Annotated in this window: 55 protein-coding genes, 2 tRNA genes and 5 pseudogenes (2 of these 62 only partly in view); 35 read left to right on the forward strand and 27 right to left on the reverse strand. The window is 60.8% G+C overall.

The genetic code is table 11. From position 1 onward, the window contains the following. Positions 1–81 carry the final stretch of a hypothetical protein gene (locus C6Y62_RS07775; RefSeq protein WP_173953432.1) on the forward strand. The gene continues 348 nt to the left of window position 1, outside the view, so 81 of the gene's 429 nt are visible here — the last part of the coding sequence; the start codon falls outside the window, past its left edge; its stop codon occupies positions 79–81. Positions 82–233: 152 nt separating this feature from the next. Continuing rightward, complete coding sequence (locus tag C6Y62_RS07780) at positions 234–725, forward strand: DUF992 domain-containing protein (protein WP_173953433.1); 492 nt, start codon at positions 234–236, stop codon at positions 723–725. A gap of 57 nt (positions 726–782) precedes the next feature. Here C6Y62_RS07780 and C6Y62_RS07785 read toward each other — a convergent pair whose 3' ends face one another. Together C6Y62_RS07785 and C6Y62_RS07790 are read right to left on the reverse strand one after the other, a co-directional pair. After that, entirely contained in the window at positions 783–2,039 is a 1,257-nt protein-coding gene (locus tag C6Y62_RS07785) for a S41 family peptidase (RefSeq protein ID WP_173953434.1), read from the reverse strand. Positions 2,040–2,159: 120 nt separating this feature from the next. Continuing rightward, positions 2,160–2,567, reverse strand: a complete 408-nt coding sequence (locus tag C6Y62_RS07790) for a hypothetical protein (protein WP_173953435.1) — start codon at positions 2,565–2,567, stop codon at positions 2,160–2,162. Between the two features lie 230 nt (positions 2,568–2,797). On the opposite strand from C6Y62_RS07790, the gene C6Y62_RS07795 reads away from it, so the two are divergent. The 6 genes from C6Y62_RS07795 to C6Y62_RS07820 all read left to right on the forward strand — a co-directional run bounded on the left by C6Y62_RS07795 (position 2,798) and on the right by C6Y62_RS07820 (position 7,341). Then, the gene (locus C6Y62_RS07795; RefSeq protein ID WP_173953436.1) at positions 2,798–3,433 is read left to right on the forward strand and encodes a TMEM175 family protein; all 636 of its coding nucleotides are present in this window, start codon (positions 2,798–2,800) and stop codon (positions 3,431–3,433) included. A gap of 140 nt (positions 3,434–3,573) precedes the next feature. After that, positions 3,574–4,638 (forward strand): Holliday junction branch migration DNA helicase RuvB, encoded by a 1,065-nt coding sequence (gene ruvB / locus C6Y62_RS07800; protein WP_173953437.1) that lies wholly within the window; start codon positions 3,574–3,576, stop codon positions 4,636–4,638. 144 nt (positions 4,639–4,782) lie between these two features. Further along, the gene (locus tag C6Y62_RS07805; protein ID WP_338074339.1) at positions 4,783–5,694 is read left to right on the forward strand and encodes a metallophosphoesterase; all 912 of its coding nucleotides are present in this window, start codon (positions 4,783–4,785) and stop codon (positions 5,692–5,694) included. 52 nt (positions 5,695–5,746) lie between these two features. Continuing rightward, positions 5,747–6,220, forward strand: coding sequence for a YbgC/FadM family acyl-CoA thioesterase (locus C6Y62_RS07810; protein WP_173953438.1), 474 nt, complete (start codon positions 5,747–5,749; stop codon positions 6,218–6,220). 164 nt (positions 6,221–6,384) lie between these two features. Next, on the forward strand, positions 6,385–6,774 hold the full coding sequence (locus C6Y62_RS07815; RefSeq protein ID WP_083509601.1) for an HU family DNA-binding protein: 390 nt from the start codon (positions 6,385–6,387) through the stop codon (positions 6,772–6,774). A 276-nt stretch (positions 6,775–7,050) separates the two neighbouring features. Continuing rightward, positions 7,051–7,341: a hypothetical protein gene (locus tag C6Y62_RS07820; RefSeq protein ID WP_068461411.1), complete on the forward strand. Its 291-nt coding sequence runs from the start codon at positions 7,051–7,053 to the stop codon at positions 7,339–7,341. A 127-nt stretch (positions 7,342–7,468) separates the two neighbouring features. Here the strand turns inward: C6Y62_RS07820 and C6Y62_RS07825 are convergent, their stop codons facing one another. Continuing rightward, on the reverse strand, positions 7,469–7,840 hold the full coding sequence (locus C6Y62_RS07825) for a hypothetical protein (RefSeq protein WP_068461413.1): 372 nt from the start codon (positions 7,838–7,840) through the stop codon (positions 7,469–7,471). 862 nt (positions 7,841–8,702) lie between these two features. Then, positions 8,703–9,428, reverse strand: a complete 726-nt coding sequence (locus C6Y62_RS07830; protein ID WP_068461414.1) for a hypothetical protein — start codon at positions 9,426–9,428, stop codon at positions 8,703–8,705. Between the two features lie 248 nt (positions 9,429–9,676). Between C6Y62_RS07830 and C6Y62_RS07835 the strand changes: the two genes are divergently transcribed. Next, positions 9,677–10,333 carry a carbonic anhydrase gene (locus C6Y62_RS07835; RefSeq protein ID WP_068461416.1) on the forward strand — a complete coding sequence of 219 codons (657 nt, stop codon included), beginning with the start codon at positions 9,677–9,679 and terminating at the stop codon, positions 10,331–10,333. Between the two features lie 15 nt (positions 10,334–10,348). Continuing rightward, positions 10,349–11,362, forward strand: coding sequence for an asparaginase (locus C6Y62_RS07840; protein ID WP_173953439.1), 1,014 nt, complete (start codon positions 10,349–10,351; stop codon positions 11,360–11,362). 39 nt (positions 11,363–11,401) lie between these two features. Here C6Y62_RS07840 and C6Y62_RS07845 read toward each other — a convergent pair whose 3' ends face one another. From C6Y62_RS07845 to meaB, 3 genes are all read right to left on the reverse strand, one after another. Then, entirely contained in the window at positions 11,402–12,757 is a 1,356-nt protein-coding gene (locus tag C6Y62_RS07845; protein WP_173953440.1) for a TIGR03808 family TAT-translocated repetitive protein, read from the reverse strand. Positions 12,758–12,820: 63 nt separating this feature from the next. Beyond that, positions 12,821–13,525: a pyroglutamyl-peptidase I family protein gene (locus C6Y62_RS07850; RefSeq protein WP_173953441.1), complete on the reverse strand. Its 705-nt coding sequence runs from the start codon at positions 13,523–13,525 to the stop codon at positions 12,821–12,823. Positions 13,526–13,555: 30 nt separating this feature from the next. Beyond that, positions 13,556–14,557, reverse strand: coding sequence for a methylmalonyl Co-A mutase-associated GTPase MeaB (gene meaB / locus C6Y62_RS07855; RefSeq protein WP_068461453.1), 1,002 nt, complete (start codon positions 14,555–14,557; stop codon positions 13,556–13,558). A gap of 183 nt (positions 14,558–14,740) precedes the next feature. On the opposite strand from meaB, the gene C6Y62_RS07860 reads away from it, so the two are divergent. From C6Y62_RS07860 to hisG, 5 genes are all read left to right on the forward strand, one after another. Then, positions 14,741–16,195, forward strand: coding sequence for an alpha/beta hydrolase (locus C6Y62_RS07860; protein ID WP_246274462.1), 1,455 nt, complete (start codon positions 14,741–14,743; stop codon positions 16,193–16,195). 124 nt (positions 16,196–16,319) lie between these two features. Then, entirely contained in the window at positions 16,320–18,440 is a 2,121-nt protein-coding gene (locus tag C6Y62_RS07865) for an alpha/beta hydrolase (protein WP_173953442.1), read from the forward strand. Between the two features lie 356 nt (positions 18,441–18,796). Beyond that, positions 18,797–19,354 carry a hypothetical protein gene (locus C6Y62_RS07870; RefSeq protein WP_173953443.1) on the forward strand — a complete coding sequence of 186 codons (558 nt, stop codon included), beginning with the start codon at positions 18,797–18,799 and terminating at the stop codon, positions 19,352–19,354. Between the two features lie 255 nt (positions 19,355–19,609). Further along, positions 19,610–20,788, forward strand: a complete 1,179-nt coding sequence (locus tag C6Y62_RS07875; protein ID WP_173953444.1) for an ATP phosphoribosyltransferase regulatory subunit — start codon at positions 19,610–19,612, stop codon at positions 20,786–20,788. After that, entirely contained in the window at positions 20,785–21,495 is a 711-nt protein-coding gene (hisG, locus tag C6Y62_RS07880; RefSeq protein WP_068461431.1) for an ATP phosphoribosyltransferase, read from the forward strand. The genes C6Y62_RS07875 and hisG overlap by 4 nt, the downstream gene beginning before the upstream one ends. An 85-nt stretch (positions 21,496–21,580) precedes the next feature. On the opposite strand, the gene C6Y62_RS07885 is transcribed toward hisG, so the two are convergent. From C6Y62_RS07885 to C6Y62_RS07900, 4 genes and pseudogenes are all read right to left on the reverse strand, one after another. Then, positions 21,581–22,630 carry an HlyD family secretion protein gene (locus tag C6Y62_RS07885; protein ID WP_173953445.1) on the reverse strand — a complete coding sequence of 350 codons (1,050 nt, stop codon included), beginning with the start codon at positions 22,628–22,630 and terminating at the stop codon, positions 21,581–21,583. Between the two features lie 265 nt (positions 22,631–22,895). Then, positions 22,896–23,606: pseudogene (locus C6Y62_RS07890) on the reverse strand (ABC transporter ATP-binding protein); the annotation flags it as partial. Continuing rightward, positions 23,603–24,730 (reverse strand): ABC transporter permease, encoded by a 1,128-nt coding sequence (locus C6Y62_RS07895; protein WP_173953529.1) that lies wholly within the window; start codon positions 24,728–24,730, stop codon positions 23,603–23,605. The gene C6Y62_RS07895 and the pseudogene C6Y62_RS07890, both read right to left, overlap by 4 nt. A gap of 234 nt (positions 24,731–24,964) precedes the next feature. After that, positions 24,965–25,678 carry a hypothetical protein gene (locus C6Y62_RS07900; protein WP_068461435.1) on the reverse strand — a complete coding sequence of 238 codons (714 nt, stop codon included), beginning with the start codon at positions 25,676–25,678 and terminating at the stop codon, positions 24,965–24,967. Between the two features lie 380 nt (positions 25,679–26,058). On the opposite strand from C6Y62_RS07900, the gene C6Y62_RS16810 reads away from it, so the two are divergent. The 3 genes from C6Y62_RS16810 to bfr all read left to right on the forward strand — a co-directional run bounded on the left by C6Y62_RS16810 (position 26,059) and on the right by bfr (position 27,708). Continuing rightward, complete coding sequence (locus tag C6Y62_RS16810) at positions 26,059–26,553, forward strand: RrF2 family transcriptional regulator (protein WP_068461437.1); 495 nt, start codon at positions 26,059–26,061, stop codon at positions 26,551–26,553. Positions 26,554–26,737: 184 nt separating this feature from the next. Next, positions 26,738–27,064 carry a hypothetical protein gene (locus tag C6Y62_RS07910; RefSeq protein ID WP_173953448.1) on the forward strand — a complete coding sequence of 109 codons (327 nt, stop codon included), beginning with the start codon at positions 26,738–26,740 and terminating at the stop codon, positions 27,062–27,064. A 146-nt stretch (positions 27,065–27,210) separates the two neighbouring features. Beyond that, positions 27,211–27,708, forward strand: coding sequence for a bacterioferritin (gene bfr / locus C6Y62_RS07915; RefSeq protein ID WP_068461440.1), 498 nt, complete (start codon positions 27,211–27,213; stop codon positions 27,706–27,708). A 154-nt stretch (positions 27,709–27,862) separates the two neighbouring features. Here bfr and C6Y62_RS07920 read toward each other — a convergent pair whose 3' ends face one another. After that, positions 27,863–29,224 carry an AmpG family muropeptide MFS transporter gene (locus C6Y62_RS07920; RefSeq protein WP_173953449.1) on the reverse strand — a complete coding sequence of 454 codons (1,362 nt, stop codon included), beginning with the start codon at positions 29,222–29,224 and terminating at the stop codon, positions 27,863–27,865. A 130-nt stretch (positions 29,225–29,354) separates the two neighbouring features. Between C6Y62_RS07920 and glpK the strand changes: the two genes are divergently transcribed. Both glpK and C6Y62_RS07930 read left to right on the forward strand, forming a co-directional pair. Continuing rightward, the gene (gene glpK / locus C6Y62_RS07925) at positions 29,355–30,857 is read left to right on the forward strand and encodes a glycerol kinase GlpK (RefSeq protein ID WP_173953450.1); all 1,503 of its coding nucleotides are present in this window, start codon (positions 29,355–29,357) and stop codon (positions 30,855–30,857) included. A gap of 5 nt (positions 30,858–30,862) precedes the next feature. Continuing rightward, positions 30,863–31,063, forward strand: coding sequence for a DUF2905 domain-containing protein (locus C6Y62_RS07930; RefSeq protein ID WP_173953451.1), 201 nt, complete (start codon positions 30,863–30,865; stop codon positions 31,061–31,063). A gap of 42 nt (positions 31,064–31,105) precedes the next feature. On the opposite strand, the gene C6Y62_RS07935 is transcribed toward C6Y62_RS07930, so the two are convergent. Next, positions 31,106–31,867 carry a cyclase family protein gene (locus C6Y62_RS07935; RefSeq protein WP_173953452.1) on the reverse strand — a complete coding sequence of 254 codons (762 nt, stop codon included), beginning with the start codon at positions 31,865–31,867 and terminating at the stop codon, positions 31,106–31,108. Positions 31,868–31,978: 111 nt separating this feature from the next. Next, positions 31,979–32,932: a fumarylacetoacetate hydrolase family protein gene (locus C6Y62_RS07940; protein ID WP_246274466.1), complete on the reverse strand. Its 954-nt coding sequence runs from the start codon at positions 32,930–32,932 to the stop codon at positions 31,979–31,981. Between the two features lie 169 nt (positions 32,933–33,101). Between C6Y62_RS07940 and C6Y62_RS07945 the strand changes: the two genes are divergently transcribed. Continuing rightward, positions 33,102–33,437, forward strand: a complete 336-nt coding sequence (locus C6Y62_RS07945; RefSeq protein WP_246274468.1) for a GlsB/YeaQ/YmgE family stress response membrane protein — start codon at positions 33,102–33,104, stop codon at positions 33,435–33,437. Between the two features lie 214 nt (positions 33,438–33,651). Here C6Y62_RS07945 and ctrA read toward each other — a convergent pair whose 3' ends face one another. Then, entirely contained in the window at positions 33,652–34,356 is a 705-nt protein-coding gene (ctrA, locus tag C6Y62_RS07950) for a response regulator transcription factor CtrA (protein WP_068465321.1), read from the reverse strand. Positions 34,357–35,008: 652 nt separating this feature from the next. On the opposite strand from ctrA, the gene C6Y62_RS07955 reads away from it, so the two are divergent. Both C6Y62_RS07955 and C6Y62_RS16195 read left to right on the forward strand, forming a co-directional pair. Further along, entirely contained in the window at positions 35,009–35,386 is a 378-nt protein-coding gene (locus C6Y62_RS07955) for a flagellar export protein FliJ (RefSeq protein ID WP_068465318.1), read from the forward strand. Between the two features lie 491 nt (positions 35,387–35,877). Next, positions 35,878–36,360, forward strand: a complete 483-nt coding sequence (locus tag C6Y62_RS16195; RefSeq protein WP_198491344.1) for a hypothetical protein — start codon at positions 35,878–35,880, stop codon at positions 36,358–36,360. An 81-nt stretch (positions 36,361–36,441) separates the two neighbouring features. On the opposite strand, the gene sciP is transcribed toward C6Y62_RS16195, so the two are convergent. Continuing rightward, the gene (sciP, locus tag C6Y62_RS07965; RefSeq protein WP_068465360.1) at positions 36,442–36,720 is read right to left on the reverse strand and encodes a CtrA inhibitor SciP; all 279 of its coding nucleotides are present in this window, start codon (positions 36,718–36,720) and stop codon (positions 36,442–36,444) included. A 276-nt stretch (positions 36,721–36,996) separates the two neighbouring features. Here sciP and mnmA point away from each other — a divergent pair, with 276 nt between their 5' ends. From mnmA to C6Y62_RS07985, 4 genes are all read left to right on the forward strand, one after another. Beyond that, on the forward strand, positions 36,997–38,229 hold the full coding sequence (gene mnmA / locus C6Y62_RS07970) for a tRNA 2-thiouridine(34) synthase MnmA (protein WP_173953455.1): 1,233 nt from the start codon (positions 36,997–36,999) through the stop codon (positions 38,227–38,229). 44 nt (positions 38,230–38,273) lie between these two features. Beyond that, positions 38,274–39,005: a class I SAM-dependent methyltransferase gene (locus C6Y62_RS07975; protein WP_173953456.1), complete on the forward strand. Its 732-nt coding sequence runs from the start codon at positions 38,274–38,276 to the stop codon at positions 39,003–39,005. A gap of 97 nt (positions 39,006–39,102) precedes the next feature. Then, positions 39,103–39,179 (forward strand) — tRNA-Met (locus C6Y62_RS07980). A gap of 321 nt (positions 39,180–39,500) precedes the next feature. Beyond that, positions 39,501–40,538 (forward strand): hypothetical protein, encoded by a 1,038-nt coding sequence (locus C6Y62_RS07985; protein ID WP_173953457.1) that lies wholly within the window; start codon positions 39,501–39,503, stop codon positions 40,536–40,538. A gap of 31 nt (positions 40,539–40,569) precedes the next feature. On the opposite strand, the gene rfbD is transcribed toward C6Y62_RS07985, so the two are convergent. From rfbD to C6Y62_RS08000, 3 genes are read right to left on the reverse strand one after another with little or no spacing between them, the layout of a single operon-like run. Beyond that, positions 40,570–41,472 (reverse strand): dTDP-4-dehydrorhamnose reductase, encoded by a 903-nt coding sequence (gene rfbD, locus C6Y62_RS07990; RefSeq protein WP_173953458.1) that lies wholly within the window; start codon positions 41,470–41,472, stop codon positions 40,570–40,572. 24 nt (positions 41,473–41,496) lie between these two features. Next, positions 41,497–41,802, reverse strand: a complete 306-nt coding sequence (locus C6Y62_RS07995; RefSeq protein ID WP_338074340.1) for an outer membrane protein assembly factor BamB family protein — start codon at positions 41,800–41,802, stop codon at positions 41,497–41,499. Next, positions 41,795–42,289: a DUF2165 family protein gene (locus C6Y62_RS08000; RefSeq protein WP_173953460.1), complete on the reverse strand. Its 495-nt coding sequence runs from the start codon at positions 42,287–42,289 to the stop codon at positions 41,795–41,797. Before C6Y62_RS08000 ends, C6Y62_RS07995 begins: the two co-directional genes overlap by 8 nt. A gap of 109 nt (positions 42,290–42,398) precedes the next feature. Between C6Y62_RS08000 and C6Y62_RS08005 the strand changes: the two genes are divergently transcribed. Beyond that, positions 42,399–43,073 carry an MBL fold metallo-hydrolase gene (locus tag C6Y62_RS08005; RefSeq protein WP_173953461.1) on the forward strand — a complete coding sequence of 225 codons (675 nt, stop codon included), beginning with the start codon at positions 42,399–42,401 and terminating at the stop codon, positions 43,071–43,073. 144 nt (positions 43,074–43,217) lie between these two features. Here the strand turns inward: C6Y62_RS08005 and C6Y62_RS08010 are convergent, their stop codons facing one another. After that, on the reverse strand, positions 43,218–43,580 hold the full coding sequence (locus tag C6Y62_RS08010; RefSeq protein WP_246274470.1) for a hypothetical protein: 363 nt from the start codon (positions 43,578–43,580) through the stop codon (positions 43,218–43,220). A gap of 283 nt (positions 43,581–43,863) precedes the next feature. Further along, positions 43,864–44,382, reverse strand: coding sequence for a hypothetical protein (locus tag C6Y62_RS08015; RefSeq protein WP_246274472.1), 519 nt, complete (start codon positions 44,380–44,382; stop codon positions 43,864–43,866). A 392-nt stretch (positions 44,383–44,774) separates the two neighbouring features. Here C6Y62_RS08015 and C6Y62_RS08020 point away from each other — a divergent pair. The 3 genes and pseudogenes from C6Y62_RS08020 to C6Y62_RS16380 form a co-directional block, all read left to right on the forward strand. Then, positions 44,775–44,864: transfer RNA gene (locus tag C6Y62_RS08020), tRNA-Ser, on the forward strand. A gap of 115 nt (positions 44,865–44,979) precedes the next feature. Then, on the forward strand, positions 44,980–46,293 hold the full coding sequence (locus C6Y62_RS08025) for a site-specific integrase (RefSeq protein ID WP_173953462.1): 1,314 nt from the start codon (positions 44,980–44,982) through the stop codon (positions 46,291–46,293). A gap of 119 nt (positions 46,294–46,412) precedes the next feature. Next, positions 46,413–47,293 (forward strand): annotated as a pseudogene (locus C6Y62_RS16380) (DDE-type integrase/transposase/recombinase); the annotation flags it as partial. 93 nt (positions 47,294–47,386) lie between these two features. Here the strand turns inward: C6Y62_RS16380 and C6Y62_RS16385 are convergent. Continuing rightward, positions 47,387–47,567, reverse strand: a pseudogene (locus C6Y62_RS16385) (IS3 family transposase); the annotation flags it as partial. A 312-nt stretch (positions 47,568–47,879) separates the two neighbouring features. Between C6Y62_RS16385 and C6Y62_RS08040 the strand changes: the two are divergent. Next, positions 47,880–48,998 (forward strand): hypothetical protein, encoded by a 1,119-nt coding sequence (locus C6Y62_RS08040; RefSeq protein ID WP_173953465.1) that lies wholly within the window; start codon positions 47,880–47,882, stop codon positions 48,996–48,998. Between the two features lie 324 nt (positions 48,999–49,322). Here the strand turns inward: C6Y62_RS08040 and C6Y62_RS08050 are convergent, their stop codons facing one another. Continuing rightward, positions 49,323–49,712 (reverse strand): helix-turn-helix domain-containing protein, encoded by a 390-nt coding sequence (locus C6Y62_RS08050; RefSeq protein ID WP_173953467.1) that lies wholly within the window; start codon positions 49,710–49,712, stop codon positions 49,323–49,325. Between the two features lie 339 nt (positions 49,713–50,051). Between C6Y62_RS08050 and C6Y62_RS16390 the strand changes: the two are divergent. Together C6Y62_RS16390 and C6Y62_RS16815 are read left to right on the forward strand one after the other, a co-directional pair. Continuing rightward, positions 50,052–50,433, forward strand: a pseudogene (locus C6Y62_RS16390) (integrase core domain-containing protein); the annotation flags it as partial. 18 nt (positions 50,434–50,451) lie between these two features. Beyond that, positions 50,452–50,628: pseudogene (locus C6Y62_RS16815) on the forward strand (ATP-binding protein); the annotation flags it as partial. A gap of 383 nt (positions 50,629–51,011) precedes the next feature. On the opposite strand, the gene C6Y62_RS08065 reads toward C6Y62_RS16815, so the two are convergent. Both C6Y62_RS08065 and C6Y62_RS08070 read right to left on the reverse strand, forming a co-directional pair. After that, a complete protein-coding gene (locus C6Y62_RS08065) occupies positions 51,012–51,425 on the reverse strand; it encodes a hypothetical protein (RefSeq protein WP_173953469.1) in 414 nt (137 codons plus the stop codon). 87 nt (positions 51,426–51,512) lie between these two features. After that, positions 51,513–52,304 (reverse strand): outer membrane protein, encoded by a 792-nt coding sequence (locus C6Y62_RS08070; RefSeq protein ID WP_173953470.1) that lies wholly within the window; start codon positions 52,302–52,304, stop codon positions 51,513–51,515. Between the two features lie 457 nt (positions 52,305–52,761). Between C6Y62_RS08070 and C6Y62_RS08075 the strand changes: the two genes are divergently transcribed. Next, a complete protein-coding gene (locus C6Y62_RS08075) occupies positions 52,762–53,541 on the forward strand; it encodes a class I SAM-dependent methyltransferase (RefSeq protein WP_173953471.1) in 780 nt (259 codons plus the stop codon). A 455-nt stretch (positions 53,542–53,996) separates the two neighbouring features. On the opposite strand, the gene C6Y62_RS16730 is transcribed toward C6Y62_RS08075, so the two are convergent. Then, entirely contained in the window at positions 53,997–55,121 is a 1,125-nt protein-coding gene (locus C6Y62_RS16730) for a glycosyltransferase (RefSeq protein ID WP_173953472.1), read from the reverse strand. After that, positions 55,114–55,399: the end of an asparagine synthase (glutamine-hydrolyzing) gene (asnB, locus tag C6Y62_RS08085; RefSeq protein ID WP_173953473.1), read on the reverse strand. Its footprint extends 1,679 nt past the window's final position; only the last 286 of its 1,965 coding nucleotides appear in the window; the start codon falls outside the window, past its right edge; it ends in the stop codon at positions 55,114–55,116. The genes C6Y62_RS16730 and asnB overlap by 8 nt, the downstream gene beginning before the upstream one ends.

Below are 55,399 nucleotides of genomic sequence, written 5' to 3' on the forward strand. Positions count from 1 at the left end.
GCGCTGGCCATTCTGGCCGGTCTCGTATCGCTTGCCGTACGGCAGACGCTGATCCAGGCGAACATCATTCCCGACACGTAAAATTGCGCGGGTAATTTGCGCGTATGCAAGCTTAGGGCAGCGCGTACATATCCCGTTGTTGAGCCCAATCCGCGCGTGGCGTCGGGCCTGTTTGAACCTCCGGCGCAGTTTGCGCGTTGCCATCCCGATCATTCATTCGAATGGAGGGTTCAATGCGTTGGCCGATTGCTGCTGTCATCACGCCGTTTATGTTTGCTTCAGTCGCCCACGGCGCAGCGCCGCTAGCCGATGTAGGTGTGCTGACCTGCACGCTGGCCGAGCAGGGCCAGCGCGAGACCGATCCCGATAGCGAAACGCGGGCGATGTATTGCTCGTTCAAGCCCAACGGTTCCGGCCCGGAAGAGACTTACGCGGGCGAAATCAAGAACGTCGGTTCGACGGATAGTCTCGATAAAAAGCGCGTGCTGATCTGGGCTGTGCTGGGGCCGGGTGATCGCGAGCTGAAGCCCGGTGTGCTCGCGCAGTCATTCATGGGTGAATCGGCTGGCGAAGTGATTGAGGGTGGGCAAACACCAACACAGCTGACCGGCGATGAAGACGACGCATATCGTTTGCGTCCGATCAGCGAAGACAAGCAGCAGGCGGCCGAAGCCACAGGCGCGCTGACGGTGGTGGAACTGCGGATCAAGTCGGTGCCGAGCTGATGGGCGGAGCAGGCAGGCATAGACAGCGCTGACTAGCTCGTCGCGCACGCGCGCAGTTCACATGCTGCCAGACAGCACTTCGAGCGCGCGATCAAGCTGCGGATCTTTACCGGCCGCGTAACGAACATCGAACGGCACTTCGACAGAGGGCGCAACGCCCTTGCCTTCCAGCCGCTCGCCGTCCACTTCGGCGTCCTGCACGGCGAGTATCAGCAGACTGCCGTCGGACAGCATGAATGACGTGCCCGCGAGCAATGCACCGGCCGTTGTCTCGCCCACCACTTCGCCGAATTTGTTTTTCTTGAAGCCGTAGGCGAGCACTTCCTTGCCGGAGCGGGTGCCGCCATTCACCAGCATGGTAACGGGGCGGTTCCAGCGGAAATCGACGATACGCTCAGCGCCCGTCCGGCCCTTCAGGGTCAGTGTTGGGCCGTGCGGATTGAAGACGTTGAGATAGCTCGGTTGCGCGCCGCCCCAGCCATCGCGCAGATCCCAGATCAATGCATCGGCGTCCTTCAGGCGGCCTTCGCTCAGCACGTTTTCAAGCGTTTCGTGATAGTTGCCGCCGGCATACGACCACACCCGCACATAGCCGATGCTCTTGCCGTTGTGCTCGATGATGCGCGCGCTGGAACGCAGCGCGGTGTGGAAGGCTTTGCCCGGTTCTATCGCGTGCGGCTCGACCGAAATTTTCTGCGTGTCGCCATTCGAGGTGCGCCGGATTTCCAGCTCAACTTTCTTGCCCACCTTGTCGCGGAACGAGCCGACGGCTTCGAACGGCTGTCCATCGGCGGCGATGATTTCATCGCCCGCGAGCAGTCCGGCGCGGTCGGCGCCCATGTTGGGAAAAACCGCTGATATAAAGGTTTTTCCGTCGATTTCGCGCGTAAACATGCCGATGCCGGTGTAACGCACGGTGCCGTCGGTGAAGTGCTTCGGCAGCTCGCGGCGCAGCGGATAGCGGAAGATGTCCGCAAGTTCGTAATAGGCCGTTTCATCCGGCGTATAATGGCGCGTGTGCGAAACGCCGAGTTCGCCGAGCAGTGCGTTGATGGCGGCGGAGCGCTGGGCATCGGAGTTGGCGGCGGCATAGGTTGCACGGTGCTTCTCGCCCAACGAGTCCCAATCCAGACCGAGCAGTTTTGCATCGTAGAAGCGGTCGCGTACCAGGCGCCAGACTTCGTCATAGACTGCGGTCGTTTCCTGCGCAGTGCGCGATACCGGACGCGCCTCAGCCAGGGGCAACGGCAGAACCTGTGCACCGGCCATGGCGACAGCCAAAGCACCGGAACGAACAAAAGCTGTCGCGCGCATAAGATCTCCTTCGCGGGGCGGGCGAATAACTACCACTATTTAGGATGCGATTTGGGCAATGCGAGGTTGCGCGGCGCTCTAATGCGCGCTGAGCAGCTTACAAATCAGCAATCTTCTGGTTCAGCAATCTTTGAACAGCGATGTCACGCAGCGCCAGGTGCCATGCACGTTGCGCCGCGCGATTTCGAGCGCGCCCACCTCATAGGTTGAGGTGTCATCGCCGCTCATCACCCGCTGGTAATCCGTCAGCGTCACTGTTCGCTCCGGCCCCTTGCAGGCGTCGCCATCGTCCGGTTTGACCATTTGACAGATGCCGTGCTCGCCCTGTTGCGCCAGCACTTTCGAGCACACCTCGCGCGCCAGCTTTTCGCCCAGCTTCACTTTCGATGAGGGCTGCTCAAGCACGCAGCGATAGGACGCCAGTGGCTCCTCGCAAACGATGCAAACATCGTTTGCCTGCGCGGCCGACAACGCGGCACACCAGCCCAATACGCTGCCTGAAATTACGACAACTACACCGCGAAACATAATCGAAGCTCTGACTTGACGGACGCCCGGCACGATACCGTATTTTGCGGGGGAAACGCTATCCCTAACCCTCTGGGGTCGGGAAGTAAAAATATTCTAATCCGTGCTCAGTCGAACTGAAAAACCGGCCCAGAAAAACGGTTTTGCATCCTTTGCACGGCATACTATCCGGCGGCCGGCCGCGTGCTCCGGTGGCCCAGTGCAACCCTAAGATTGGATAGCTCTCTGCCATGGCCACCCCGAGCGAAACCCGCAGCCAATATGGTTCGGAGCGTCTCATCACCTTCTCGGATGGCGTGATGGCGGTGGCGATCACGCTGCTTGTGCTCGATCTGAAGTTGCCCGAAGCGGCCAGTCAGGGAAGCCTGGCGGAGGCGCTGCCGGGGCTCGCAAGTGCACTGTGGTGCTATGCGCTGAGCTTCGTCGTCATCGGCGTGCTGTGGATGGCGCACCACAACCAGTTCGCCAACATTCCCCGCGTCGATGGCGGCTTGCTCTGGGTCAATCTCATCTTCCTGATGTGTGTTGTGCTGATCCCGTTCGTTACCAGTTTGCTCAGCGGTCACGACGGCGCGCTGCCCACCATCTGCTATGCGGCAGTGCTGACCGCCAATTGCGTCATGCTTGCATTGATCTGGTGGTACGCGCGCAGGACGCCGGGTCTGATGGCGGCCGATGTATCGGAGCAGGATCGCAGCATGGGGTTGCTGGCGCCGCTGCTGGTTGCCGCCGTATTTGCTGGCTCTATCGGCGTCGCATATGCGTTTGGCCCGACAGCCGGGCAATGGACATGGCTGCTGGCGGCAGGCGCCGGCTGGCTTGCCAACCGGCTGACATCAACGGATGCAAACGCCAACTTGGTGTGATGCCCTCATTGGCGGGGTGGCGTTCGCCGCATGGGCACGCCGCCGGCTTTGTGTCACTCGTGTATCCCGTCGAAGCGAACACATCGCAGCGCACCGCCGCGACGCTTGACGGACTCCGCAAACCAGCGCAGGAACAAACCATGACCGAGCGGCTCGTTTCCAGCGCCAAGCGCGATACCGATCTGACCGAGGCGTCGTTGCGCCCGCAGGCCCTTGCTGAATTCATCGGGCAGGAGCAGGCACGCGCGAACCTCAGCGTCTTTATCCAGGCCGCGCGCAGTCGCGGTGAAGCGCTCGATCACGTGCTGTTTGCCGGTCCGCCTGGGCTGGGCAAGACCACACTGGCGCAGATCATGTCCAAGGAGCTGGGTGTAGGCTTCCGCGCCACGTCCGGTCCCGTCATTTCCAAGGCTGGCGATCTCGCCGCGCTGCTCACCAATCTTGAGGATCGCGACGTCCTCTTCATCGACGAGATCCATCGTCTCAGCCCGGCGGTGGAGGAAATTCTCTATCCCGCGATGGAGGATTTCCAGCTCGATCTCATCATCGGCGAAGGTCCGGCCGCGCGCTCTGTCCGCATCGATCTGGCGAAGTTCACACTGGTCGCGGCCACCACGCGCCTCGGCCTGCTGACCACGCCGCTGCGCGATCGTTTCGGCATTCCGGTGCGCCTCAATTTTTACACCGTCGAAGAACTGGAGCGCGTGGTGACGCGCGGCGCCGGTGTGCTTGGTGCGCCGATCAACCCCGAGGGTGCACATGAGATCGCCCGTCGTGCGCGCGGTACGCCGCGCATCGCGGGGCGGCTGCTGCGCCGTGTGCGTGATTTCGCAGCCGTTGCGGGGCGCGACATCATCGATGCAACGCTGGCCGACAAGGCGCTCAACGCGCTTGAGGTCGATTCCGAAGGGCTGGATCCGCTGGATCGGCGCTATCTTTCCTGCATTGCGCGCACGCACGATGGTGGCCCGGTCGGCATCGATACTCTCGCGGCCGCGCTGTCCGAGCCGCGAGACGCGCTGGAAGAAATCGTCGAGCCTTATCTGCTGCAGCAGGGCTTCATCAGTCGCACGCCGCGCGGGCGTATTGTCACGCTGAAAGCCTATAAGCATCTGGGCATGTCCGGGCCGCAACGCGCAGCCGTGCCAGACGATGATTTATTCGAGGGGCTGGACGAGGACGACACCGGCCGCGAACACGGTTAACCCGGCGCCGCTCTTGCAGTTGCTGCACGGAATATCAACATTTGGTGCAGCATTTGCTGCGATAGCCCAGTTTTAGGGGCGTCGCTTTCGCCTGATCCCAAAACAAACATCTAGTCATACATAGTCACACAAAGAAAAAACCGCGTGATCACCCGCAGACAATTCTTCATGGGGTTCGGTGTGGCCGGACTGGCTGGCGCTGGCACCGGCGGGTACGCACTCGCTGAGTCATTCGGCAGCAACATCACGCGCTATCAAATGACGCCTCCGGGCTGGCCGCAGGATCTGCCGGTGCGACTGCTCATTCTCAGCGATCTGCATGCGTGCGATCCCTGGATGACCGCAGAGCGCATCGCGGGCATGGTTGAGCAGGTGAACACGCTGCAGCCCGATTGCGTGCTGCTGCTGGGCGATTACGTGGCCGGCCATTCGATAGGGCGCTTTTCCAAACCGGTGCCGCATCGCGATTGGGCCAACGCGCTGGCCGGCCTCAAGGCGCCGATGGGTGTGCACGCGGTGCTTGGCAATCACGACTGGTGGGAAGACTGGGATGTCGTTCGTCGCCGTCGTGGCCCGACCAAGGCCGGCATCGCGCTGCAGGAAGCCGGCATCACCGTGCATGAAAACACGTGCGTGCGGCTGAACAAGAACGGACGCCACTTCTGGCTGGCGGGGCTCGGCGATCAGTGGGCATTTCCAAGTCACCGCGACGGCCGCCGTCATTTCGAGGGCACCGATGATCTGCCCGGCACGCTGGCTCAGGTGAGCGACGATGCGCCCATCATCATGATGGTGCACGAGCCTGACATTTTCGCGTCGATGCCCGCGCGTGTGTCGCTGACGCTCGCCGGTCATACTCACGGCGGGCAGGTGCGACTGTTCGGCTATGCGCCGGTCGTTCCCTCACGCTTTGGCCAGCGCTATCTCTACGGCCATATCGTCGAAGACAATCGGCATATGATCGTTTCCGGTGGCTTGGGCTGCAGCGCGGTTCCTGTCCGGCTTGGCGCACCGCCTGAAATCGTTCAGATCGATCTCGGCACGGCTCAGCTTTGAAGCGCGCGCAGTGTCGAAGAATTCAAATGTTCGCATCCTGGATTGCCTGCCCATGACAGACACAGCCCCGCGCACCTGGCCTGATCTCGGTGGTCGCCTGATAGAAATCGACGGTGCGCAGGCGCATGTTTTGCCGGTGCGCGTGTACTTCGAAGACACCGACTTTTCCGGCCTCGTCTATCACGCCAGCTATGTGCGCTGGTGCGAGCGGGGACGATCGGATTTCCTGCGTCTGCTGGGTGGCGATCATCGCCGTCTCATCGACGGATCGGGCGGAACAGAGCCCGCAGCGTTCGTCGTGCGCCGCATGACATTCGATTATCTGAAGCCCGCCCGCATCGATGATTTGCTTGAGGTTGTGACGCGCGTGAAAGCCGTCGGTGCGGCAAGTCTGACGCTGTCACAGAGCGTTCAACGCAACGGCGTGGTGTTGGTTGAGGCCGAAGTTACGGTCGTTTTGATTACTGTTTCCGGCAAGCCGTTGCGCATCTCGGGTGCGCTGCGCGAGGCCTTCAGCGGGGCCTGAAACATGCCCTTCAGGACATGTTTTGCTACGCTTTCTGTGCCGCGGTGTGCAAAAACCGCTTGATTTCGGCCCTTATCCCGCATATTCGCGCTCGGCCCACCGCACATTGTGCGTGCATCACGTGTACTATGCCTGCGGCTGAACGATTCTCAAGGAACCAAGAGATGGCTGAAAAGAAACCCGCTGCGAAGAAGGTTGCTGCGAAGGCTCCTGCAAAGGCAGCCGCTAAGACGGCTGCTGCCAAGGCGGCGCCTGCTGCAAAGGCAGCTGCGAAGGTCAACACGATCACGCTGCGCCAGATTGGTGCCAGCCTGGCGGAAACGCACGAACTGCCCAAGAAGCAGGGCATCGCAATGCTTGAGGAGCTCGTCGCTCTGGTCACCAAGCACCTCAAGAAGGGCGACAAGGTTCGCCTCGCCGGTCTCGGCGTTCTTCAGGTTCGCAAGCGTCCGGCACGCATGGGCCGCAACCCTGCGACCGGTGAATCGATCAAGATCAAGGCTTCCAAGAAGGTGGCTTTCCGCGCCGCCAAGGAACTCAAAGAATCGATTTAAAGCCCAAAACTGGGGCTTTTCCTCAGCCTCACCGGGTTTCAGAACTGCGCGCCGATGCAACGCATCGGTGCGCAGTTTGCATTTTGGGTGCAGCTAAGTTGCCCCGATGTGCACATCGCCATTGGCCCCAGCCTGCGGTGACAATCACGCAGGGGATCCGCCCCATGCGCTCGCGCCGTTCATCTGCTGCGCGCCTGAGTGGTTACCAAAGTGTTGCCATCAGTGCGCCATAGAATGGGCGAATCAAGAACAGCCAATCAGCACCTGAGAGGTGACATGTCCGAGAAGACCATGCTTGTCGTGCCTGGCAAGAAGCTCACCGTCCCGCGAGTGTTGAAACGCACGCTGCAGGTTGCGGCAGCGGTGGCGCTGACATCCGGTGTCGCGCTGGCAATTCTGATCGGCAACGGCCTGCTGGTTCCGAAAGGGCGGCTGCTGCAAGGCTGGGACGCGTGGATCGCATTCATCAACCGCACCGACATCCTGGCCACGATGGTGCTGACGGCGTTGGTCACGCTGTGGTTCGTGTACTGGCAGCGCGATCACGAGCGTGGTGATCGCAAGTAGGCTTCTAGGCCCTTGGGTGCCCGTGCCGTGTGCGTAGTGCCGGCTGCGATTATGGCCCCCTCAAAAGAAAATGGAGGACGCAGCGCTTGCCACGTCCCCCATTTAATACCGGACTGCTTAGTGCCGATTAATTGCAGCAGCAGCGCTTGCGGTAGTGCTTGACGGTGGAGACGGTGCGGTAAGAGCGAACGCGCTCATACGTCACCTTCTTCACAACCGACACGGTCGGCTGCTGAACGGCAACGTTGCGATAGAACTTGCGGCAGCCGCAGCGGTCGGTGAAAGCCTTCTTCACCCAGACGGTGCGGTAAGAACGGACGCGCTCATAGGTGACGCGCGGAACAACCGTTTCAACCGGCTGACGATACTGAACGCGCTTGGCGACAGTGCAGCAGTCGCCGCCGCGATGGAACAGGCCAGCTTCGGCCGACGTCGTTGCTACCATGCTCGCACCAGCAAGCGTACCGGCTGCAACCAGAACTCCAAGAAGCCCACGCATTAGAAAAACTCCCAATTCACCCACAAATGATTTCGATTGTCCGACATTCGGTGTTTCCGATCTGCGTCGAACGGCACGGGAAAAGGAATAACCCCGGTGTTTGTAAAAAACGGTTAGCCGCAAAAACAAAGCTAATCCATTTTCGGTTATGGTTAATCGAGTGCGGATTTGATTATTCGCCACGTGTCAAAATGAGCTGAAAATCCCATAGTAACTATTGGTTTGCTGGTTGAATATGCAGAAATAGATGCTTTTGATGCAAATCGCTATGCCAGCTAACGGATGGGTTATTTGTCTTGCCATTAAATAAATCCAGTGGCATGTGCAGGGGTTAAAAAGCGAAAAGAAATGGCGCCCCATTTCGCATCAGAAAATGCCGATATTTTATTTTTTGTGGCGCGCGATTGATATTCAGCTCGCAAAGTGACGTCGCTGGTGCCCGCCGACGGGGATAACTGTTCAAAAAAATAGACGCGGGCTGTTTGGCGAGGCGTTGCTCACGGCAGCTTCGGTCCGCAGATGCCGGCGGGCGCTGCCTGCCGTGCAAGGGCAGCACCGCGAGCGGCGTGCCAGCTGGCGGGCGCTACGAGAATGCCATCCGAATAGCCTTCTGGCGGCGCGCTGCCGTTGCTGCAGTGGGGAAGGGCTGGCTCTTCCTTCGAACTGTCTCGGGTCTGTCGACGAAGTGGGAAGCTCGCGCCGCGCTTTCCGCGGCTTCGATAAAGAAAGCTGCTCACCCTTCAGGAACGGCTATCCAGCGCCAGCAATGAGCGTGATGGGCAGCATGCAGCTCCCAGCCAGCTACAGGGGCGCTACTAGCCACGCTATTTGTGAGATACGGGGGGTTAGCCAACTCAGCGGTTCAGCGGCAGAGCTCGCTATGCTCGGCGTCTTTGCTGAGCACCTGGCCGATTGGATCGATGGCGCCGGTTTCGGCGACCTCCAGCGGCTCGGTGCAACGCCAAGCCGAAAGCACCTTCGGCGGCGCCATTACGGCATCCTTCTTCACCGGCAGCGTTGGTATGGCTGCGGGCACCATCACAGAGGCGGTGATGGCGGCGGCCGTGCCCGGCCGTGTGGCAGGCGTCGGCCGCGGTGCGATCGGCGTCATCTCGGCCTTGGCCTTGGCGTAGCACTGATCCAGATAAGCGCAGCGGCGCTTGGCGGATGGATGCGTATCGGTTTCGGGCGCGCCCTCGAAGCTGTCGCACACCTGCGCGAGCCCCTTACGGTCCAGCCAGCCCTCGCGCACGCCCTGATTTACCGCGTAGCAATCGGCATCGAGCTCGGAATCGCCGACCTGAATGTGCCCGCACTCGTGCTTGAACACGAACAGACGCACCTGCGGTGGCTGCTTGTTGAGCATGAAGGGATTGAGGATCAGCACTGTTTCACCGGCACCACCCTCGCTGGGCAGGTTCCGGTCGATCATAATATCGGCGTTGCCACACGAAACCTTGCGCCCGGCCAGCGTGACGCTGCGGCCGACCCACTCCTCAGCCTGGGCTGAAACAGTGAAGGGCGCTGCGGCCTGGCCGACGGTGGCAAGGCAGAGCCAAGCCGCTGTGAGACGAAGTAGGTTACGCAACTTGCCATCTTCCCAGGTTGCTCGGCCCCCCGGCTTCCCTCGGTGCCGGAGAATAGGTGGCGGATTTAGCCCGAATTTGGACGGGCTATCGCGCTGCACCCGCGATGTTGGTGAAGAGTTTAGGCCGCAGGCTGCCAACAAATGATGGATGGAGCCCCAAAGGCCCTGAAAAAGCGCGTGGCATCCACAACCGGACGCGCTAACCATATTGCGCGATAAGTCCACCCGGCGGAGCAGGGATACGACGGATGACGAGCCAAAAGGACGCCAACGGCATCGATCTCGACATCAGGGACGCCATGGAGGGGCACGAGCGCTTCCGCCAGCAATTCGAACGCGACCGCTACTTTTATCAAAACCTTGCCAACCGTAAGCAGAAGCCCCGGTTGCTGTGGATCGGATGCGCCGATAGCCGCGTCGTGCCTGCAACCATCACCAGCTCAGATCCCGGCGAGCTGTTCGAGATCCGCAACATCGCCAATGTCGTCCCGCCGTCCGATGCCGCCGATGACACCATCGGGGCCGCGATCGAATATGGCGTCGGCCATTTAGGCATCGACGATATCGTCGTATGCGGACACACGGGGTGCGGCGGCGTCGCCGCACTTCTTGAGGAAGTGGTGCCCGGCCGCGAAGCGCATCTGGGCCGTTGGTTGGAGTTTACACGCCCGGCGCACCAGCTTATCGAGGCGGCCCGCGTGCCGGCCGAGGAACGGCTGACCGCAACCATCAAGGCGCATGTGCAATTCCAGCTCGACAATCTGATGACGTACGACATCGTCCGTGAAGCCGTTGAGGCGGGCACGCTGAACATCCACGGCTGGATTTATGACATGCAGGATGGCTCGCTTTCCGCCTACGATGCCGGCGCTGGCGGCTGGCGTGGTCTGCTGGACGAATTCTGAGGCATTATCTCCGGCATGACCGTTGATCCCGTTCTGATTGAAGTTACGCGTGGCCCGCTGGTCGAGAGCCGCCATCGCGGCGCCGTAGCGCTGGCGTCGTCGTCCGGCGCGCTGGCGCTGAGCCTCGGCGATGTGACAAGCCCGGTTTATCCGCGTTCAGCTGTCAAAGCTTTGCAAGCGCTGCCGCTGATCGAAACCGGCACGGCGGATCGCTTCGGTTTCGGTCCCGCCGAAATCGCCATCGCGTGCGGCTCGCACGTCGGGTCGGAGCGGCACACGCATCTCGCCGCTGCCATGCTGGAGCGCGCGGGTCTCAATCCCGATGCGCTCGGCTGTGGCGCCCATGCGCCGCTCGGTGCGGCCGCTGCGCGTGAGTTGATCGCGGCCGGGCAGCAGCCGACGCAGCTGCATAACAATTGCTCCGGCAAGCACGCGGGCATGTTGGCTACCGCAGTGCATATGGGCGAAGCCACCGCGTGCTACTGCAATGTCGATCATCCGGTGCAGCAGCGCGTTCACAGCGCGATGGCCGAGATTTCCGGATTGCCGCTGGGCGCTGATGTGCGCGGCACCGATGGCTGCTCGGTTCCCAACTGGGCTATGCCGCTTTCCGCCATGGCGCGCATGTTCGCCCGTCTCGGAAGCGGCGAAGGCATGGACGCTGATCGCCGGGCTGCGCTGTTGCGCATCCTCGATGCGTGCTGGCAATTTCCGGAAATGGTGGCGGGCAAAAACCGCGCCGACACCGTCGTCATGCGCGCGCTGCCGGGCAAGGTGTTCATGAAGACCGGCGCGGAGGGCGTTTATTGCGGCGCGTTTCCGGAGCTTGGGCTCGGCTTCGCGCTGAAGATCGATGACGGCGCCAAGCGCGCCGCGTCCGGTGCCGCGATGGCGCTGGTGGAGCGGCTATATCCGTCAGCGCGCGGACTGATGCCGGTTGGCGGCATCAAGACATGGCATGGTGTTGAAGTGGGTGAAGTTCGCTCGTCGGCATACTTCGAAGACGCGCTCGCTGGCTTGAAACTCTGATGGCCGATTGCGCGCCGAAGAGATGCAGAGCGCCTTCACTCACACGGCAACATTACCACTGACGCTGATGCGCTTGTTGCCATCGCCGCCGTGCACGAGGTCCGCGCCCACCGGTTCGCCTTCGCCGTCCATCGCGCGAATTGCGCCCAGCTTGGCGCCGGAAATCATGTTGCTGGCGATGAGACACGCGCCCGCCGACGGATCAACCGAAACGAGAATGCCGACACGGCTGTCGCGCACCAGGTTCGATGTCGCCACCACTTCGCGCATGTAGGCGCCCCAGCCGATCACAATGCCGGCCGTCGGCGCACGCTCGATGACGTTGCCCGTCATGGCGCAATCGGCTTCTGCGGTAATGCCGTGGCCGCGCTTGTCGACCGGTTCATGCTCGCGCCGGAAAAGGTTGCGCACCATGTTGCCCTGGATCACCGCAAGTCGGCCGCCTTCGTTGAAGTTGGTAACGGTGATGCCGGTTGCAGCGTTGTCGACAAAGTTGTTGGCGATCAGCGCGCCTTCAAATCCAAATTCGGAATAGATCGCCACCTCGCCCAGTCTCGAGCATGAATTGCCGATGATCTGGATGTTGTTCGATGCGTTGCCGCGCACGGCGCTGAAGGCGCAGTCGGTGATGCGATTGCCGCTCACCAGCACCGCGCCGGCGCGAAACGCATTGACGCCGTTGCCGTTCTGACCGGTGCCACCGCCATCGGCGCGGATGCGAACGATGCGATTGCCGACAACGATGCTGCCGTCCTCGCCCGCTTCCGATCGCCAGATCTGAATGCCGTTGTTGCCGCAGTCGGCGATGTCGTTGTGGCTGACCTCAAGACCCGTCGCATCAAGGCTGCGCACGGCCGCCTGCATCGCGTTGTCGATCGTGCAATCGGTGACGCTGCCGCCGCAAGCAAACAGCGCGATGCCGTTGCCGGGGCTACGGGTCAAACGCAACCGATTGAGGCGCACGGATTTTGCGCGCGCAATTGCGATCAAGCCATCGGCATCGCCAAGCGCGGCATAGGCGCCATCGAATGCGATGCCTTCAATTGCGATGCTGTCCGCGTCTTCGGCGGTGATAAACGGGCCTGCGCCAGCATGCTCCAGCTTGGTAAGTCCATCGGCACCGATGAGGCGCGCGCCGGAGCGCAGCCGCAGACCGCCGATGCGGAAATGTCCCGGCGGCAGGTGCAGCGGTGCGCCGCGATCGGTCGCTGCATCAAGCGCGGCCTGCAATACCGGCGCCTGATCGATGCGGCTGCCGGAAACCAGTCCGATGTCGTCGCCCGCTGAGCCGTAGCTGCGCGCTTCGGCGGTGCGGACGCCAACGGCCGCGATGCCTGCGACGGCGGCCCCGGCTGCCAGCCCGGCGGAGAGAAGATTGCGGCGGTCGGTCGTCATGGTCGCTTCGGTCCTGCATGCGGGGTGCGTGCCCCGTGTAAGCAAGACTGAGACCAACGCGGGTTAACGGCGGGTTTTCCAGTCCGATGGGTTTCCCCGAATGCCCGATCTGGCCGACGAAGTCCTGCCGTCGCCCTCGATGGCTTCCAGGCAGGTTGCGATCATTTCCAGCCCGCCCGCCAGCGCGCCGTTCCAGGTCAGATGCCCATCCTCGAACGGGCCGCTGGCCTCGGACAGCCATTCCGGCATGTGAATGAACCCGGCCATGAACGGGCGTTCCGCCAGCGCCGCCGTTGTCAGCGACTGATAGAGAATGGCGTTGCAGAGGTAGTCGCCCGCATCGTTTGAGGTGCAACACGGAACGTCGGCGATTTTCAATCGTGAAACGATATCATCGACAGGCAGCGTGGCGGCGATGGATGCCGCGCCGCCGGCGATGATGCTGGATAGCGGCGGCAGGGCGCCATCGGCATCCGGGCGGGGCGCGCATACGTTGCGGCCAGTCAGTTCGATGCGGAAACCTTTGCTGGCGCTGGCAACGCCGAAATGCAGCGCCAGCACCGGAGCATTGCCGTTCAGCAGTGCGCCGAGCCGCAGCGGCCCGCGCTCCCACGCCACGGGGAGAATTTCTGTGACGATGTCGTAATCGGCAAACAGCGCTCGCGCCGACTTCGCCAGCTTCGGCACGAAGTCGGCTGTCACGTTGTGCGCAACGCCGGGAAATGCGCCAAAGCCGGTCAGCAGGATGATGAGACGGCTCTGCGTCACTGTATTGCTCCCGCTGCGCCAAGCGCGCGATTATGCACTAAAACCGATCAGTCCCATGATCTCGTCAACCGCCAGTGTCGGCAGCAGCCGGCCCTGACGTACGTCGGCCTCGATGCTTTGCATGCGGGCGCTTACGCGAGGATTGGCATGCACGGTTTCCATGATGCGGTCGGAAAGCATGTCGTGCATCCACGCCACGGCCTGCTTCTGGCGCCGCTCTTGCAATTCACCGGATTCGCCCAAGTCGCGGCGGTAATCCAGAATCTTGGCCCACAGCTTGTCGAGATCCTTGTTGTGCGCGCCGGATATGGTGATGACCGGCGGCGTCCAGTTCGGCGACGAGGGTGTCAGGATCTGCATCGCACCACGATATTCTGCGGCGGCGCGCTCAGCGCGCAGGATATTGTCGCCATCGGCCTTGTTGATGGCGATCATGTCGGCGATTTCGATGATACCCTTCTTGATGCCCTGCAGATCGTCGCCGCCGCCCGCCAGCAGCAGCACCAGGAAGAAGTCGACCATATCGGCGACAGCAATTTCCGACTGGCCGACGCCTACAGTTTCCACGATCACGATGTCGAAGCCAGCTGCTTCACACAGGGCCATGGTTTCGCGCGTCTTGCGGGTAACGCCGCCCAGCGTGCACGAGCTGGGCGAGGGGCGAATAAACGCGAGCGGCTCCTGCGCAAGCTGGCTCATGCGCGTTTTGTCGCCGAGGATCGACCCGCCCGTCCGCTTCGAAGTCGGATCGACGGCCAGAACCGCAACCGTGTGGCCGGCTTTCACCAGATTGGTGCCCAGCATGTCTATGGTGGTGGATTTGCCGACACCGGGCACACCCGTGATGCCAAGACGAATCGATCCGCCCGTATGCGGCAGCAGTGCCTGCAGCAATTGCTGCGCCAACGCCGAATGGGCAGGCTTCGTGCTTTCCACCAGCGTGATCGCGCGTGCCAGCATGGCCCGGTCGCCCGCCAGCACGCCTTTGACGTAGGCGTCGATTGACGGTGTGGAAACGGTTGCGGGCTGCATAGAAAACTCCTTTAGCGCGGCATCTTCATAGGTGGCGCCGCGCCCCCTGTGTAGTTTGATCAATTCGCTGTCGGCAAGTCCGTCATGTGGCCGCCACATCCGCCAACGACAACTTGCCCCGCTTTGCGCTGCGCCATACTGTGCCGGCCGCAGCGAAATGGGGACAGCGAGGGGAGGGACGTAATGTCCGGCTTTACCGTGGCCGCGTCCATAGCCGCTCTGGCGCTGCTGACATATCTGTTTGTGCGGTATTCTACCAATCACACCTCAAAAATGCTGCGCGTCGTGGCGCGGGGCGGTGCGCTGGCGCTGGTTGGCGTTGCGATTGCCGGCGTGATGCTGTTTGCGCCCGCAGCGCTGAAAAGGGACACCAGCGCGCGCGTTTCGTCCACCCTGCAGGATCAGATCGCCCAGGCGCGAGAGCATGCCGTCCAGGATGCCCAGCTGCGCAGCCGGATGGAGGCGCTGGAGGGCTGGGGCGCCGCCGTTACAGCGGAGGTTGAGGACGACGAGGCGCTGCCGCCGGAAAATGCCGACTGGCAGGTTGTGCCGGTGTTCTTCGGCACTGACCGCGAGACGCAGCCGGACAACACCCGGTTGCAGTATTCGTCCGAGCGAGGCCGCCGTCTGGAACTTGGCCGGGCGCTGATATCGGTGCCCAAAAGCCATCAGGTGCCCAACATCGAGCGCCCGTGGGCGATCAAGCTGCCGTATTTCGACGTCACCATCTACGAGCAGACGGAAGATCCTGCGCAGCACTTCACCATCCAGAACATCGGCAAACTCACGCAGGAAGAGTTTCTGGCCCGCGTCCGTACGCGGCTTGCCCGCTCCGCCCGCTACAAGGACCATGCGATCGTTTTCGTGCATGGCTACAACACAGCGTTCGATAGCGCGCTCTACCGCACGGCCCAGCTTTCCTACGACCTGAAATTCGATGGCGCGGCGTTTCTCTACAGCTGGCCGTCGGGCGGAGCTGTCGCCAGCTACACCTACGACCGTGAGAGCGCGCAGGCTTCAGAGCCCTATCTGCGCCAGTTTCTCGATATCGTCGTGCGCGAGACCGGCGCCAAATCCGTCAGCATCATCGCCCATTCCATGGGTAACCAGCCGCTTCTCAGCGTGCTGCGCGATATGCGCCAGACCGGCCCCAACGAGGTCGCGATCAACGAAGTTATTTTGGCCGCGCCGGATGTTGATGCTGACGGTTTCGACAACGTCGCCCGACGGATCGAGGGCATTGCCCGCGGCGTGACGCTTTATGTCGCATCCAACGACCGGGCGCTGATGGTGTCGCGCAATTTCTGGCGCAATCCGCGTGCTGGCGATGTGCCGCCCGGCGGGCCGCTGATCGTGTCCGGCGTTGAAACGATCGACATCACGCGCGCGTCGACGGACAGCCTCGCGCTCAACCACTCCGGCTATGCCGAAAATAACGATCTGCTGCAGGACATTGGCAAGTTGATCCTCAGCGGCCTGCGCCCGCCCGAGCAGCGTTTGCCGACGCTCATGCGTACAGCTTCGCCGCGCGGTGACTACTGGCGCTATCTGCCATTAGCCGCCGGCGCCCGGGCCGAAACCGGTGCCCCTGAAACTGGCGCCCATGTCGAAACAGGAGAAATCCCGACAACGCCGTAGCTGTCCCGCGTCGCTCGCCTCGTATTTTGCCGAGGCTGTTACGCAAACATCAGCGGCCCTAAGTGGGCCACAGCTTGGTATTATGCCATTTTCGAGATTGTCCGCTCCGCAAAGGATTATTTCCGTGTCCGCCCGCCAAATGATTGCTGCAACACGTATTTTTCTTTTCCTTGCAACGCTTTGCGCGCTGGCCCCCGATACGGCATCGGCGGCGGAGCGCTGGCCACCCTGGCAGAGCTACACCGAGGCGGTTGAGGCAGCGCACCAGAAGGCGCAGCAGGCCCAGAAACGTCGGGCGGCCGCTTCCCAAAACACGCTCACAAGCCTCAACGCGCGCATCGAACAGCTGAAATCCGCAAAAAAGTATTCGCAGGCCGTGCCGCTGGCGCGCCGCGCGCTGGTGCTGACCCGACAGAAGCATGCCAACGGCATTGAAACCGCGGCGGCGCTTGAAACGCTCGCGGGCCTCTATGAGGCGCTCAACAAGCCGGCTCAGGCCGCGCCACTACTCAAGCAGGCGCTGGACATTCGCCAGCAGGCACCCGGTCAGCCAGATGTTGCTGTAACGCGTGAGCGTCTGGCAGTGGTTTATGACCAGCAGGGTAAGGCGGCCGAGGCGCAGCGCGTGCGTGGCGACGCCGTTGCCGAACCACCGCCTGAGGCGAGGCCCGCTCCGGACGTAGCCGAAGAGCCCGCGGCCACCGATCAGGAAACGGCCGCCAAGGTTGATGACGAGGCGGGCGCAGAAGCCGCCGCAGCCGCCCGCAAGGCGGAAGAAGACGCAGCCCGGGCGCGCGCCGCAGAACTTATCCGGCGCCAGATGGCTCAGCGCTACGAACCTTCGCCCTCCGTCAGGGGCAGGGTCGGCAGTGGCGCCTCTCCCGCGCCGTCATTTTCAGGCCGGCAAGGCATTGAACCAAAAAGACAATACGCGCGTCCGCCCGCGCCGCCGCCGGCCGCTGTCGTTCCCCCACCTCCCGCGCCACCGGTTGATATCGTGTCGCCACCTCCACCCTCCGGCGGGTCCAGCCGCGATAGCTCCGAGCAGGACTTCACCGTTCTTGATGAGCTGGACCGCGATCCGCCTTCGGCTGGCGCGTCCCCGCCGCCTGCCGCAGCCCCGGCCCCACCGCCACCGGCCGCCAGCGCTCCGGATGATCCCGCTGGCGGATCGGGCCCGCCGCCCACCGCTGCGCCGGCACCCGATCCTGATCCCGACTGGCAGATCGTGCCGGTTTACTGGGGTACCGATCGCGCCGTGCAGCCGAATGCCGAGCGCCTGGCGTTCGGTTCGGACCGCGCCCGCCGTCTCGAAACCGGCCTGGCCGAAGTCACCGTGCCGAAGGTGCACGAGGTTCCGAATGTAGAGCGCCCGTGGGTGGTGAAGATCCCCTATTTCGACGTGACGCTCTACGCCGAGAAGGAAGACCCGAAAAAGCACTTCACGCTGAAATCCATCAAGGCCATGACGCGCGAGGAGCTGCTGGCGCAGATCAAGGCCCGGCTCGCCGCCTCGAAGGATTACAAGGATCAGGCGCTCGTGTTCGTGCACGGCTACAACACGTCGTTCGACAACGCGCTCTATCGCACCGCGCAGATCGCTTACGATCTCGATTTCGACGGTGCGCCGTTCCTTTACAGCTGGCCGTCCGGCGGTGCTGTCGCCAGCTACACCTATGACCGCGAAAGCGCGCAGGCATCCGTGCCCTATCTGCGCGAGTTTCTCGACATGGTGGTGAAGGAAACCGGCGCCAAGCAGGTCAGCGTCATCGCCCATTCGATGGGTAATCAGCCGGTGATGGATGTGCTGCGCGAGATGCGCAACGCCACGCCTGAAGGCGTTGTCATCAGCCAGGTGATCCTGGCCGCGCCGGATGTCGATGCCGACACATTTTCCAACCTCGCCCGCTCCATCAACGGGCTGGCGAAAAACGTGACGCTCTATGTCGCCGCCAACGACCGCGCATTGACGGTCTCGCGCAACTTCTGGGGCAGCTATCGCGCCGGCGATGTGCCACCGCAGGGACCGCTCATTCTGCCGGGCATCGACACCATCGACGTGACGGCGGCATCGACAGACACCTTCGCCATCAATCACTCGGGCTATGCATCGAATAACCGGCTGCTGGATGATATCGGCGAGTTGCTGCGCACGGGTCTGCGGCCGCCGGAAATGCGTCCGTTGAAGTTCGGCAAGATCACAACGAACGCCGGTGATTACTGGCGTTATGTGCCGGCGCCCTAGGCTCGCTGTCGGCTTTTGACGGCAACGCAAAAGGCGGCACGTACCCGTGCCGATGGCATGCTGCGCGCGAGCTGGTCGATGTGGGGGATGCGCGGGCCGTGGCAGAACGCCGGTCTCCCCACACGTCATCACACCGTCATCCCGACGCAGGTCGGGAACCACGTCAGCTTCCGCACCTGCGACTTGGTGCAAGTCAGGCAGGGCGCTGCATCCACAAACACGCGCGTCGCGCTGTAGCACCAACAACACTTTATTTACCACACCTCGGCAAAACTCCGCTTCTGGGCGTTCCAACGTCCCAAAGGTTCAAAGGTAAGGTCGGTGAAAGTCACCGGCCCGGCGTCGCGGTGTGGTTCATGCGTTGGCAGCGGCTTGCAGTCGGGAAAAATCCGTCGTCTTTCGCGGTCTTTGATCGCGTCTCGCGGCCGTTGGTGCTGGCTTGCGGTGTGTCGATCGCTGCGATGGCGCTCGCGCTGGTGATATTCCCGCGCAGCGCCGACGCTGAAAGCGCCGAGTTGATCGAGGATGGCGTCGCCAGCCGTGTTTCGGAGCGGCCGGAGATGGGGATGCCTGCCACCAATCCGCGTGTGCGCGGCTTTGTGCAGTCCCATCCGCAGGATTTCGTGACGGTTTGCGTTGCCGGCTGCAACGGCGAGCCGAAGATCGTACAGATGTTGCCCAAGCCCCATGAGGCGCGTGCTGGCTCAATGCGCACCACTTCCGGCGGCTCCGGGTCAGGAAATTGGGACGGCCCCGATGATGTTGTTGCCTGCATGGCAGGCTGCGGCGGTGGTCGTCCCGGTGAGATCGTCCAGCGGCTGCCGGACCTGCCGCCGGAGCATCGTGCGCCCGCTCGCCGCAAGAAGGCAGGCGAGAGCTGGGAGCAGGAGCTGATGGACATCCTCCCGGACTGAGCGCGACCGGTGCGCTTCGCCCTGAGGCCGCCACTTCCCTGATTTAGCACCGCCCCGCCGCGATGGGATTTATCCCGTTGCGCAATGGGCTATTGCCCATCCGGCCCCTGTCGTTCAAAAGACCGCCAGCGCGCATCCTATCGGAAAAGTGGGCACCGGATTTTCGGTGGGAAGCACGTTCAGATAAATGGTCAGAGCCGTTCGATTGCTTCGGCAGCGGAACGGCTTGAGGTTTAAGGCGCAGGGCACACGGGAATGGTTGGAGCGCAGCCGGCAAACTTCGAGGCGCTTGAGGCGCAAGCGCGCACGCTGCTGGCGATCTTTATCGCCTCCGGCTACGAAGCCGTTGCGCCCGACATCATCCAGCCCGCTGGCGTGTTCCTCGACGTAGTGGGTGAAGCACTGCGCGGCCGCACCTATGTGTTCACCGATCTCAACGGCGAAGAGATGTGCCTGCGCCCGGATCTGACCGTGCCGACGTGCCGGCTATATCTTGCGCGCCACCCGCAAGCCGATCGCGAGGCGTTTTACAGCTACAACGGGCCGGCATTTCGCTTTCAGCCTGTCGGCGCGGGTGCATCTCATCCGCGTGAATTCCGCCAGGCGGGCATCGAGGCATTCGGCGGTGCGGACGCGGGCGAAGCGGATGCGCGCACGCTGGTGCTGATCCTGCGCGCGTTGCAGCAGGCTGGGCTGTCCAAATGGCGCCTGCAAACGGGCGATGTCGGTCTGTTCGACGCGCTGCTCGACGACGCCAACATGCCTGAGCGCTGGCGTCGGCGTCTGCGCGATCACTTCTGGCGTCCGGATGCGCTGCACGCTGAACTGAAGCGTCTGTCCACCGAGCCTGCACGTTCCGCTGCAGCGTTTCCGCGTTCGCTGATCGATGCTCTTGATCCGGAAGATCCGGCTGGCGCGGAGAACCTTGTCGCGGCGTATCTGGATGAGCAGGGCATCGAACTGATCGGCGCGCGCACCGCCGCTGAAATCGCTGAAGGTCTGCTGGGCATTGCCGCCGATGCAAAGGCTCCGCCGCTGAAGCCTGAAACCGCAGCGCTGATCGAGAGCTATGTCGGCACGCATCTTCCCGCAGCGGAGGTAGCGCCCGCGCTGCGCCGCTTCGCCGGATCGGCCGGAGCAGGTTTTGCCCGCGCCATCGACGCTTACGAGCGCCGTCTCAAGCTGCTGGCCGATAGCGGCGTCGATGTCGCCAGCATGGAATTTTCTGCCGAGTTCGGCCGCAACGTCGGCTATTACACCGGCTTCGTATTCGAGGTGATTGCCGAGACGCTGGGCGCGGAAAGCCCGGTTGCGGGCGGTGGCCGTTACGACAGCCTGCTGAAAGCCGTTGGCGCGCCGCGCAATGTTTCTGCCGTCGGCGCCGCCATTCACACTGAGCGCCTGCTGGCCGTTGTCCGTGGAGCGAAGGCATGAGCACGCACCTGACTTTTGCTGTGCCCTCCAAGGGCCGCCTGATGGAGCAGACGGCGGAATTTCTCGCCGCGTCCGGCGTCACACTGCGCAAGGTCGGTCCGGAGCGCGGCTATCGCGGCGAGATCGAAGGCTTCGGCAATATCGACGTCGCATTTATATCGGCATCCGAGATTGTTGGTGCGCTGAACAGCGGTCGCGCGCATATCGGTGTCACGGGTGAAGACCTCGTGCGCGAGAACATCGTCAACGTCGATGAGCGCGTTGAGCTGGTGAAGCCGCTCGGCTTCGGCCATGCCGATGTCGTGGTCGCGGTGCCTGCGTGTTGGATCGACGTCAACGAGGTGGCCGACCTTGAAGCCGCTGCCGCCGTGTTCCGTCGCGAGCATGGCCGTCCGTTCCGCGTGGCGACGAAGTACATCAACATCACGCGTCGGTTTCTGTCGGGCCACGGTCTGGCCGACTACCGCATCGTTGAAAGCCTTGGCGCCACGGAAGGCACGCCCGCTGCTGGCACTGCAGATCTCATCGTCGACATCACGTCCACCGGTGCAACGCTGGTCGCCAACGGGCTGCGCGTGCTGAACGACGGCGTGATCCTGAAGTCCGAGGCTAATCTGGTGCTGTCGAAGGTGGCGGACTGGTCGGACACGGCGAAAGCTGCGGGCAACGATCTGTTCACACGGTTGGGTCTGCCGAACCGCGTTTAAAGGCGCTGGCTGCCGCTGCCGCAACGGCTCCGGCGCCAGCGGCCATTCCATATCTCGGCGCTCAAACGAACAGCGGGTGATCGGCTTACTGCGCCGCAGCTTGCTCCGTCGGACGGATGAATGCTTCAACGCGCATGCCCGGCAGCAACGGCACCTTGCCTTCGAGGTTGATGGTCATTTCCAGCACCTCGATGTCGGAAGGGCGACGCGGACCGCGCGGCGAAACGCGCGGCGTTGCCATCGTGGGCGAAAGCTCCGCGACAGTGCCGACGAAATCGTGGCCCGGATAATTGATCGAGCGCACGAATGCCTTCTGCCCCACCTTCACCTTGGCGACGTCGCCGTCATCAAGCTCGGCCTTCACGCGCACCACCGACATGTCGCCGACAACCGCCAGCGGCTGTTCGGGCGAAGGTGCAACGATTTCACCGATCTTGGCGCGCAACTGCAGAACGGTGCCTGCGCGCGGCGTGCGGATACGTGTCTTGTCCAGCAGCGTTGCGGCCAAAGCAACCTCGGCGCGGGCGGCGGTCAGTGCGGATTCAGCCTCGTTGGGTGCGGGCAGTTTGTCCTTCGCCTGCGCGGCTGCATAAGCCTTGCGCTGACGCTCCACATGGTAGAGCGCGCGATTGAGACGGCTGCGGGCCTTTGCCAGTTCATCGATGCCGATTTCGCCGCGACGCTTGCCGGCCAACGCCTCATCAAGCGCAAAGCGCGCGCCTATCGCTTCACGCTCGGCCGCATACATTTCATCTTCGCCCGAGGTGACATCCTCGCGGCCCGGGGTTGCGGTCTGCGCATCGCGGCGGCGGCGGCTCAAGCCCTCCTGCGCTTCGGTGGCCGCGAGCCTTGCGCGCGCTTCGTCGTCGTCGAGGCGGATGAGCAGTTCACCCTCTTCGACGACGTCGTTCACCGATACCGTCACGTCATAGACCTGACCGAGAATTGCCGCGCCAATGCGCACCTCGCCCGAGCCCGGTTCCACGCGCCCCGGCGCTGCCGCCACCCATTCAGGTGTCGGCGCAGTCGAAACATGGGTGCGGCCGTTGTCGAAAAAGGGATTGTCGACCTCTGCGAGCACATAGCCGAGCACAGCCAGCGCAATCAGCAGGGCAGCCGCGATAGCCTTAAACATGGTGCTTCACCTTTTTGCGGCGGCGGCCCGTCGCGCGGTTGCGGTTGTTTGGCTTTGTGGTTGTGTTGCCGTTGGTGGATGCCGGCTTGGCCTGCGCATTGTTGGCTGCGGGCTTTGCCGCTGCGGCGCTGTTCGCAGCGGAGGCGGAACCGGCAGAACCATTGCCATTGCTGGCCTTGCTTTCGCTGGTGCCATTGCCGCCGCTGTTGCCACCATTGAGGTGCCCGGCGCTGATGTGGATCTGCGTGGTGCCGCCGCCGTTGTCGCTCTTGTCGGGACGTTCGTCGCTTTCAATGCGGCCGTCGTCGATAAGAATGATACGATCGGCGTAGGGCAGCGTGCGATGGTCGTGCGTGACGGCCAGCACGGCGCGGCTGGTGTCCTTCGCAACCTCTGACAGTAGCGCCATCACGGTGCGCCCGTTTTCGGCGTCCAGAGCTGCGGTCGGCTCGTCGGCCAGGATGACCGCTGGCGAGCCGGCAAGTGCGCGTGCGATGGCAACGCGCTGTTTCTCGCCGCCGGACAGCTTGGCCGGATAAGCGTGGGCGCGGTGAGAGAGGCCAACGGCTTCCAGTGCGCGCAGCGCATCGGCATTCGGGTCAGGCACAGCCTTCGAGCGCACGTCCAGCGCCAGCATCACGTTCTCGCGCGCCGTCATGGTCGGGAACAGATTGTAGCTCTGGAACACGAAGCCGACGTGGTTGCGGCGGATGTCGGCGAGGCGTTCGGCATCGGCGCCCAGTGTCGACTGTCCCGCAACGGTCAGTTCACCATCGGTCGGCGAAAGGATGCAGCCCAGAATAGAAAGCAACGTCGTCTTGCCGGAGCCGGAAGGGCCCATCAGCAACGTCAGCTCGCCGGAGTAAAGCTTCAGATCGACGCCCTTTAGCGGCATCACCTGGCCAGCACCGGTTCCGAACACCTTGGTGATGCCAGACGCTTCTAGCAGCACCTTGCGGGCGGGATTGACGGTCATCGGCTGAAAACTCCTGCGGGATCGATGCGTGTAACTTTGAAGATCGCCGAGACAGCGGCGATCGCGCACATGCCGATGGTGAGTGCAAAGAGCAATAGCGCGAGGCCGGGGGTCATGACGATATAAAGCGTGGAATCCTTCGATGCCCAGATGACGAGCAGCGAAAGCGCCATGCCAATGCCGTACCCGATCAGGGCGCTCAGCATGGCCTGGAAAAGAATGACCTTATGGATGTAGCCCGCCGAGGCGCCCAGGGCGCGCAACGTGGCGAACTCATTCAGGTGATCTTTGGTGCTGGAGTAGAGCGTCTGCGCCACGATGACAACGCCGACGATCATGCCCAGTGCGGCGCCTGCAATCAGCGCTGAACCGGCGCCGGTCTGGAACAGCCAGTATTGAACGCTGCGATTGCGGAACTCCGGCTGCGTCAGGATTTCGCGATCCGGCAGCCGTTCCTGCAAGCTGGCGCGCACATCCTCTAGTTTTGCACCCGGTGCCAGACGTACCAGGGTATATGTTGCCTGGTTCGGTCCGGCATCCAGCAGCATCCGCGCCTGCTTCAGCGACGTGAACACATACGGCAGCGTCGTGAACGAGCGGATGCCATGCGAGACGGCAGCAATGCGCACGCGCACACCGTTTATTTCGGCGGTGTCGCCGTTCTGCTCGATGCCAAGATCTTTGAAGTAGGTGTCGTCGACGGCAACGGTGAACGGCGCGGCCAGTTCATCCATGTTGCCTTCAACCAGGTTCCATGGCTTCAGGCTGCCGTCGCGATGGTCGGAGCCCACCAGCAGCACGGCCGTGGTGCCGCCCTTCGGTTTGCGCCAGGCGGAAAAGCCGACGACCAGTTCCTCAGCAGAGGCGATGCCGTTGGTCGATAGCGCCGAATACTTTTCATGGCCGATCAGCAGCGACGGATCATCGAAGCTTTTTGTTCCGAGCGGCACCACCCAAAGATCGCCCTCGGATGCGTCGAGCATGGCCGCGATCATCCGTTCAGAGCCGATGTAAAGCCCGCACTGCACGGCAACCAGCACGACGGAGAAAATGATGCCTGTGAGCGTAACGATCAGGCTGAGCCGATCATGAAACAGATTACGATATGCAAGTTTGCCCGCCATCTTGACGGACTTCGGCTTCAGCCCGGTTGCCGGTGACGAACTCGGCGATTTTGTATCGGCCATTGCCGGCATCTAAGTGGATCCCCTCGCCACCCGTATCAGGTTGGCGAACGTAATGACGGTCGCTATTTCCGTCGCCCTGACTGCAGATGTTGCATCGCTGTAAGCTGGTCAGCGCCGCAATGCGCTGGCCAGCCTGCAGAGTGCCGCTCGCAGAGCCGTGCTGGTCTACCCTCATTCGCACGCCACTGTGAGGGTCAGTCCAACTGACGGAAAGAACTTCTTGCAATCGTGTTTGTCAGCGGCTGCGGAAGCGGCCGCGCTGGCCGCCTGTGTATCAGCCGAGGCCGTGTCTGTCGCTATGGACGTCGTGGTAGCAGCCGATATGGGCGGCGATTCTGGCGCCGGTTGGGCTTCAGCCAGGGCAGTTACGTTATTTGTTATGGATACCTGATGTGGTTGAATTGTCGCATCCGGATTGATCGCATCCGATTTATCCAGCGCCAATGAAGCAGTGTTGACCGGCGCGACGGTGTTCAGTGCGAGGCGTGGGGTGGCTTCAGTGGACTGAACTTCAGGGATGAGTGCGGCAACACTGGCAGCCGCGTCTGCGGTCCCTGCCGCAGTGGTCTCCGCTTCAATATTGGTTGCTGCAACTTGCGCCTTAACTTCATTATCGCGGGCGGCCGACCTGATGGGCTTTTTCGAGGGCACCACTTTAGCTTTTGCCGCCTGCTTGCCGCCTTTCGCCGGGCGATGGACATGGCGCCTTTTGGCCGGCCGCTCATAGTGCCGGGAGCTACCGTAGCCGGGGCCATGGGCGGTGAAGGATGGCAGCGGTCCGCCAAAGCCCAATGTCACCCGCATGCCGGCTTCGGCCGCATGGGAATAGGCAGCAAGTATCAGGGTCGTCAGCAGCGCAAACAGGGCTTTGGGCGGGGCTTTCATGCGGCTCTCCAATATTGTGCGACGGATATTTCAGCTGAACTGTGGTCCGAAGGCATCTTTGGAGCGTCGCGCGGGTGGGGGCTGTTCCGCCGGTTACAGGCTATCATCACGGCAGCGGAAAATAGAATTGCTCTAAATAACTCAGTCTGTTGGTCGCTGCTGACCTTTGTTCCCAGGCTTCAGATCGGAGGTCAGGTACGGCCCGCGGCCTGTGTCTTATCTTTCCGATCGCCGTACACAAATATGTTCAACATCTTTTCGTGCTTGAGTATTTTCTCTGCGGAGGCCAGCATACCGCTGTTATTACGCTTCGGGGATCAGCGGTATCGCTCGGGGCGTTGTATCCAAACTTATTCGACAGGCACGAGACTGTAGAGCGCATGCGAATCAACAAATCCACGAGCCACGCCGTCCGCATTTTGGTTGATTGCGCCAAGGCAGAAGGTCATCTCATCAAGGTGGCCGACATTGCCAGCCGTCTGGACATCACCCAGCAAAATGCGTTCAAAATCGTGCATTTGCTGTCGAAGGCCGGTTTTCTGGTCTCCGCCCGCGGTCGCCATGGCGGCGTGAAGCTGGCGCGCCCGGCGGTCAAGATCAGCATTGGCGAGGTTGTGCGCGCCATTGAAGGTATGGGCAGCGAGCGTGAGGAAGTCGGCGAGGCCGATCTGCACCGCATCGTTGACAACGCGCTCGATGCTTTCGTCGCCGTTCTCGACCAGCATACGCTTGAGGATATGGTCCACGGAACCCATAGTCCAATTGGCGGTGAGCCCGGCGGCCGTACTGGTAAAGGCTCTGCCGCCCGTGGCGCCACGGCGGCTGCCCGCACGCGTCGGACCCAGCAGTCGGCATCGTCGCGGCTTCTGAGCTGATTTTCCGAAGTTTTCGCGGGACGGGTGTCCGTCCCGCCGCGGCGTTAATCCTGCGTCGTAAGTTCGCTTGACATACGCTTCCTACCCTTCAAATGTGGAATAGTAGTTTCCATATTTAAGGCACGCGCAGCCCTATAAGAATATGCGCGCGGGGAAACGTGAGATGATTGTCTGTTCCTGCACGGTGATCACCGATCTCGACATCGAGAACGCACTCGTCGAGATCTTGAATGCGCCTGATGCACCCATTCCCACTCCGGGTATCGTATTCCGCCATCTGTCGAAGCGGATGAACTGCTGCGGCTGCGCGCCGTTGGCTGTCGACACGATCTATAACAAGGTCGATGAGCTTGAAAAGAAAGGGCTAATTTCGCCCACGCTCAGCGCCACCACCCGCAGCAAGCTGCTTGCCTTCACCGCCCGTCGCGCCAAGGCCAGCCCGGTTGCGCATATCGATCCGGTCGACTTTGTTGTTAGCGATTCCAAAGATTTGGTTCGTAAAATCGCCTGAGCGCGTTTTTAGACTGGAATCTTTCTAATTTACCAACCAGTATCTGCCCGCGGCCCTTCGGGGCCTGCGTCTGAGTTGCGTCGCGGTAAGCCCGCATCCACTCAGCCATCCGATCATTACGCTGTAAGGCACGGAGAGGGGCAGCCATGAAGGGCAATAAAGAAGTTATCGACGCGTTGAATTTCGCGCTGAAGCTGGAGCTTGGCGCGGTCAGTCAATATTGGCTGCATTACCGTCGCCTCGACGATTGGGGATACACCAAGCTCGCCAAGAAGGAGCGCGAGGAATCGATCGAAGAAATGCGTCACGCTGACAAGCTGATCACGCGCATTCTCTTCCTCGAAGGTTTCCCGAAGATGCAGGAAATCGCACCGCTGATGATCGGCGAGAACCTGAAAGAGGTTCTGGAGTGCGATCTGAAGGGTGAGTACATCGCCCAGGAATTCTACACCAAGGCGCGCGAGCTGTGCCGTCAGCATCACGACTATGTCTCGATGGACATCTTCGATGAACTGCTGGCCGATGAAGAAGGCCACATCGACTTCATCGAGACGCAGCTCGACCTGATGAAGAACATCGGCGTGCAGAACTACGGCATGCTGCAGGCGGATTCCTCTGACAAGGTTGAAGGCAACGCCGAGTAATCGGCTGCCACTTCCCGGTCAGCCAGCAATCAGCCAGCCAGTCACCGGTTAAAAAAGGCCCGCGGGATCGATCCCGCGGGCCTTTTGCATTTTCATGATGCCCGCTCGGCGGCCGGCTCCCCGCAGGGGAGTCGCCGAGCGCCATATAAAAAAGCTAGCTGCCGTTGCCATTCTCCAGCGAGCGGAAGTGTCCGCGCCGTTGCAACCAGACCAGCAGCATCAGCGCCGGCAGTGCGGTCAGCGATGTCGCGATGAAGAACAACGGCCAATCCAGCAGCTTCACCATGTAGCCGGTGCCCGACGCAAAAAACGTGCGGCCCGTCGATGCCAGCGCGGTCAGCAGCGCATACTGTGTGGCCGTGTGCAGCGGGTTCCGGCATAGCGCCGACAGATACGCGACGAAGATCACGGTGCCGATCGCACCGGCGAAATTCTCGACCACGATGGCGACCGTCAGAGCGCCGGCGCTGGGCGTCTGATAGCCCAGCCACACGAACACCAGGTTCGATCCCATCTGCAGGAATGCGGCGATCCAAAGCGCCGTGGAGAGCGGCAGCGCGCGTGCAACGGCGCCACCCGCAAAGCCGCCAGCCAGCAACGCAGCAAGACCAACGCCTTTCACGATTGCAGCGTAGGTCGCCTTCGAATATCCCAACGACAGCACGAACGGCGCGGTCATCGTGCCCGCAAGCGCATCGCACAGCTTGAACAGGATGACGAACGCCAGCACCGCCAGCGCGGCATCGCTGGTCAGGAAGTCGGCGAACGCGCCTCTAGCCGTCTCAAACAGACGAAAGATCGGGCTGCCTTCCTTGTCGTGCTCCGCCGCCGCGATGTCGCGCGCCGACTGCGGTTCGCGCGCGACGATCGAGCCGAACAGGCCGACCAGCACCAGCAGCGCGGCAGCGGCATAGGCCAGCGGCCACACCGATTCCCTGGCGATACCCTGCGTTTCCAGCCAGGCGCTGAATCCAATCACGCCCGCGCCCGATGCCAGCATGCCGATGCGGTAGGCGGCGACGTAGCCCGCCATGCCCGCCGCCTGCTCATCTGTTGGCAGCGCCTGCACGCGATAGGCATCGACCACGATATCCTGCGTCGCCGACGCCATCGCCACGATCACCGCGCCAAGGCCGATCATCCACGGCGCAGAAATGGGATCGCGCGTGCCGAGAAAAACAATGGCCGCCATCAGCACCAGCTGCGAAGCGATCAACCACGCGCGCCGGCGTCCGAAGTGGCGCGAAAGAAACGGCACCTGCCAGGCATCGACAACCGGCGCCCACAGGAACTTCAGCGTGTACGGAAGACCCGCAAGCGACAGCAGGCCGATCGTTCCAAGATCAACGCCGCTGTCGGCCATCCATACACGGAGCGTTTCGCCCGAAAGCGCCAGTGGCAAACCGGATGAAAAACCCAGCAGCATGATGACGAGCACACTCGGCCTTAGGTAGACCGTTAGCGCATCGAGGTAAGATCGTCCGGGCTGCGGTTCACTTTGCGTCGGTGCGCTCATGCGGGGCTTCGCTCCGGTGAAGTTGTGCAGGGGGTGGGGACGAGGTTGACTACAGGTGCGTGCAGTATCTGTCGATCCATGTCCACAAATAGAGTGACCGCGGTGCGGCATTAAAACCGGGAGAGGGTGAATGGCACGCTATGTGCTGGCGATCGATCAGGGGACAACGTCATCGCGGGCGTTATTGGTTGATGCCGACTACGGCATCAGCGGCATTGCTCAGCATGAATTTAAGCAACATTTTCCCAATTCCGGCTGGGTTGAGCATGACCCGGAGGAAATCTGGGCAACGACACTCAACGTAGCACGCGCTGCGGTCGCAAACGCGGGCGGCGCGCGCAACATCGTCGGCATCGGCATATCCAACCAGCGCGAAACAACCGTCATATGGGAACGTGCTACGGGACGCGCGATCTACAACGCGATCGTCTGGCAGGACCGGCGCACCGCCGATCAGTGCGAAGCTTTAAGTGTAGCAGGGCACGGCGAAACCATCCGCGAACGCACTGGCCTGGTTCTCGATCCGTATTTCTCTGCCACCAAGATCGCGTGGATACTGGATCACGTTGCGGGTGCGCGCCAGCGGGCTGAGAAAGGCGAGCTTGCGTTCGGCACCATCGACAGCTTTCTGCTGTGGCGGCTTACCGGTGGGCGTCAGCACGCAACCGACATCACCAACGCTTCGCGCACCGCGCTGCTCGACATCCGCGCCGGCAAGTGGTCCGACGAACTGCTCGCCATCTTTAAAGTGCCGCGTGCGTTGCTGCCGGAGGTGAAAGACAACGCGTGCGATTTCGGCAGCACCGATCCGGAGATATTCGGCGGGCCGATCCGCATCGGCGGCATGGCGGGCGATCAGCAGGCGGCGACGATAGGGCAGGCATGCTTCAAGCCCGGCATGCTCAAATCCACCTATGGCACCGGCTGTTTTGCCGTGTTGAACACGGGAGCGACATGCATCGCCTCGCGCAATCGCCTGCTCAGCACCGTCGCCTATCAGCTTGATGGCGTGCGCACCTATGCGCTGGAAGGCTCGATCTTCATAGCGGGAGCAGCGGTGCAGTGGCTGCGCGACGGCTTGAAGATCATCGCCCATGCGTCCGACAGCGGACCAATGGCGGCGGCGGCCGATGCCAATCAGGATGTAACGCTTGTGCCCGCGTTCGTCGGTCTCGGCGCGCCCTATTGGGACCCGGACTGTCGCGGCGCTCTGTTCGGGCTAACGCGCAACACCGGCCCGAACGAACTTGCGCGCGCTGCGCTGCAATCGGTTTGTCTGCAAACGTATGATCTGCTGCAGGCGATGCGCGGCGATTGCCCGGAGGTGTCAGGGGCGGTGCTGCGCGCTGACGGTGGCATGGCCGCGTGCAACTGGACCATGCAGCGTCTCGCCGACATTCTGGATATTCCGGTCGACCGCCCAACCGCGCTTGAAACAACGGCGCTGGGGGCGGCCTATCTGGCGGGCCTGCAAGCGGGCTTCTATCCGGCGCCGGAGGAATTTGCCACGCGCTGGGCACTGGATCGCCGCTTCGAGCCGCAGATGGAGGCGCCCGAACGTCAGCGCATTATCGCCCGCTGGCACGATGCCGTTGGGCGCACCTTGTCGAACGGTGGCGCGATGCCGATGTGATTGCCATGGGTAAGCTGTTGCTCGTCGTCGGAGTGCTGTTGGTGGGTTTCGGCCTCGTCTGGATGCTGGGCGAGCGGTTGGGGCTTGGCCGCCTGCCGGGCGACTTCGTCATCGAGCGCGGCAACATCCGCATTTACATCCCGCTGATGACGGGCCTCATCGTCAGCGCTGTGCTGTCGCTGATTTTCTGGCTGATGAAACCTTAAACGCATCGCCGCGTTTGTTGCGTCGTTGGTTGAAACGCGCCGTCAGCGCACAACGGCGACGACGCGCGCGGGCGCCGCTGATGCGCCGACAATTTTCAGCGGAAACACCATCACCTCAAAGCCATGCGGCGGTAGTGCTCCGAGATTGGTCAGCTGTTCCATGTGCCAATACGGCCGCCGCTGGCCGACGCGATGCGCTTCCCAGAACAGCGTGTCATCGTTGGTGGCTTTGGAGCACGCGATCTGTGCGCGGAATGGCAGATCCCATCCCCACTGGTCGATGCCCATCACCGTCGGGCCGCGATCCAGCAGCCATTCAGTCGCCGCCGCGCTCATGCCGGTGCCTCGCTTCCAGAACTCCTTCGTGCCCATCAGTTTGTCGCGGCCGGTGCGGATCAGCACGATGGTGCGCGCGTCCAGTTGCGCGCCGTTTTTCGCCAGCGCCGCTTCAAGGTCGGCAGGCGTAATCGCGTCGTCATCGGCCTTGTGCGTCAGGTCCAGCACCACGCCTGGCCCGATGCATTTCTCCAGCGGCATCTCGTCGATGGTCTGTGCAGGCGCGCCGGCGGACGTCGGACCGTAGTGCCACGGTGCATCGATGTGCGTTGTCGAATGCACGCCCATCTTGGTGATCGTGTCGTCGGCCCAGCCGGTGAAGTCGCGCGGCATAAGCCGCTTCGGCAGACCCAGCAGGCGCACCAGCAACTTGGCCGCGCCGTGCCGCTTGTGGCGGATCTTCACTTGCATGAAGCGCGGATCGCCACTGTTGAACTGAATCGGCTTCGACAGATCGATGACCTGCATGGATGATTGATCTGGAGAGATCACGTTCGCCAAAATCGTGATGTGGCTCCAGCCTCCTGTTGCGACCGATGATTTACGCTTCGGACTGATAGGGTCCGAAGCGATCATGGTCTAAGTTATCTGATTGCTCAGCGTGCCGATGCCGTCGATGGCGAGCGTTACCGTATCGCCGCGCGCCAGCAGTCGTCCCGCTTCGATACCGCTGCCGCCGGGCAGCGTCCCGGTTCCGAACAACTCTCCCGGATGAAGCTGTTCGCCCGCGCTCGCATGTGCCAGCGCCTCACCTAAAGACCAGCGCGCGTTTTGTGTTGCGCACTCTGCAACCGGCTGGCCATTGATGGATACGCTGCCGCGCAGTTCATTCCAGCGGGGCAGGATCTCATCGGCGCTTACAACCACGGCGGAGATCGCGCTGGCAAAGTGCTTTGCTTTCTGCGGGCCGAAGCCTGACCGCATCTCGGCAAGCTGCACGTCGCGGGCGGAAAAATCGTTCAGCACCACAAAGCCGCCGATGGCAGCTTCGGCCGCTTCCGGTGTTGCGTCGCGCAGCGGATGCGCCAGCACGAAGCCCAGCTCCAGCTCGTAATCGAGCGCGTTGGTATAATGCGGTATCGCGATGTCATCGCCATCGGTCGATATGGTCAGGTGATTGCCCATGTAATAGATCGGCTGGCGATACCACAGCGCGCTTGGACGCAGGGGTGGGAATGTCCGGCGGGTAACCACCTCATAAGCGGAAGCAATGCGCGCGGTCGCGGGCATGAAGCGGCGGACGAAACCGCGTGCCGCATCGATTGCATGCGCCTCATACAACATGAAATCGCGGAACGAGCGCGGGGTGAAAGGCAGCGCGGACGCTGCCGCCGCCTCTGCATTGGCGTTCGCTGCAATGTTGCGCGCTGCTTCCTGGATGCGTGCGCGTAGCTCCAGCGGCAATGCCAGCAGTGCGATGGTGTCGGCGGACGTCTGTCCGCTCAGCTCCACGTCGCGCCCGGACAAGTTCGCAGCGGCGATGGCTGCGGCGACGCTCACCCAGCCTTGTGGCGCTTCTAGCTCAATACGCAATCGGCCGCCGCTCGCTCTCCGCCGAAGCTTCATCGGCCCTCTCTGTTGGCAAGGTTTCGTCGCATCCAAGCTCGCGCTTTAGCGGTTTGCTTACGCTGGTTCCAGGGCGAAGAGCACTAAAAGGTTCAGGCAATCGCCATACGCTTGAAAGTAACGCGGGCGCGCTAGCATGGCATCCAGCGTTGCAAAAACTGTATGTCAGCGAGAAACGGTCATGCTCCTCAACTGGTCTCAAATCATCGTCTGGCTCATCATCGGTCTACTCGGCGGCACTCTTGCCGGCATCGCCGTGCGTTGGCAGCGGGAAGGGTTCGGCTGGTGGACCAATCTCGGTATCGGCCTGATCGGTGCTCTGGTCGGCGGCTTCCTGTTCCGCCTGTTCAACATTTTGCCCGGCCTGGAGACGATCTCGATATCGCTGCGCGACGTGGTCTCGGCGGTTGTCGGGTCGATCCTGTTCCTTGGCGCGCTCTGGCTCTACGGTCACTACAACAAATCCCCGTGAGCGCGGCAGGCAGAAAAATCGAAGGCGTTTTCGGGGATTAATTATCGCGGCAGTCTCAGCAATGGCGCGACAAATGAACAGGCGTGTTGATGGCGCCTGCAACCGTTAAAAGTAATTTAAATTTCTATTAATATTTATTAACAAACTATGAACGAAATCGGGGGCCATTTCGGCCCCCGATAAAGTGGTGCTGACGCGGAACAAACGGCGGGCTTTAGGCGGCGGTAGTAACCGCGCCTTCGTCGCTCGGATCGCGGAGCACATAACCGCGCCCCCACACCGTTTCGATGTAATGCTGACCACCCGTTGCCGCCTGCAGCTTCTTGCGCAGCTTGCAGATGAACACGTCGATGATCTTGAGCTCCGGCTCGTCCATGCCGCCGTAGAGATGGTTCAGGAACATCTCCTTCGTCAGCGTGGTGCCCTTGCGCAGCGAGAGCAGCTCAAGCATCTGATATTCCTTGCCGGTCAGATGCACGCGCTGGCCATTCACATCGACAGTCTTGGTGTCGAGGTTGACCCGCAGATCGCCGGTCTCGATGACCGACTGCGCATGGCCCTTCGAGCGCCGAACAATGGCGTGAATGCGCGCAACCAGCTCATCTTTATGGAATGGCTTGGTCATGTAGTCGTCGGCACCGAAGCCGAGACCGCGCACCTTGTCCTCAATGCCGGCATGGCCGGAAAGAATGAGGATCGGTGTGCCGACTTTCGCGACGCGCAAGGTCTTGAGGACCTCGTAGCCGCTCATGTCCGGAAGGCCAAGATCCAGCAGAATAATGTCGTAGTCGTACAGTTTTCCGAGGTCGACACCTTCTTCACCGAGGTCGGTCGTATAACAGTTGAACCCCTCGGATTGGAGCATCAGTTCGATGCTCTGTGCTGTCGCACTGTCGTCCTCGATCAAAAGAACTCTCATGATCGTTCCTCTTCGTCCGCGCCGCTTGCCCCATTAGCCGAAAAGAGCGCCCGCATCTTTTCAAGCTAACCCACTGTTAGGAAATTACCCGCCGAAAGTTAACAAATCCTAATTAAGTCTTTCTCCGTATCCCAACACTCCAACCAACTCTGTTTACCTGCCTGCCAGACGCCGTTTTCCGCGACCTTTTGAAATATGAAAAGTCTGGAAATAGAACAGGGTGCATGGCCGAAATAGCCATGCTGCAGTGCAAGCATTCAGTCGTTGCCGGTGGATGACGGTTTTGGAGTTCGGATCGGTGATATCTGAGGCTTGGACCCCGTTGGAGGTCTTCACAACTAGGATGCACTGACCGGACCCAACTCATTACGAATCAAGAGGTAACTTAATTCGCTCGGGCGGCCTAGGTCCGATTGGTCATTTTTTGGCCCCAAAGGGCATAGTATCGAATAGATTGATGTTCGCGTTGCTTTACCGCAACTTAATGGCCAGATGTCATATTCGGTGTGAAGATGGTGCGCCTTCCCGCAGGTGACACCCCAGGCCGTCAGGCCCAAGGATTTCTGAGCTCAAAGCGGGAGTTTGTTGGTGGGGCTGGCACGCTTCTTGTTAGTGATGCCGCACAGTTCGAATTTGTCCGGGGTATCGAACAATGAAAGCACGTGAATCGGCGCTGAGACTGAAGCGCTTCGCAGCCGACGAAAAAGCGCGGAAGGTTGCCGATCTGGAGCACATGATCCGCGAATTCGACGGCATGGCGAGCGATCTCGACCGTCAGATCAAGGCGGAAGAGGAGCGGACCGGCGTCCGTGATCCGGCCCATTTTAACTATTCGACGTTTGCCAAGTCGGCCAGCCAACGCCGTGATAACCTCATCGCGTCGGCCGATGGGCTGAAGGCCAAGCTCGAGGTTGCGCTTCGCGAGCGTGACGAGGCTTTGGAGCAGGCGGCCCGCGCAGACACGGCCAGTCAGGATCAGCTCCGCAACCGCCGTCGGGCGGATCGTTCGGCTGCCACGGCGCTGCGCTGAGTAAGCGTCCTTGATCGAGGCCCGGAATGTGATCCGGGCCGGCGTCAATCGAATCCATTCTGTTCTGAGTAAAGCCGGGCCATGCATCATGTGCCCGGTTTTTGCTGTTTCTGACCGGATCAACGGCTGCTCTTAGGCTGTTTCGCTATGGGCCATCGCGTCGCGAACCGATCGCCTGACGCCGGCGCCAGGCGACACTGTAGTCGCCCCAATGGTAAGCTTCACGGTTGCCCCCAACCGGATGCCAGCGCCCGGCTGCTTGGGCTTGTGTTCTTCGTGCCGGCCATGCAAACCGGGCTGATACTCTGCGGTGCCGATGCACCGAGATCGATTTTGCTAGATGGCTAAAGGGGCGGATGCGGCGGTCAGCACACAATGTGTCTGAAGCAACTTTAGGTCGGGCCACTGGCGCAGGCCGGATCGGTCTGGCCCTGGCCGCTGCTGGCCTGGTTTTGATATGCGCTGGCTGTACAAGCGCAAATCCGCCGTCGTTGCCGACCATCCCGCCGTTATCGGAAGGCGCAACCGCAGCTTTGGATGCGCCGCCGGGGGCTGCTCCTCCGTCGCCGCAGCAGGCTCAATCGGAGCCTCCGCAACCTCAGTTGCATCCTATTTCGATTGAGGGCAGGCCGACGGAAATCTATGAGCGGATTGCCCGCGGCGCCCTAGCGTGCTGGTTCGGCCCGTCGGGGGCCTTGAAGGCCAATTATGTTTATCACGCCGACGCTGAGCCGCCGAGCAAGGGTGGCCGCGCGGTGATCGTCATTCACGAGCGTGATCGCAGCGCCGACAATCCCAAGGGGTTGCGCGCTTACCGTGTGGTCATAGAAACTGATAGCAGAACCGGCGGGACGACTGTCGTTACCGAAAACCTGAAGCTTTCGGAACTGCTGGCAGCGGCCATGGATGCCGATGCGCGCCGCTGGGGAACAGGCGCTACCGGCTGCGGCGCTACGGGTATCGTAGGCTGGTAGGAAGGTGGCTTAAGAAGGTTGGCGGCAGCAAACAGCTTTCCGAAGCGCAGGAGGGCGGCCAGTGCTGGCCGCCCGCGATGTTTAGTCGCGATAGTCCTGAACTTTCGTAGCGCGGAGCCCCGGTAGCCCGTGCTTGTCGATCGATCGCTGCCACGACAGAAACTCGTCGACGGTCAGCTTGTATCGATCGCAGGCTTCCTCAATGCTGAGCAGGCCGCCGCGGACAGCAGCAACCACCTCAGCCTTGCGGCGGATTACCCAACGTTTCGTGTCTTTGGGCGGTAGATCGGCAATCGTTAGCGGGCTTCCATCCGGCCCGATAACGTAGCGTACCCGCGCTCTCATCTGTTGCTCGGTCATGATACTCATTACACACTCGCTGACCAGCTAAGGGTTATAGCCCAACAGGATTAAGGTCGGGCTAAGTTCTTGAGTAAACGTAACATAAATCAATCGACCCCGCCCCCAGGGGGTTCTGTTAAGGTTTACGCAACGGCTGTCTGCGCCAACAGGAGCCAGCGGCTTCAGCTTGCGTTTATGGCCGCTCAAGCCGTAAGGTTTGCGCTCCAGGCACTTCGACGGGCCGGACGTGCGCTCGCCATACTTAAGCGCCAAATCCCAGCAATGAACTAACGAATGGCCGGTGCCCAACACGTGAACGAGAACGTCCCTTCCGGCGCCTTTCGCGCCTCGCCTTCCGGCCCAGCGGCCGAAGAGCGAAAACGCGTGGTTGTTGCCATGTCGGGCGGCGTTGATTCGTCCGTCGTTGCTGCGCTTATGCGCGACCAAGGGCATGACGTTATCGGAATAACCCTTCAACTTTACGACCACGGCGCCGCTACCGGACGAAAAGGTAGCTGTTGCGCCGGTCAGGATATCCACGACGCACGCCGTGTGGCCGATGCGCTGGGCATTCCCCATTACGTTCTGAACTATGAGCGACGTTTCAGCGCGGCGGTGATCGACAGCTTTGCCGAGAGCTACGCAGCGGGCGAGACGCCGATCCCGTGCGTCGCGTGCAATCAGCAGATCAAGTTCCGCGATCTGCTGGAGACGGCCAAGGATCTCGGCGCTGATGCGCTGGCGACCGGCCATTATATCCAGCGCCGCGAGGGGCCGAACGGGCCTGAGCTGGTGCGGGCCGTCGATGCCGACCGCGACCAGAGCTATTTTCTTTTCACCACCACGCAGGAACAGCTTGATTTCCTTTGGTTTCCGCTAGGCGGCCTACCCAAGGCCGAGGTGCGTGAACTCGCGCGTCGTTACAACCTGACGGTGGCTGAAAAGGCCGATAGCCAGGACATCTGCTTCGTCCCGACCGGGCGTTACACGGGCATTGTCGAGCGGCTGAAGCCGGGTGCGGTGAAGCCAGGCGACATCGTGCATGCCGATGGCCGCAAGCTCGGCACCCATTCGGGAATTATCAACTTCACGGTAGGGCAGCGCAAAGGTCTGGGAATCACCGGTCCTGAGCCGCTTTATGTCATTCGTTTAGACGCTGACACAAATGAAGTGGTCGTGGGGCCTCGTGACTGCTTGCGCACGCAAAGTCTTCTCCTTAGAAATGTTAACTGGTTGGGGGATGCCCCGCTGGCTGAGGTGGCGGCCGAAGGTTTGCCAATCTTTGCGCGGGTACGCTCCACTCAGCCGCCGCAAGCCGCCCGTCTGTTCGCTGATGCCGATGGCGCGGTGACAGTTGTGCTTGAGGACGGTGAAGACGGTGTCGCAGTAGGGCAGGCGTGCGTATTCTACACGAGTGGCGATAACCGCGGCCGGCTGCTGGGCGGTGGTTTCATCGCCAAGACTGTTGCCAAGCAGGTTGAGGCGGCGCGGGCACCTGAGTTAAGCCGCGCAGGCTTGGATGGATAATCTCATTTGAGAGGCTTGGGTCGCGACGTAAGGAGCGACACCCAATGAAATCAATGTCGCAGACCGATTACCGCCGCCAGCCGGCCATGTTGGAACGCTCGCAGGGCCGCATCGTTGGCATCGGCCGCATCGACGAAAGCGCGGTGTTGGATGCCTATCGCCGCTGGGCGCCGGTTTACGATTACACCTTCGGTGTCGTCGCCAAGGCCGGCCGTCGGCATGCGGTATCGATGATCAACCAGAGCAGCGGCCGGGTGCTTGAGGTGGGTGTCGGCACAGGGTTGTCGCTGCCTGACTATAAAAAACATCTGGAAGTGGTCGGCATCGATCTGTCGCCGGAAATGCTCGAGAAGGCCCGTGAGCGCGTTGCCGAGGAAAGCCTCGATCACGTGACCGGCCTGCACGAGATGGACGCTTCGGATCTCAAGTTCCCGGACGGTTCGTTCGATACCGTGGTGGCGATGTACGTCATGACCGTGGTGCCGGAGCCCGAGGCCGTGATGCGAGAGCTTTCCCGCGTGACCAAGCCCGGCGGTCAGGTGCTGCTGGTCAACCATTTCAGCCAGACCGAAGGTGTGCGCGGCTGGGTGGAGCGCCGCATGGCCCCGTTTGCCGACAAGATTGGCTGGCGGTCGGTGTTCGATCTGTCCCGTGTGCAGGTTTGTGACGATCTTGAACTGACGGATCGCAAGGCTTTGCGTCCGCTTGGTCTGTTCACGATGCTGCGCTTCGTCAAGAATGACGGCTCGGCCAAGCCTGCCGTGGCAGCGGAATAATCGGTCGATCCGAAGAATTTGGGACTGGGGCGCATATTTTATGCGTCCCTGTTCTTGACAGTAGAGCATCTGCGTCCCTATAGACGCGATCTCAAGTGGCGGGATAGCTCAGTTGGTTAGAGCGGCGGAATCATAATCCGTAGGTCCCCGGTTCAAGTCCGGGTTCCGCTACCAAATTTTCCTTTTATTTTACAAGGTTGCCGCCCGGCCCATGGCTGGCTTGTTGGCGGCACACAATGCGAACAAAGCGACATCTGCGTACGGCGCGACGCACAAAAGTCGGCACAGCCCGTTCCTTTCTGTCCAAGCTTCTCAAACGCTACTGCGACTCGGTCCGTCAGCCATGCGCTGCAAGCCGCATCGCGATCCTCACCGGCGTGTGAATCAGCCATAAAAGCCATCGCGCGTGCCGCCTTGAAACGTTGCGGTCGCTCGGCGCCGGACGAACCGGGCGGCGAAGCGCCGATGGGCTGCGAGCGCGGGATGGGGGGCGGCTTGGTTCGAGACACAATTGCTGGGCCAACGAAGGCAGCGAACGGCGGCGATGGCCGGGACGTAGCCTTTCTGGCCCGACAGGCGTGGCCCTGGCTGCGCCAGACCGATGATGCAGCCGGACGCCACGGCGGCATGTCTGTGCGGCTGCAACTCAGCGACCGTTCGAACTGGCTGGTTGTGTTTGATGATCTGGTGGAGCCGGTCGAGACCGATCTGCCGAAAGAGCGCCGCATCCTCTTTGCCCATACGCCGCCCATTGGCCGCAAACATCGCGCAGGCTTCATCAATCAGTTCGGCGTGGTGGCTTCACCGCAGCCGATCCGGGGCTTTGCGGGCCGCTGGGTGGCGAGCCAACCCGCTAAGCCATGGCGCATTGGTGTGCGCGTAGGCGAGGACGGCGCGAGCGTGCGGGCCGATCTGTCCGTGCTGCGTGCAATGGCGGTGCCCGAGCCGAAGGCCAAGCGCATATCGCTGATCAGCAGCCCGATGCCGGACAAGAAACGCGAGCGGGCACGGCAGGCGCTGCTGGCGCAACTGCGGCTGCACTTCGCCGATGACGTCGATATTTTCGGCGACGGCTTCATGCCGTTGCAGGACACCGCCTCCGCGATCCTGCCCTATCGCTATCATCTGGTGCTGGAAGATAGCGAACTCGACCATTGCTGGACGGAGCGATTGGCTGACGCTTACCTAGGCTTCACGCTGCCTCTGTTCGCCGGCTGCAGCAACGTTGTCGACTATTTCCCCAAGAAGGCGCTGGTGGCGCTGCCATCGCTGGAAGACCGACCGGGGATCCTGCGTCTGATCACCAACGTGCTGGCAAAGGACCCGTGGGCTGAGCGGCTGGATGCGATACGGGTGGCGCGCGCCGGCATCCTCGACCGCCACAACCTGTTCTCGCTGATCGAGCGCTGGACGGCACCGGCGCGATCGGGCGTCAGCCTGGAAGCTGAGCGTTTGGCGCAGCCGGAAATTGTTCGACCCGCCGTGGAATGCGGTGCGTGGTCGACGCTGCTGCGTCGCATCGGATTACGATAGAAACGCAGACGCAGAGCGGCCGCTTGGCCGGTCAGTCCTGCAGAATGCGCTCGACGCATTCGCCAACGGCCTGCTGCCAAGGCGGCAGACGCAGGCCAAACGTGGTTTCCAGTTTTGAACAATCCAGCACCGCGTTGGCAGGGCGCTGGGCCGGTGTCGGATATTCAAGGCTTGCTATCGCTTCAACAGCTGCACGCGGACCGCCCAACGCAGCGGAACGGCGGAAAATCTCTTCAGCGAAGCCGTGCCATGATGTCGAGCCGGAGTTGGCCGCATGATACGTGCCCCACACCGCTTGACCATTGGCGCCAGCTGCCGCTTCCGGGGCTGACACCTGACGCGCCAGTTCGAGAATGGCGGCGACCAGATGCGGCGCATAGCTGGGGCTGCCGTGCTGATCGGCAACGACGCGAATACGTTCGCGTTCAGCTGCCTGCGCGAGCATCGATTTGACGAAGTTGCGCCCGCCGGGGCTGAACACCCACGAAGTGCGCAGAATGATGTGACGCGGGTTTGCCGCGCGCACGGCTTCTTCGCCTTCCAGCTTCGAATGGCCGAATACCGTTACTGGATTGGTTGCGTCGTCTTCAGTGTAGGGCGACGCTTTGTTGCCATCGAAAACGTAGTCGGTGGACAAATGGATGATGGGAATGCCGCGCCGTGCCGCCGCTTCAGCCAGCATGCGCGCGCCATCGCGATTGAGCGCATAGGCGCGCTCGACTTCCGTTTCAGCGGCATCAACGGCGGTGTAGGCGGCGGAATTGATGATGACCGTTGGCGAGATGCCGGACAGCGCGCGTTCAATGGAGCGGGCTTCGCATATGTCCAGCGCGGCGCGCCCAACTGCACAGGCGCTGACGTCGGGGCATGCAGGGGCCATTTCAACGAGTGCCCGCGCTACCTGACCTTGCCATCCGGCGATCAACAGGCGCATGCGAAACCTCCCCGTTGCAAAATCCTAATCGTGGCTGATCGCCAAAGTCGTTTCGCCGGAGCCTCTGCCGCGCCGGTTGACTTGCCAGAGCAGCGCGCCATCCTCGGCTGAAATTGCAAACACATGCCCCATGCATGCGGCAATAACGGTGCCTTCAACCAGACGCACGCTGACGGGCTGGCCCTCGCACGGCAGTCCGGCGGGGAATTCCGCCAGCGCACGCTCCCACACCAGCCGTCCGCTGGCGATTTCAAGCAACATGACCGACCCGGCATGCCCAACCGCTACGCAGGCGCCCGACCGCTCGGATGATGTGTGACGCTCACGCAAGTTCGTCGTCCCTCTGGTTCAGAAACAGCAGCACCAACCCGATGCACACAATGAAGCGGAACGCGGCCTGCTGACCGTTCCACGTCTGCGATTGCCACATCTGGAACCACTCGCCGCCTATGGTCATGAAGCCGAAGAACCAAAGCGTAAAGCCGAGCGTTAGCCCGATGGTGGCCAAATCCTTAGCGGCGTTGAAGTGCTGGGCGCCGGCAGTGCGGACACGCCACAACCGCCGTGCGCCGATGATGCACAAAAAGCCGGTAAGCAGTTCGGCGGTGATAATGAGGGCATAGGCGAGGTGATGCAGCAGCGGGCTGGTGATGGCGCGCCACGTGAGCGTAGAGGTCGGGAAAATGGTGTCCATCGACATCACATGCTGCACAAAGGCGTAGTTTGTGCCGTAATCGATGATGTTGTCGAGGCCGATCAGCAGCGCGCAAAGCCCGATCAGCAACACCAGCAGGACTTTGGCCGTGCGGATCACCATATCCAGCCTCGCGATTCGATCCCGCCATTATGGGATGCTGGCGAGGCGCCGCCAACTCCGCTACTGAAGCGCGCAACAACCCGTTAACAGCACGAGGACGAGACCGCCCATGGCCAATTCCGATAAATCCGCACCGGCCGCCAAAGGGCTTAAGGCAGCGATCGTGCCGGTGACGCCGTTCCAGCAGAATTGCACGCTGCTGTGGGACCCCGAGACGATGGTGGGCGCGGTTGTCGATCCGGGCGGCGATCTCGATCGCATCGAGGGTGCCATCGCTGAGATCGGCATGAAGCCGGAGAAAATTCTGCTCACCCATGGCCACATCGATCATGCGGGCGGCGCTGCTGAGCTGCGCGAGCGGCTGGGCGGTATTCCGATCGAAGGGCCGCACGCCGCTGAGCAGCCGCTGCTGGACAATCTGGAAACGCAGGCCGCATCCTATGGCATTCCGGCGCGCACGGTGACGCCTGACCGCTGGCTGGCCGATGGTGAAACGGTTGAGGTGGCGGGCCACATGTTCGAAGTGCTGCACTGCCCGGGCCATTCGCCGGGTTCGGTGGTGCTGCTCAACCGGGCGCAAAGCTTTGCGATGATGGGCGACGTGCTGTTTCAGGGGTCGGTCGGGCGTACCGACTTGCCGCTCGGCAGCCATGAGACGCTGATGAATTCGATCCGCACCAAGCTGCTGCCGTTGCCCGACGAGATCGCTTTCATCTGCGGCCATGGGCCGACCAGCACCATCGGGCATGAGCGCCGCACCAACCCGTTTATCGCCGGGCTGTAAAACCGTCGTTTGTCATGGCTGGCTGTATTTGTCTGCCATGACCATGATGATCGGCGCGAGCTACAAAAAAGCCGTTCTGCAATCAACGGCAGAACGGCTTTTTGATTTTAGCGAGTGGAAAGCGCGTGTCGGCCAGAGCGCGGCTCAGAAACTGCGCTCCCAGCGAAGGCAGCCAAACGCGCCGCATTCCTGCTGCAGCGTGCCGACGCCGATCGGCGTTGCATTGTCGACATTGGCCCAGACATCGACCGTGTTGACGCGCAGCGTCTCGGAGCAGCTTGTCCGGCAATAAACCCACGTGCCGCGCGGCAGGCGTACCTGATAGCCGACGTCGGTGTTGCGATAGGGCGCCCGGATCGAGCCGTTGCCGTCATGGCTGTGTGCGGTGACGTAACCGAGGATCTTGCTGACGGCGCGCGGGCGGGCCGATGCCGGCGTCGCGATCAGCGCAAAAGCGGCGAGTGCCATCAACACCGACGCGGCGAACGGAAAGCGATTCATCTTCATCTCCGACTATCCTGCGGCCTGAGCCGTCCGGTGTTTCGCGCCTGAACGGTGACGTCGGCGCGCTATACGATCCCTGGTGCGTGAAGCCGATGTCCCGTGCGCGCCGGGAGCAGCAGCTCAATTCGTTTCCACGTTAGCACGATTGTGATTCGTGCCTCCGTGCGCCGGTCGATCCGGCCGGGCGTGTGTCCTCACAGCATCAATGGCGCAGCTGCCCCATTGGGATGCCACCGTGAAGCCCGAAGGTCCCCCGATGGCGTGCAGCCCCAGAGCAGGCCCCAGGTCAGCCGTTGCGCGCGAAGCTGATGTTGACGCCTTTCAGAGCCGAGCCTTGCGTTGACAGCGAAACCGACTGTTTGGCGCCGGTGAATGAGACCGAGAGCTGGCCGTTGAGAGCGCCGCCGCCGATGTTCAGGCGCAGTTTCGATTCATCCGCGCTGCCGGAGATAGTGCCGGTCTGGTTGAAGTTGCGCTCTTCCCAGGTGCCGGTCACACGGCCGTTGGCATAGGTCAGCTGCGAGCGCAGTTCGACCTTGGTGGAGGGGTTGGCGCAGATGATATTCAACCGCATCTGGTTGTTGCCGGTGCCGGAATAATAGCCCTTGCAGGAGAGCTTCTCGTTCTTGCCGCCCTCAATGCGCGCAGTGCCTTTGCCGCTCCATGCGCCCACTAGAGACGGGAAGGGGCTGTCTGCCAGCGCAGTGGTGGCGCCAGTCAATGCCATGGCCATGGCACCTGCAGCCAATGCACCAGCACTTTGCTTCACCCAGTCCACCACACGCTCCTCCCAATACAATGCCAACAGGCGATAGATCCGCGGCCACCCGGCGCCATCCAGGCAGCTCAAAGCAGCGGCCGGATAATCCTCGTTAACCCGATGTCCCAAAATAGTACGTGCTTGGTTAAATAAGTATCTAGTGCCTGCTGCTGCAACCCGGCGATTTGCATTCGCCTGGGTGATCGAGACGGAAAGTGGCCATTGCTGCGAAAAATGCAGCTTCTGTGGCTGAAGGGCCGCATTGGAACGCTCTATCGGCCAGGATTTTGTCGGCTGAGAACGACAAACAAAGCAAAGACGCAGGGCTGTTTAGGTCCGGGTTGTGGGCAGCGGCGCGAAAAATGAAATGATGCGATGCGGAAACGCAGATGGCTGTTGCTTCATTGCGAACGGTAGCTATATTGCGCCGCTTCCAAGGAGGGGTGGCCGAGTGGTTGAAGGCGCACGCCTGGAACGCGTGTGGGCGGGAAACCGTCTCGTGGGTTCGAATCCCACCCCCTCCGCCACTGGGTTTTTGCAGAAACCTTTATAAAACAAGCACTTAAATAATAAGACTGGCCTTCCTGACCGACGTTTAATACCGTTTCAAGGTATAAGCCACGGTATAAATCAGGATCAGCTATGCGCCCCATCAAACCTCAGAACCTCCAAGGCATCTGGTCTCTCGTTCGGTTTCCACCCAAGCGCTACCAGCATGTCGAGCGGCGCAAGGTGGTCAGGATCACAACCGGCATCCGCGCCGTTGATGATCCCCGCGCCATCCGGGCGTATGATGTTGTCCAAGCCCTGAACGCTGAACTCGAAGCCTATTGGGAAAGCCTGCTGAACGGCCGCCCCACGGCGCCCATCAGCGCCGAGAACGCCCGCGCCCATGCCCGGCGCCTTGGCTTCGCTTATGTGCCGGCAACGGCACTTGCTGAAGGCTCATATGCTGAGCTGATCGCCCGGATTAAGGCGCTCGAAGGATCGGGCAACCTGAAGAATGAACGGGCGGTTGCCGGCGTATTGGGTGGCGCCTCGAAAAGCCAAATAGCCCTATCCAATCTGGTCGAGGAATATAAGAAGGTCATCCGCGTTGAATTGAAGGATCATTCACCGGACCAATTGCGCAAGTGGGCGAACGCAAAAATTCGCGCTGTTGAAAACCTGCAAACGGTGATTGGGCGCGATCTATATATTGAGGATCTGACGCGGGAACACGCCCTTGATTTCCGCGATTGGTGGCAGGATCGGATTATCGAGGAAGGCAAAAAGATTGACACCGCGAATAAAGACTTCGGGCACATCAGCGTAATGCTCGACGGTGTAAGCAATTCCAAACGCCTCAACCTTGACCCCGTATTCAAAACGCTTCGCATCAAGGGCGGAAACTATGAGCAGCGCGCGCCCTACCCGATCGACTTCGTGCAGGACCGTATCCTTGCAGACGGCGCGCTTGACGCCATGAACCCGGAAGCCCGGCGGGTGGTGTACGTGTGCGCGGAACTCGGCCTGCGGCCGGTCGAGGTGGTGAACCTGACCAAAAACTCGATCAAGCTGGACGCCGAGATCCCCCACCTGCTGATCCAGCCGGAAGGCCGGGTGCTGAAAACCGACCACAGCGAGCGGCATGTGCCGCTGGTAGGTGTGGCGCTGGAAGCGATGAAGAAGCAGCCCGAGGGCTTTCCGACCTACTTCGACAACTCAAGCGGCCTTTCGGCGACTGTAAACAAGTTTTTCAAGGAGAACGGCTTGCGCCCGTTCCCCAAGGTCAGCCTCTATTCGCTTCGCCATACCTTCGAGGATCGGCTGACACAGATCGAGCCGCCCGAGAAGATCCAAGCCTATGCGATGGGGCACAAGTACGACCGGCCAAAGTACGGCAGCCCGCCGGAGCTAAAGCAGTTGTTGGGCTGGATGGAGAAGATTGCATTCAAGGCGCCGGCGCAGGTGTAGCGATGACAGCGTAGCCAATACCCAAGCTCGTTGGCGTCGCGCGCCTTAGACGCTTGATGTCCCGTGGATCAATCGCCGATCCGGACAAAACGATCACTATGATTGGATAGAACGCGGCAGGTATTGCTGAGAGGCTGTACTATAGCTGGTTGAAAGGAATTCCTCGAAGCCGGCAAGCGGCGGTTGGCGGGCGATACGGCGCGGTCGGCAACAAACTCCGTCTCATCAAAAAAAGCATGACCGAGGATGGGGGCGACGAGGCATGAGGTATTCTGCCTCTGAAAAGCTCGAGATCCATCCGTATCGTCGAGCAGTCGCATCTGTCCGTCAGGCGAACGCTGGATTAGCTCGGGCATCCCGCCCGGCTCGTTTTACCGCTGGTACGATCAACTATCGCACTGGCGGCGTCGAAGCGCTGCAAGACAGATCGTCAGCACCCTCACGGGTCTGGATCGCGTATCTGAAGGTGATCGGCTGGGCCTACTTCTATCTGTCGACGATCCTCGATGACTTCTCGCGCGACATCATCGCCTGGAAGCTGTGTACGACGATGCGCTGAGTACGTCACCGATACGTTGCAAATGGCGTTGGCAGTGTCGGGCTGCGGCAAGCGCACGCGTCGCGCACAAACCACGACTGCTCCTCGACAATGGTTCGAGTTACGTCTTCGGCGGAACTGTCTGAATGGCCCGAAGGGAAACGGCATGGGCCACGTCCGCAGTGCGCTCAACCATCCTCAAACCCTGGGCAAGATCGAGCGCTAGCACAGACATTGAAGAACGGCATCCTGCTCCAGAACTAGTATCTGTCAGTGACCTCGAGCAATCCGTGCTTCGCTTGGTCGAGCACTACAATGACGCCCTCTACCACGAACACCCTGGCAACATCACACCGGCCGATGTCTACTTCGGGCGGCGGCAGAACATTCTGAGCATGTGAGAACGGGTTCAACGCCACCATCCAACACCGACAATTGACCGACTTCAAAATAGCAGCATAAACTCCAACCCCAGCGATCCGAAAGCCTCCTATCCCTCAAGCCGAAAACTGTCTCAAAGAATTCGACGACGGACACACTCTCCGAAGGGAGACGTTTGAGCGTATGCTCGGCGACAACCTCTTTCAGTTCACGTGCTTCGTGGCGCAGATCCTTGACCTCGTTCGTCGTTGCTGACCGCGCCTTATCGCCCGCCAGGCGCCGCTTCACTCTTTCGACGAGAGCAATGCCCCCGCGCTCGTAGAACTTCAGCAATCGAGACCTCACCGCGCAGGCCAGAGGGCAATGCGGATTTTTTTCCACCGAATATTGTTTGCGCTTCTGGCGCATGCGAGCCGCTCCGATAGACTTTGACTGCCGCCGTCAGGTAAATTTTGGGATGAGATTTCCGAATCATCTGCACTCCTTCCAGACGCAGCGAGATCGGACAGAGATGCCTCAAGTCGTATTCCTTATTGTCTGCGTTTCTGGCGCCGCTTGGTTCTTCCGAAGGGGCCGTATCGACCCGATGACCATAGGGTTTGCCTCGACCTTGATCTATTTCAGTCCTGGGATGGTAGGGTGGACCAATTTTGCCACGAATAGTGGGATGAGAAGTGACGTTATCAGTCCGGCCACCTACTTTGTGATGACGCTAGTCGTCGGCGCTCTTATTGCTGTTTCTATGGCAGTGCCGTCCACGCCCAGGCAATCTATTCGTATTCCTTTTGACGAATACGTGCCAACAGCGCTCTTAGCAATCGCAGTAGTTGGCGCTGGCGCGTCGGTGTCGACCATCGGCGGTTATTTCTTTTGCGAAAAAATAGCGATGCTAGAGGAGATCGACGGTTGGTATTATCTCGCCGCGTATGCGTTGCCGCTTTGTATTGTCACGGCGACGGCGCAAAGGCAGATATTTGTTATCATTCCTGCCGCAGCATTATTGTTCGGCGACCTGTTTGTCGGCTTTCGCGCAGGCGCCGCCATGTCGCTCGTTGCAATTGCGCTTCTTTTCGGTCAACCGGCAATAGAGAATCGGCGCCTGCGCGCCCCGTTACTGCTGGCTCTCGCGGCAACAGGGGCTATGATGCTGATCTTTCCTCAGGTCGCCTACACGATCAAGCATGTCGTTGCAGGTCTTTGTCCAATCGAAACTGCAACTGCCCGCCCGCCTTTTGAACAAGTCGCGGCGTTGGCAGCGCACATGAATACGCCGACGCCTTATATTGACGCTATCTTTCAGTCGGAGCCGTTCGTAATTCAAGCTGTGTTGAACGCAGTTGTGAATAATGAATTCGCGACCGAAAGCACGTACCTTATCAATCAACTCCTTACGGCCATTCCCGGCGCGGAAACAATTTTTGGCATAGCGCTCTCCCCTATTTCCTTCAACTCTTTATATCAGCCTGCGTTGTTCCCGGAAGTTCCATACGGTATGGCCAATACACCTTGGGCGCAGGCGTTTGCAGCCGGTGGCCCCGTAATGGTTGCGGTGTTTGCGGCCGCTTACGCTGCAGTCCTGAGCGCTCTTGCGTGGATATTCAACGCCTCCTCAGGCGCGCTAAAAGCAATGATAGCCGTAGTGACCGCATGGTTTGCATTCTACTTCCACCGGAACGACCTTTTAGCGGAAATCGGCATCATAAAGCAGGTGCTTTACACATCAGTTGGGGCCTTCATCGTTGCTGCCTTTATGTGGGGGGTGGTCTACGTGGTGAAAAGGCGCTGATAATTTTAATCCGCTCCACCTTACCCTTCGTCTGCGCCCGATACGGCTGACACAGCCGCGGCATGAAGCCGGCGTGACGGGCGTAGTCAAGGAAGCTGGCATGGAAGCGATGCACCCGCGGCCATAGGCGTTCCGCTCCAGCACCACCGTGCGCATGTTGTCGTAGAGAACTTCCTTGGGCACGCCACCGAAGGTTAAAAGCGCGTTCTCATGCGCGCGGATCAGCGTCTCAACCTTCTCATCATCGCAGAACTCGACGTAGGCAGTGCGGCTCCATCCCAACGTAGCGATGAACGCCTTCAGCACATCGGCGCCACGCCCCACCTACGCCCAGTCCGCCTGCATCTGCTCGCCGGGAAGTGTCTCAAAGCGCACGATCGGTTCCGGTGTGGGTGGCGGCACGAGAGCGCGTACGAACTGCCGTAGCCGTGTCTCGCCACCGGTATAACCACGCGGCCTGATCTCGCGGAACAGCACGGCGGCCGGTATGCGATCGGGTGCTGCCGCACGCATCCGTTCGATGATGTAGTCCTTGAACGGATCCAGCTTCTCGGCCCGCTTCGGTGACGGCTTGCGCACCGAAGCCGCTTCTCCTTCACGCAGATAGCGCCGCGCCGTGTTCCGTGACCGGCCCGTCGCCCGCGCCAGCTCACGAATGCCCGCGCCATGCTTCTTCAGAATATCCAACTCCATCCGCTCCTCTGCCGTCAGCATCGGCCCCTCCATCTCGGAGGAACCACCTTGGACGCCGGGTCAGATTCGAGTTGCTGGCTGGGTCAGTTTCACACCGCTGATGACACTGGCGCCACCAATCGGCGTCGGCGGGCAGCACCCGGCATCTCGATCAGCACATCGTTGCGTGACTTCGAAAATCGATGGCTACCAGACCGCATCCGCTGGCGTAGGTTCTTTCAAGGTCATGGTCGCGCTTCTCCAAAGTGTGGCTTCGGCACCTTCACTTTAGAGTGCTGTTGCCCGGCCCTGACCGCCTGTCTGCGTGATGTGCGCCACAGGCAGTCAGGGTCTCTGTCGAGCAAGTTCCCAACGTGCTACGGCTCCGGCTTCACGTCCAACGCCATCCTGGCCTGGGCGAAGGATCACCGCATCGACTGGCACTTCATTGCGCCGGGTAAGCCGGATGCAGTACGGCTATGTCGAGAGCTTCAACGGGCGAATGCGCGATGAGCTGCTCAACGAGAGCCTGTTCTTCGTCATCGGCCATGCTCGCGGTGCCATCGCTGCGTGGCTTACCGATTATAACACTGAGCAGCCGCATTCCTCGCTGGGCTAAACGATGGCGGCAGACTTCGCCAAGAAGATCGCCGCAACCGGCCCTGACGCTGCGCCAGATGATAGCTCCGCGTCAGCGCCGGTTGCTCACCACACTCTACACGGAGTAATAGAAACGGCCGAGGCTCTAAACGCTGCTGGATGAAACATCAGTGGCAGGTCAAGCCGGCTCTACGAACGCTCCTCTATCATCGTGACGACCAGCTTCGCCTTCGCCGACTGGCCGAGTGTGTTCGGCGACGCCAAGATGAAAACGGCGCTGCTCGACCGCCTCACGCATCACTGCGACATCGTCCAGACCGGAACCGACAGGGGCGCCGAAGACACGCTTGGCACCTGATCACCGGCAGGCCCGCATCCCGCCGCGATCTGAGCCAGCCTAGAAGAGGGCCATCATCGCGCGCGCCCCGGCGAGCACGTGCAGCGCCGCCCTCTCTCTTCACTATCGGCGTCCTGCTCTGGCCGAACTGAAGGTCATCGAGCATGCCGAGTTGTGCATCTGCTAGGCCCGCCCGGCACCGGGAAGAAGCCATCTGGCGCCGGCGCTGCCTGGGAAGCGGTTAAAGCGGGTAAAACGTCGCCTTCTCCACGGTCGCCGACAATATCGCTTCTCTGGTCAAGGTCGAACGAGAGGGGCAGCTCAGGGAGCGCATTCGCTTCCATACGCGTACTTCGTGCTGGATGAGATTGGAGCCCGCGATGATCCTGACATCGAACAGCGGCTCAAAACAGGTCGTTGCGCCGGATTATCTCGCGACGACGATGCCAAGGCATTTTCCGCGCGGTGTAAGCGCCGTGAAGGCAATGCCCCTCACGTCCATGTGTAGGCTCAAGCCGCCATTCTATCGGTCGTCCCGGTTGATTGGCAGTGCCCTGAAAGGTGATCCTTAGTTCGTAGTCGCGTGAAAGTGCGCGGCGTACCCACGGAGCAGCCTCATCCCAGTCAGCAAAGTCAAACTCAAGCCCGTCGAAGCTAGCCCGCACACCTAAGGCGTCGCTGTGCAGGAAGATGTTAAACCCTTCAGGTGTCGCTGCACGAATGTTGACGGTTACGTTATCGCCATAGGTGCCTGATAGCATTTGTTCGATTAGGAAGCGGTCAGACTTAGCGGCCGTTAAAGCCATCACAGATTTCATACAGGCAATCTCCGTCATCATGCAGAACGCACAAAGCCAGCCCTGAGTTGCCGGGCTGGCCTGTAGTTTCTCCCGTTGCTGGTAGGCTTATTTAAGTGAAACCGGATCAGCCGCAGCGCCGCCAAATCGATAATTGACGCCGATCCGAACAGTGTCGATTTCGCGTTGAAGCTTCTTGGAGCCGAGGTCTCGGCCGGATGGCGTTGCGCCGAGTGCGTAACTTTGGGTATCGAAATCGTAACGCAGATACTCGGCCCGCAGCGACCAATTACTGACAATTGCTGCCTCAACGCCGCCGCCGTAGACCCAGCCTGTTACGGTCTCGTTTTTCGTATTGTTGTAGGGCGCGAAACCCTGCTGAACGCTGCAGTGGGTGTTCACTGCAGCGACAGAAATGGGGTCGGGACACGATTGGCCAAATCCGGTGCGGCCCCAAGCCCAACCGGCCGTGGCATAAGGAAGGATGCGGCCGAACGAATATCCAAGACGACCGCGAATGCTACCGAGGCCGGTAATCTCATGCGTCTGGACGATGTAGTTGCCGTCGCGTAGCGACTGCTCCATATGCGCAAACGAATAATCAGCTTCGACGCCGATCACCACATTGGAAAGCTGGACGTTATAGCCGATCTGGCCACCGACCGAGCCGCCCTCCATATTAGGACGTGGTGGTCCGCAGTGCTGGCCCGGGCCGAATGCGTTGGAGCAGGTGGCCGGTGGAGCAACGTAAGGATTAAGGCCCGGGTACTCTGTGTCTCCCCAGCCATAGCCACCATGGGCGCCGAGATAGAGGCCGGACCAGTTATAGTCGTGCGCCATGGCAGGGGACGCAGCAAGGATTACCGCAACAGCGGCACCACAAACACGGATACGCAACATTACTCAACTCCAATATACACACAATACTTACCCTAATAATCAGTACACACAAGAACGGTGCAACTCCAAAATCGGGGTAGTTCTCGGGTTGGGCTTAAGATGTGACAATTTAATCACACATCTGATCGAGCCATTTCGCGCGAACCGACGAACCCCACGCCGCAGTGAATCGGTACGGTCCATTAGCGGGCCGTCATGGGGAGAGGCTCGGCGAAAGCGGCGGCTATGCTATCGAACATCTATGATGGAAAGTTCAAATTAACGCGCTGCCATTAACAGCTTTTACGCTGTCGCCATTATCTCTGTGATTCTTGTGTCCGGGTCGATAATGGCGAACTGCGGCAGTGCTTTCCTTGTTGATTGTCGACGGCATAACCCTCCCTAAAACTTCGCAAGTTCCGGTGCTGTTGCTCTACCCGAAGATCAATGGCAGAATAATCGCCTTTCTGGGGGGGCTATGTCCGAAGATCGCGATGAGGTCCGTTTTCAGTTCGGACAGAACTGGAAGGACTTTTCCAAAACTGTTGACGATAAGGCGCTACAGGCAGCGATAGACGGTTTGCGGCGCCTTTTACCAGACCACTGCGATCCAATCGGAAAAACCTTCCTCGACGTTGGCAGCGGTAGCGGTTTGCATAGCGTAGCGGCAGCGCGCCTTGGATTTGTGTCAGTTACCGCAACAGATTATGACTACAACTCTGTTCAGACCACAAAGGAAAATGCGTGCCGCTTTGGTGTCAAAGTCAACGTCTCCCGAGACGACATTCTCAACACCAAACTGTCCGGCCAGTTTGATGTCGTCTACAGTTGGGGCGTTCTGCACCACACTGGAGACATGCGAACGGCAGTTGCGACAGCAGCAGGAATGGTTAAGCCAGGCGGGGCTTTTATCATGGCACTATATCTAAAGACGCAGTTCTGCGGGATGTGGAAGATTTTGAAAAGGACTTACTCGGCTGGCGGCAAGTTCCGACAAAAGGCTATGGCAGAAACGTACGTCAAATTGTTGCAAGCTCGAGGGCTAGACAAAGCGGTGCGAGCAAGAGGTATGGACTTCCGCCACGACGCGATTGATTGGCTGGGTGGATACCCTTATGAAAGCGCTACGCCAGAGGAAGCAGTGGCGTTGGTCGGGCCAGAGTTCCTTCTCACAAAATCCTTCAACACGATCCCTGCTAGAGGTTTGTTCGGCACTGGATGTGCAGAGTACACATTCATACGCAGAACGGCTGACTAGTCGGCCTCATAGGTGATCGAAAATTTGAGCCAATTGCTGGATGCCTAACCAGAGGGCCTGCCTGTAGCACGTCTACCGCACTGACACGAACGGCACTCATATCGGCTGGGGCACTGGCACGGTAATCCAAGAGCAAAAACAAATCCGGGGCATCACGCCAGGTCACAGGGAACTACAGGACGTGGCTAAAAGCGGTTTGGCTTACGCTCAGCACTTAAGCCGACTGTGTCACAGCAAATCATGATCGATTTGCAATGCATTGCAATTGCATTCGGCGGCACCGTCGATATCCGATGTATTAAATTCGGGGATGAAATACCCAGATCGTCAGCCTACCGTATAATCCTTGTAGGGCACGTGGCCCCGCTAATGGTAGCGCACAATGCGCCTTTGGTTCCGGCTTATCGGGAACCGTCAGAATTCAGCGCACCCGAAATGCCGCACTCAGTTGTCTCTCACACACGGATATTATGTCTTTTGCTTATTAACTGGCTGTAAACATCAAAAGTCAGGTTCGATATTCGCTGCAACCCAAACTCTTCCAGGGCGCGCTGGCGCCCCCTGGTTCCCATCCGCTCGCGCATAGCCGGATCGGCCAACATCTTCTTGACGGCAGTGCGCAATTCCGCAGCGTCTCTGGCAGGCACAAGCAGACCATTGTCCTGATCGCGCACGGCATCGCGGCATCCAGTGACGTTGGTTGTAATGCAAGGCTTCCCACATGACATTGCTTCAAGCAGTGACTTGGGTAAGCCTTCGCGATAAGATGGCAGACAAATGATGTCAGCCTCGTTCAGGCACGACACCATGTCGGAACGTTGCCCCCACCACTCGACGATCCCCTCGTTTACCCAATCCCTCAACTGCTGCTCCGAAATGTAGGAGGGATTGCCGTCATCCACACGGCCAACGAGTACGAAGCGGGCTCCAGTGTCGGTTAGCTGCCTAGCAGCATCGACGAACTCGCCGACGCCTTTATCCCAGAGCATACGGGATGCCAACATGACCAATGGTGAGCCGGGGGCGCGCGGCAATGGCGCAAAATGCATAGTGTCGACACCAGAACCAGCAATGATGCGGATTTGATCGGCTTTCACTCCCATTGCCTTCAGCGTCGCCGCGTCATCTTGGTTCTGGACGATGACTAGACTGCGCAACAGCAGCAACGGCAGTACCCACTCCACAATCCTGCGCGCCATTGTCGGTCGCGCTTGGTCGGTGAAAAGGTGGCCAAATCCCGTGATGGCGGACACCCGGCCACCGATGCACGCAATCCACGCCGCGATCTCTCCCACGACCACGGAGCGCAGGGCCACGTGGTGCACGAGGTCAGGCTTTTCGCGTCGGTATATCTTGGACAGATTCCAAGCCTCGCGTAGTAGGCTGAAAGGGTTTAGACCGCGGCGTTCCTGAGTAAAAGGAATGACAGTTGCGCCTACGCTGGTGATGCGATGGGCCTGTTCGCCCTGTCGCGTACAGACCTTAACTTCGAAGCCTTCGGCGATCGCTCGGGTGGCGAGGTGCAGCCGGTGGGACACGAAATACCAGTCTTCGCTTACTAGGAAAATAAGCTTAGGCACATTCGTTCTCCAGCCACGCTTGGAACATCAGAATGTTCCAAAGGTGGTAGGCCCAGTTTCGACTCCCGCGGACGTGCTCTTGCCACTTTTGTCGGATCGGTGCGGGTGCGAAAAAACCCTCGCGGATGAGGCGTTCTTCACTCAGCAGTGTTTCTGCCCAATCACGCAACGGGCCGCGGAGCCAGCTATCCAGAGGAATGCCGAAGCCCATCTTCGGTCGCTCGATCAGACTGCGCGGGACATAATTGTCCAAAACTTGGCGCAGGATCCATTTGCCT

The organism is Hyphomicrobium sulfonivorans, assembly GCF_013306565.1.
Classification (GTDB): Bacteria; Pseudomonadota; Alphaproteobacteria; order Rhizobiales; family Hyphomicrobiaceae; genus Hyphomicrobium_A; species Hyphomicrobium_A sulfonivorans.

Excerpts from the sequence above, each read along its gene's own strand:
- C6Y62_RS07780 (WP_173953433.1), top strand. The coding sequence starts at position 234 with ATGCGTTGGCCGATTGCTGCTGTCATCACGCCGTTTATGTTTGCTTCA.
- C6Y62_RS07785 (WP_173953434.1), bottom strand. The coding sequence starts at position 2,039 with ATGCGCGCGACAGCTTTTGTTCGTTCCGGTGCTTTGGCTGTCGCCATG.
- C6Y62_RS07790 (WP_173953435.1), bottom strand. The coding sequence starts at position 2,567 with ATGTTTCGCGGTGTAGTTGTCGTAATTTCAGGCAGCGTATTGGGCTGG.
- C6Y62_RS07795 (WP_173953436.1), top strand. The coding sequence starts at position 2,798 with ATGGCCACCCCGAGCGAAACCCGCAGCCAATATGGTTCGGAGCGTCTC.
- ruvB (WP_173953437.1), top strand. The coding sequence starts at position 3,574 with ATGACCGAGCGGCTCGTTTCCAGCGCCAAGCGCGATACCGATCTGACC.
- C6Y62_RS07810 (WP_173953438.1), top strand. The coding sequence starts at position 5,747 with ATGACAGACACAGCCCCGCGCACCTGGCCTGATCTCGGTGGTCGCCTG.
- C6Y62_RS07815 (WP_083509601.1), top strand. The coding sequence starts at position 6,385 with ATGGCTGAAAAGAAACCCGCTGCGAAGAAGGTTGCTGCGAAGGCTCCT.
- C6Y62_RS07820 (WP_068461411.1), top strand. The coding sequence starts at position 7,051 with ATGTCCGAGAAGACCATGCTTGTCGTGCCTGGCAAGAAGCTCACCGTC.
- C6Y62_RS07825 (WP_068461413.1), bottom strand. The coding sequence starts at position 7,840 with ATGCGTGGGCTTCTTGGAGTTCTGGTTGCAGCCGGTACGCTTGCTGGT.
- C6Y62_RS07835 (WP_068461416.1), top strand. The coding sequence starts at position 9,677 with ATGACGAGCCAAAAGGACGCCAACGGCATCGATCTCGACATCAGGGAC.
- C6Y62_RS07840 (WP_173953439.1), top strand. The coding sequence starts at position 10,349 with ATGACCGTTGATCCCGTTCTGATTGAAGTTACGCGTGGCCCGCTGGTC.
- C6Y62_RS07845 (WP_173953440.1), bottom strand. The coding sequence starts at position 12,757 with ATGACGACCGACCGCCGCAATCTTCTCTCCGCCGGGCTGGCAGCCGGG.
- meaB (WP_068461453.1), bottom strand. The coding sequence starts at position 14,557 with ATGCAGCCCGCAACCGTTTCCACACCGTCAATCGACGCCTACGTCAAA.
- C6Y62_RS07860 (WP_246274462.1), top strand. The coding sequence starts at position 14,741 with ATGTCCGGCTTTACCGTGGCCGCGTCCATAGCCGCTCTGGCGCTGCTG.
- C6Y62_RS07870 (WP_173953443.1), top strand. The coding sequence starts at position 18,797 with ATGCGTTGGCAGCGGCTTGCAGTCGGGAAAAATCCGTCGTCTTTCGCG.
- C6Y62_RS07875 (WP_173953444.1), top strand. The coding sequence starts at position 19,610 with ATGGTTGGAGCGCAGCCGGCAAACTTCGAGGCGCTTGAGGCGCAAGCG.
- hisG (WP_068461431.1), top strand. The coding sequence starts at position 20,785 with ATGAGCACGCACCTGACTTTTGCTGTGCCCTCCAAGGGCCGCCTGATG.
- C6Y62_RS07885 (WP_173953445.1), bottom strand. The coding sequence starts at position 22,630 with ATGTTTAAGGCTATCGCGGCTGCCCTGCTGATTGCGCTGGCTGTGCTC.
- C6Y62_RS07895 (WP_173953529.1), bottom strand. The coding sequence starts at position 24,730 with ATGGCGGGCAAACTTGCATATCGTAATCTGTTTCATGATCGGCTCAGC.
- C6Y62_RS07900 (WP_068461435.1), bottom strand. The coding sequence starts at position 25,678 with ATGAAAGCCCCGCCCAAAGCCCTGTTTGCGCTGCTGACGACCCTGATA.
- C6Y62_RS16810 (WP_068461437.1), top strand. The coding sequence starts at position 26,059 with ATGCGAATCAACAAATCCACGAGCCACGCCGTCCGCATTTTGGTTGAT.
- bfr (WP_068461440.1), top strand. The coding sequence starts at position 27,211 with ATGAAGGGCAATAAAGAAGTTATCGACGCGTTGAATTTCGCGCTGAAG.
- C6Y62_RS07920 (WP_173953449.1), bottom strand. The coding sequence starts at position 29,224 with ATGAGCGCACCGACGCAAAGTGAACCGCAGCCCGGACGATCTTACCTC.
- glpK (WP_173953450.1), top strand. The coding sequence starts at position 29,355 with ATGGCACGCTATGTGCTGGCGATCGATCAGGGGACAACGTCATCGCGG.
- C6Y62_RS07930 (WP_173953451.1), top strand. The coding sequence starts at position 30,863 with ATGGGTAAGCTGTTGCTCGTCGTCGGAGTGCTGTTGGTGGGTTTCGGC.
- C6Y62_RS07935 (WP_173953452.1), bottom strand. The coding sequence starts at position 31,867 with ATGCAGGTCATCGATCTGTCGAAGCCGATTCAGTTCAACAGTGGCGAT.
- C6Y62_RS07945 (WP_246274468.1), top strand. The coding sequence starts at position 33,102 with ATGGCATCCAGCGTTGCAAAAACTGTATGTCAGCGAGAAACGGTCATG.
- ctrA (WP_068465321.1), bottom strand. The coding sequence starts at position 34,356 with ATGAGAGTTCTTTTGATCGAGGACGACAGTGCGACAGCACAGAGCATC.
- C6Y62_RS07955 (WP_068465318.1), top strand. The coding sequence starts at position 35,009 with ATGAAAGCACGTGAATCGGCGCTGAGACTGAAGCGCTTCGCAGCCGAC.
- sciP (WP_068465360.1), bottom strand. The coding sequence starts at position 36,720 with ATGACCGAGCAACAGATGAGAGCGCGGGTACGCTACGTTATCGGGCCG.
- mnmA (WP_173953455.1), top strand. The coding sequence starts at position 36,997 with ATGGCCGGTGCCCAACACGTGAACGAGAACGTCCCTTCCGGCGCCTTT.
- C6Y62_RS07975 (WP_173953456.1), top strand. The coding sequence starts at position 38,274 with ATGAAATCAATGTCGCAGACCGATTACCGCCGCCAGCCGGCCATGTTG.
- rfbD (WP_173953458.1), bottom strand. The coding sequence starts at position 41,472 with ATGCGCCTGTTGATCGCCGGATGGCAAGGTCAGGTAGCGCGGGCACTC.
- C6Y62_RS08000 (WP_173953460.1), bottom strand. The coding sequence starts at position 42,289 with ATGGTGATCCGCACGGCCAAAGTCCTGCTGGTGTTGCTGATCGGGCTT.
- C6Y62_RS08005 (WP_173953461.1), top strand. The coding sequence starts at position 42,399 with ATGGCCAATTCCGATAAATCCGCACCGGCCGCCAAAGGGCTTAAGGCA.
- C6Y62_RS08010 (WP_246274470.1), bottom strand. The coding sequence starts at position 43,580 with ATGAAGATGAATCGCTTTCCGTTCGCCGCGTCGGTGTTGATGGCACTC.
- C6Y62_RS08025 (WP_173953462.1), top strand. The coding sequence starts at position 44,980 with ATGCGCCCCATCAAACCTCAGAACCTCCAAGGCATCTGGTCTCTCGTT.
- C6Y62_RS08040 (WP_173953465.1), top strand. The coding sequence starts at position 47,880 with ATGAGAAGTGACGTTATCAGTCCGGCCACCTACTTTGTGATGACGCTA.
- C6Y62_RS08050 (WP_173953467.1), bottom strand. The coding sequence starts at position 49,712 with ATGCTGACGGCAGAGGAGCGGATGGAGTTGGATATTCTGAAGAAGCAT.
- C6Y62_RS08065 (WP_173953469.1), bottom strand. The coding sequence starts at position 51,425 with ATGAAATCTGTGATGGCTTTAACGGCCGCTAAGTCTGACCGCTTCCTA.
- C6Y62_RS08070 (WP_173953470.1), bottom strand. The coding sequence starts at position 52,304 with ATGTTGCGTATCCGTGTTTGTGGTGCCGCTGTTGCGGTAATCCTTGCT.
- C6Y62_RS08075 (WP_173953471.1), top strand. The coding sequence starts at position 52,762 with ATGTCCGAAGATCGCGATGAGGTCCGTTTTCAGTTCGGACAGAACTGG.